Origin of the sequence: Pseudactinotalea sp. Z1748 (genome assembly GCF_049725185.1) — a bacterium.
In the GTDB taxonomy this organism is placed as follows: Bacteria; Actinomycetota; Actinomycetes; order Actinomycetales; family Beutenbergiaceae; genus CALKWS01.
The window spans coordinates 1-55,890 of record NZ_JBMPQB010000013.1 but is presented as its reverse complement, the minus strand read 5'-3'; the positions used below and the strand labels follow the sequence as shown (position 1 = coordinate 55,890).

Genomic DNA, 55,890 nt, shown 5'->3' with positions numbered 1-55,890 from the left:
CTCGACGTGCTGGACGATGCGGACCTGGTTGCCGTCGCTGGTCTCCTGCATTTCCACCCACACCAGCACCCGGTGGCCCTTCAGCCCGGAGAGCCGCTTGGCCAGCGCCAGGCCCTCACCGTCGGCGCCGTCAGTGCGTTCGGTGCGCACCGGCTCCAGGCCATCGGGGTAGTGCTTGGACGGCTGGGTTTTCAGGGTGATCTTCCCGCGTGTGGAGGACTTCTCCCGCACCACCTTCGTCACCACACCGGTGAACACCTTGGCGTCGGCCAGCGCGTCCAGTTTCCGGCGCACCGGGGAACGCTCCCCCAGCATCAGGTAGATGGACTTGGCCTGAGTGGCGATGCGCCCCTGGTATTCATCAGGGCTTTCATCCTCACCCACCGGCCCGGCGGAGTTGACGGCTGCCAGGACGATCTCTTCGCGGCTGATCGTGGACATGAGTTTGCTCTTCCTTCTGCTGGATTTGGGCTAGGCCGCGTCAGGTACGGCGCGGGTGGCAAGGTCGGCCCACGGACGCCCGCCGTAGGAGTCGGTGTGCAAGGTGATGACCGTCTTGGCGATCGACACGCTGCGACGGGTGGCCACAGCCACCCATGCGTCCCAGTCCTCTTCGCTGCCACCGAAGGGCAACGGGACGGTCTTCAACACTGCGTGCAGCGCGCCACGCAGGCGGGTGTTGGCACCAGCGCCCCAGTCGCGGGTGCCCACCATCTCCTCCTGAGCGTCCAGGACGATGGTGGCGAACGTGCCCGACAGCCCCTTGACGGTGGAGGGAGAGATCTTGATGCCCGCGGTGCCCAGTTGTTCCACGGCCAGGGACACCAGCCCGAACAGGGCGGTGGACGTGTACGAGTTGGGGTCCAGGTCGCCGTCGGGGTGGGGGTCCTCCCACGGCTTGGCCTCTCTGCGGGTGAAGCCGTCGATCATGGCGATCTCCTTGCTGGTTAGTGATGCCGAACTCCCGCTGACGCGGGGCTCATCGTCTTGGTGTGCGGCCCGGTGGTCCTTGTGCCACGCTTCTTCGCTCTCTTGGCCATCCAGTTCGGCGAACACATCGGTTGCCTCATCGGCCTGAACGGGGTCGAGCTCGTCTCGCTCCAGGGCCTGGATGAGGTCTTGGGTCATGTCCCACGTGCGGCGCTTGCGTACCGGCCCGTGGCCCTGAGGTGAGACGATCCCGAGGTGGTCGGCGCTGGGGGCGGGCACCTTGGCTTCCTTACCTTCGGCCTTGGCGGCCGGGCAGGAGTTCACCAGCGGGCACCACCCGCACAGGGCTGTGACCTTCGTGGCGAACTCACCGCAGGCCACATACCCCTTCAGGTCCTGCCAAGCGCGAACGAACAGCCCGGTGGTGCGCTTGACCGCTGGGCCGGTGACCGACACCCGGCGCGAGCGGCCCACCCCGGTGTAGTACAGGGCGGCGTACTTGGGTTTGATGCCGTACCGGGCCTCATAGGCGGCGAAGTACAGGCGCAACTGGTCACCTTCGGGGTCCCCCCAACGCTTGGCATCCGCACCGGAAGTGGCTTTCCCCGTTTTAAAATCTGACACTTGTATCGCATCGTTCTCCAACTGCTCAACCAGGTCGATGAATCCATCGAACGGGACACCACCAACCTCCACACCGTTGAACCGCTCCTCGGTGGACAGCACGCTCACCTGCGCTGGGTCGGTGATCTTGAACAGCGGGATGACCTTGTCCATCACCGCAGCTGACCACTGCAGGCGCTGCACCTCTTCAGAAGGTCGCCACACCTCATCACCAAGGTCGATCAGGTGCTGCATAGCCCGGTCCTGGGTGCGCCGGGTGGCGCGGTCGTTGAACAGCCGCTCGAAGACGGTGTGGGCGCTGGTGCCGAGGGCCGCCGGGGAGAACGGGTCCTCATCGCGGGGAAGCAGTTTCTCGGCGACGTAGCGTGAGGGGCAACCCCGCATCGCATTCATCGTGGAGGCCGACATTGCCGAACGGTCCACCCGCTTCAGGGCCTCGGCGCTGGTGATGGCGAGTTTGTCGCCGCGCCATTCCAGCGGCAACGGGCCAGCGAGGATCGGTGCCGGGGCAGTGGTGGTGGACATAGTAGTTCTAGCCCGGTTGGCCACTTACCCCGGCACATTTTGGCCCCTACGCCACCGGCCTCAGGTGCGAGCCCCTGCCCTTCCCCTTCTTCTTGGTGGGCTCGGGTGCGTCGTCGGCCTCGTCACCGTCGCCAGTAGCATCGGACTCATCACGCACACCACTAAGGATGGTGTCCAGCAGGAACGGCACCCCGTCAACGCGCTGGGAACCGGCGTGCACCCGCACCACAGACTGGGTTGTGCGGCCATTGCTCACCCGCGCCCAGCCGAGCTTCCTGCCCTCGGGGTTGAGTTGCGGGACGGTCAGGTTCTCATCCCAGGCCGAGGCCCACGCGGTGGTCTGCTTCTGTCCGGCAGGCAGCAGGTGGGAGTAGCGAGCCTGAGCCTGGGTGAAGGCCGATTCTGGGTCCAGTAACACCACCTCCGTGGCCCGGTCGCGGCCCTTGACGACCCAACCGATCGTCGGGCCCTGCGGGCGCCATTCGTTGCCGGATTTGGACCAGCCCAGGTGGGAGTTGGCTAGGTCGGCATCGGGGCGATCTTTCACCGGCGGCTGCGTGGGGTCAACCAGGGAGATCACGTGAGCCTGGCGGCTCTGCAGCAGCAGCGTGGCAGCCTGCACCGCACGACGCCCCGGGGAGGTGCCCTTCTGAGTGTCGTGAGCACGTGCCACCTGCTGGATGACCTCAGCGGGCAACCCCAGCAGTTCCAGGCGGCCCACCGTGCCTTCATCAGCACCCAGATCCTCAGCCATCCGCCCGAGTTGGGCCAAGGACAGCATGACGTCAGCGGCCATGCCGGCGTGGCGGGAGGCGTCCCCATCCTTGCCCTCCCCGGCAAGTTCCTGTGCGGCCAGGTGGGTGCACCCCTGCAGTTCGGTCTCAACTTCTTCGACGAGTTCTGACCAGCCACCTTCCAGTTGAGTGGCCTTCCACAAGTGCCAGCGGATGAGGGCCCCTGCCAGGCGGGCCGGCTCGCCGGTGACCTCGCGCATCCGCACCAGGTGGTCGGTCACGCGCCGATCAGGTGCCAGCACACCGTCCCCGAAGTTCAGCACCACCATCCGGTCCCCCACTGAGGACACACTCGGCTCGTTCTCGGCGGTGACGATGAGCAGCGCACGGGGGTTGTTCACCTCCCGGGAGGTCATGTCGGCGTTCATGCGCCGCTTGCCCTGGCCGTTGTGGATCGACCGGATCAGGTCGCCCATCGCGGCCTCCTCCCGGCTGGCCTGGTTGCGGTCGGTGGAGGGTGCCAAGTCATCGGAGACCCAGATGTTGGAGTGGGCCACCGAGTGCTCCATCGAGGCGATGGTGTCCTTGGCGCTACCGGGCAGGCGCCCATCACCCCACGTGCCGGGGCGCGGCTGCCAGAAACTCATGCACTGCGAAGCAGTGAAGGACTTCCCCGAACGCCGGGCACCGACGAAGTAGGCCACCGTCGAGGGCCGCAGCGGAACAGCAGGACGCAGCGCGATGCCCAGCACGGTGGCGGCCATACGGATGTCGGTCCAGGCACCGGAGTCGATGTAAGCATCCAGCACCGCCCTCAGGTCCAGAAGTGCCTGCTCACGCCAGTCCACCCCTTCTGGTGGGCCCATCACCCCGAAGTTGGAGGCACCAGAGAGCACCTCATCGTCCACCCCGATGATGGAGGAGTCGGTAACCACGCCTTCCTCTGTGACCACGGTGTTGCCGGCGATGTACACCGGCAACGACTTGCCATCACTGGCACTGGTGGGCACGTACCCCATCGACTTCCACCGCACCGACTCCACGGTGTCTGTGCGCCGGTGGGCTTTGATGGCCTTCAGCCACTGCAGCCCTTTCTCCGGTGGCCACTCGGGGTGGCGCAGCAACCCGGTGGGCATGTGGGCTCCCTTGCGGTCCCAGTCCTTGGGGGCATAACCCAAGATGGGCGCCGGACCTGTGACCCGCCCGGTGTGGTGGGTTCCATCAAGGGAGTCCTGCCACTTCAGTTCCAACTCCACGTGGGCATTCGGGTCGTCCACCGTGGGACTGATGAGCCCGGTCTGCATCTCGGTGGCAGTGGGCTGACGCAGGTGCTCCACCCGGGAGACCCGGCCACCGATGGGCACCTGGTCCTCCCACCTGGGCGCACCCGGGCTGCCATCATCCTGAGCAGTGGCCTTGGCCTCCTGGGTCCCCATCCCATCAGGTGTGACCCGCCAGTCGCCCACGTTGCCCTCATCCTTGCCCCTGGGGCGTGTGGGCAGGTCAGTCAGTGCACCAGGTAGGTCCTCCCAGCGGCCCAGTTCGCCCAGGTAGTCATCCACCCCGACCTTGCGGCGGGCGGCCTCATCGCTCACCAGGCCGAGGTTGACCAGGTGCACCCCGGTCATCTTCCGGCCCTCCAGGTACTCCATCAGTTGCTGGGCCTGCCTCCAGACCATCAGGTTCGCCCCCGCGTCGGCGTCAAAGGCCACCCATGCGGACTTGTCCCGCAAGGTCAGGGCCGCCCACTCATGTCTGTTGCGCCAGTTGCCCACTCCGACGAAGGAGATGATGAGCATGCGCTGGTCCTTTGGCACCTTGGCCATCAACTTGCGCAGTTCCCCCGCCGGGTCACCGCCGCCGTGGGTCTTGGCCAGGTCGGCATCGCTGATGCCGCTAGCGCGCAGCATCGCCGTCAGCGCGGCGTCGCCCTTGATGAGGCCCTCGGTGAAGAAGATCGTCGAGCCACTCTGGTTCCAGTCCGACGGGGTGGCCGGGTGCAAGTCCAGTTCGGTCTGGGTGCCAGCGAACATGTCGTACTTGCGTGAACTACCTCCTGCCCTGACCGGTGGCAGTGGCTCCGAGGGGCGCAACTGCAGCGAAGTGTGCTTGGCGATGCGCCCTGATACCCCGGCCGCCAGGGTCTCATCCAGGCGGTGCCAGGGCATGAGCATCGCATCGCCCTGCCCGACGTTCAGTTTCAACTTCTGCCCGGCGGCCGACGTCATCGAACCGATGCGGTAGGCCGAGGCGGCCTGGCGAACCTCATCAGGCTTCACGGTGGCATACCCGCGGGCAGCGGCCACCAACGGGGCCACTGCGGAGGTGGCGAGCTTGTCTGCTCCGGAGCCACCTCGCAGGAAGGTGAACTGGTCGGCGGTGAAAGTCGGACGAGGCTGGTTGGTCAATCTGCTCATGGGTGATCTAGCCCGGGTGCCCCGATTGCCCTGAACACCCGAGTTGACACCTTTCGACACCTCCAGGATCGGCGGAATCATGCGGGAAAGTAGGTGTTGAGACCGACCTTGCACCACTTTGACACCTCGGTTTTCCAAAAGGTGTCAAGTCAAGGATGAGTCAAAAGCGCAGGTCAGAGCGCACGCGAGTATGTATGTATGTATGTTTTGACACCTTCACACCACAAACACACACATACACGTGCGCGCGGGCACCTATATACGTTGAAGATAGATACCCCGATGTCCCCTATACGTATGCACTGGGAAGGGTGTCAAGGTGTCAAAACACCGTTTTTCGACCTCCGCACCCCTCTGACCTGCGAAGACGCTCAGAAAGTTTTGACACCTGCAAGGTGTCAAAGTTGGGAGAAAGGTGTCAATTGACACCCGATCAGCCCCAAAACAGCCCAGGCGCGCCCCCGAAAGCCACTTTCGGTGCTCCCGGCCCCCCGCCGGCGAACGCGCCCCGGAGCAGAAAACACCCAACCGAAGGGCACTGAGCCGACACTTGGGGCCACCTGAAGACCACCAGAGGCAGCGAGTCAGGTCACCAAAGGGTCGATCCTGGAGGAGGTAAAGAGATTTTACCTACGGCAATTCTCGTGTCTGAACGGGGTCGTAGAGGTATGCCGGCAGTGCCCCTTCGGCGCGGTCGGCCTGCCAGGAGGCGGTGTCGAACACCTCGCCGCTGGCGAGTTGGGCGGCGTAGTGCAACCACATCAGTGCGGTGGTGTGCGCCCAGGTGTCCTCCGGGCCTGTGTACACCTGCCGGCGCCACAAGGCCCACCGCAGGGCAGGGGCTGCGATGTCGAATGACTCCGGCCCCTCTGCTCCCAGCACCTGTAGCGCCCGGACCCCGAGGTGGTAGTCCGAACCGCATAGCGCCAGCACCGCCGCGCTGGCCGGTGCCAACCCCTCGACGAGCACGATCAACTCTCGGTCGATCAGAAGGTTCGCATGCGAGGCCGGAACCAGGTCCGCACCGTCGCGCCAAGTACCGAACTCACCGGTGGCACTGGCCGCACCCAGCCCGGGTGGCGGGGGCGCAGTGCCCAGCAAGGTGATGTCAGCCTCCCCTTCCACCGGCACGCGCGCTGACAGTGCTCGCCACGGGTCCACCTCGGGCAGCGAGGCCACGAGGTCCCCGATCACCCCAGTCAGCCAGTACCTGGCCCGGGGCGCATCGAGGGCCATCGTTGTCCGGGCCTGCCGGGCGATCTGGGTGGCCAGTCCTGGGCGTACCAGCGGTTGCCCGAGCGTGGTGACCCAGGCTGCAATGTCCTGGTCATCCCACTGGGGCTGGTCACTCATCGCGGCATCCGCGGTGTGGACATGCATCGGTGCCTCGGCACCCTTCTGGTCGGGGAAATAACGTCACAGGGCATGGCACCCCAGCCTATCGGCGCAAGATCCGCGGCGCAGCAGGCACCCACGGGCCAGCTGGTGACAGGTCTGAGCAACGACGCCGGGCTAGAACTGCCATGTCGCAGAAAATCGGACTGGTCAGCCTGCCCGGGCTCATCCCCATACTCCAAGCCCAGGGGTATGAGGTGGTATCCGGTGAGGACTTCCGCACCGCTGCAGCCCAGATCCGCCTGGGCCTGCAAACCGGGGACGCCTTCCCGGTCCTAGTCGGCGATGGTCACGACACCCATGTCTCTGCTGCAGCCTGGCTGAGGTCGGTCTCGGCGAACACCGCGGTGGTCCTCATCTCCCTGGAGCAAGCAAGGGGCCTGGAAGCCGATGCCCTCAAAGCCAGCCACCCCGCACCAGTGGGACTGGGCGATGTCTTGATGGCTGCCGGCATCCCGTTGCCTTTCGATGCCGCCTTCGCCACCACCATCAACGCCGATGGCACCGTGACACAGGACCACCAGCCCCAGCCAGAGCAGTCACCCGGCACCCCGCAGGCTACGACCGGCGCCCGCGCCGACGAGAACGACCCGTGGGCCTCCAGTTCCGTCGTCCCGGGCGTCCAAGTGCCCCAAGAACCGATTACCCCCGCCCCCGCGCGCGAGCAGGAAGACGACGAAGACCTGTGGGCCACCTCCAGCACCATTCCGAACATGCCACAGGCACCCCAGCAGCCCGGCGCACAGGCCGTGGCCCCCGAACCCGACCCGGCTCCAGATGAACCTATCGCCCCCGCCGTGGAGCCCGAGGAGGAGTTTACCGCTGCACCCACCACACCGGGTACCACAGTGGTCGATGACGATGACGAGGAGGAGTTCGACTTCGACGAAGTAGACACCGACCCCGCTCCCCCGGCCCCTGAGCATGAGCCGGTGCCGCAACCGGCCCCTGCCTCACCGCCCACCCAGGAGGCCGCTGCCGCTCCGGTCGCCCCTGCCCCCATTCCTACCCCGCCACCGGTTGCTGAACCCGAGCCGACAGCAGCCCCTGAGCCTGTCATCGAACCGGCACCGGCGGTCTACGTCCCAGAGCCGGCCACCATGGCTGACCTTGGTGACCCGGTGGCAGCGGCAGGACTGGATGACCTGGACTCCATCCTCGCCCAATCCGCAGCGCCACATGTCCCACATGCTGGCGCTTCACGCGCCGGGCAGGTCATCATCTCCATGTCGGGAAAGGGAGGCAGCGGGAAGAGTTCAGTTGCCCTGAGCCTGGCCCAGTACGCCGCGCTGAACGGCCCTGAGGGCATGCGCGTGACGATTGTGGACGCCAACCGGGGCCAGGGTGACTTGCGCACCTACCTGCGCATCCCCAGCGCCCCCATCCCCACCGTCTACGACGCAGTGCGTACCGGGGACGCCGCGGTGACCTTGTCAGCCCCAGAAGTGTTGGCCCAGTACCGCGATGACCAGTGGGGGAGGCTCGGGTTTGCACTGCTGCCCGCTCCCCCGCCGGACTTGGCCAACCCTGAAGTGGTCACTGCCGAGGTGTACGCCAAGGCAATCTCCTACGCCCGCAGCGTGTCGGACCTGGTGGTCATCGACACCCAGATTCACGAGGCATACGACACCTCCCAGTTGTGGGACCGGGTCATGATCCCGCTACTGGCCGATGATGCGTGGGGCCTGGCCGTCACCGACACCTCCCCGCCAGGGGCGCGCAACCTGGTGGAGCGCCTGGGAGCCCTGGAGCAGGCAGGTGTGCCTCGGGACCGCACTCTCATCACCTTGAACAAGGTCGGTGAGAAGGACCTGGAAGCCGCCGAGCTGCTCTCCACACGCCTGTCAGGCATCGGTCGCTACGTGGGAACCGTGCCGCTGGACCTGCGCATCGAGACCGAGATGAAGGTCGGTCGCCTGCCGCACGACAACGAAAACCTGGCCCCCGTGCTGGCCACGGCCCTGCACATCGTGACCGGCCTGAGCCAGTTCGACCCGGCCCTGCTGGACACCGAGGAACCTGGTGGGCTTACCCGGCTGTTCCGCCGGAAGGGGCGCCGATGAGCCGCCGCAAGCAGTACCAGGGCCGCTACCCCACCACCTCCATGGTCAAGGACAACTGGGCCGACTACGGCTCCTGTACTCCGCAGAACGCTGGCGAGGACTGGGACCCGTCCCTGCACTACGACACGGCCCGCATCAAGAATGCCAAGACGGTGTGCGCCACCTGCCCCGTCATCGCCCAGTGCCTGGGGTTCGCCCGTACCAACGACACCTCTGAAGGGGTGTGGGGCGGTGAGTCGTTCTGGCCCCGCAGCCCGGGCCGGCCAGCATCCGCCGAAGCACGGCAGGCGGCGGCATGAACACCACCCAACGACATCCTGGTGTGGAGCGCCTCACCGGCATGCTCGCCCGCATTCTTCATGGCCGGGCAGCACAGGTGGGGCGAGAAGAACTGAAGGCAGCACCCACAGGAGCCACCCTGTCCCTGTTCGTTCTGCCCGAATGGGGGTGGGCCATCTCCCGCATCGACGTGGGGCGCAAGGACCGCATCCCCGGCTCCACTGACCGCCTGCTACTCCCGGTGCGACTGACGTGGCGCCCCGGGAGTGTGGTCGTGGCCAACCAGGTGACCAAAGCACATTTCACGGCCGCCGGGATGGGGCACAACAACACCGGCACCATCCACCTGGACCCCGGCGCCGAGGAAGCCCGCGGGTCACTGGCCGACGGCACTTTGGACCCAGATGAGGTCTGGGGTTCGGTTGCCACCGGCCGGCGGGCGGTCCGCGGCGAACTGGACCGCCTCATCGAAGACGGCCGCGGCGCCTACTGGGAAGTGCTGTCTCTACTGGAGGAGAAGGTGGAACGGGCCCTGCACCGGGCCACCTCCACCGCCACGCAGGACATGGGGCCTCGTGCCGAGCGGGCCAAGGCGCTGGATGACATCTCCCTGGAGACGCTGCGCTCGACCATGGTCTACGGCGACGATGCCCAGGATGAGCCATCACCGGTGCAGCGGCTAGTGGAAAAGTGCACCTCACCCACCGCGTTCGTGCGGGTGGACCCTGAACGCTACGTGCTGACCGCGGTGCACCGTGATGCCCGCCAGGAGGTGCGCAAGGCCATCGGTGACCCCCGCATCGGGTCCAAGATCCGCGCCGTGGCCGCCGAGCTGGGGCCGGTGGGCCTGGATGAACTCATCGCTGCCTACCGGGCCAAATACCCCGCGGACCGGCTTTCGGTGAACCGCGCACTGGCGGCTCTGTCGCTGCGTCCGCACCCGAACGCCTCCACGTTCCCGCTGGCCACCGATGACTTCGGCGGAGACGACTTACAGGCGGCGTCATGAGCCAGAGAAAAGATCTCCTTCCGGTGCCTCAGAAACGGGTGGGTCGCGCGTCGATCTATGTGACGCCCACGGGGATGGTGTCCCAGCCAACAGAGAGGTGTGGTTGACGGTGGAAAGAATGACGCTGGGCAACCGGCCCCCGCAGGTTGACCTCGGGCGGGCGAACCTGGCCAAGGGTGAGGCGGAGCGGATGCGTGCTGAGCATCTGCTCGGCGTCGCCGAGGGCTTCTTGACCATCTGGGATGTCATCGCCGAGGCCGCTAGGGACACCTACCGGGCGCTGCTGAAGATCCGGCTGCGCCAACTACTGCTGTCCCAGCCCGGGTGGCGGCCGGCCAGGGCCGATGCGGTCGTCACCAAGACGATGGCCACCACCGGGGCGACCTCAACGCGTGATGAGATGCTGAAGCTTCGGTTGAGTTGGTTGCTGGACTCCCGCACGGGTGGCAACCGGCTGGCCGCGCTGGCCGACGCCATCTTGTGCCTTGAAGACCCCGGCCCGCCATGGCCGGGGTTCCCCTACTCCCCCGCCCCCAAGGGCCACCCGGCTGCAGTCAGCGATGGAGCGGTGTGATGAGCGAGCACAATATCCCTGGCGTTGACCGCCCCAGTCTGGACGTCCTGGCCGACATCGCACAGATGCCGACCGGCCCGCAGCGCGAAGTGGCCGTGGAACAGTTCATCGCCGCCCGCCTGCCGCTGTTCAACCGGTACGCCCGCTCACTGTGCCGCACCAACTCGGTGCCGGCCAATGACTATCTGGAAGACATCACCGCCATCGTCGCCGAGGTCGCCTGGGAAATGATCCGCGAAGCCCTGCAAGACCCCGGCCACCTGAGTAAGTACATGACGTGGGAGGCGATCCACTTCCGCCGAGCACGGTCCAAGGTGCGCTCCTACGTTGACCGCACCAAGACCCCGGCATCAGGGATGACCACGGTGATGCGCCGCTACCGCGAGGTGCAGCGCACCCGGTCGCTACTGCGCGGGGAACTGGACCGCGAGCCGAGTGATCCTGAAGTGGTCGCTGAGACCAACAAGCGCCTGTCCCACCTGAAGGACGCCGCCTACCAGGGCATGCACATCACCTCCGCAGACCTGCAGATGCCAGGCCAAGTCGGTGACCCCGACATCGCCCTGGAATCGCACAAGGTGGTGGACTATGCCGAGGACTACATCCTGCACCCCACCGAAGGTGCCACCGTGGTGCGCCAGACGATCACCGCCGCCCGCGAACACCACCCGACCACCGGCCGCGTGGCCGAACTATGGATGGGGGATGTGTACGCCGAAGGCGGGCCCGGGGAGGGCACCGACACAGTCACCCACATCTGCCACGTCCTGGCACTGTCCCGCCCTGCGGTCCAAGGACACATTTCCCAGGTGCGCCAACTGGCCGTGGGAGTCCTTGCAGGCATGGGTGTGGACCTGGAGGGTGTGAGCGCCTGAGCGGTCGCGCCCGGACGCACCGGCTGAGCAGAGTGCGGCTTGCCCGCTGAACTGTGACCAACGGGAGCGGTCGACCCATCCCTGCGATCTGCGGTACCCACTACCGGCCCGGAAACACGCACAGGCTAACCCGGCAGGAACGCGTGCACCTGTCTCAAACCCGATCGCGGACCAGCCACGCCGCACCGCCGCCGATGCCCACGGCCAGGAAGGTACGCCCGTCGACCCCGGTAGTGGGTGGGGCCAGCAGCACCCATGCCGCGAGCAAGACGCCAGCGGTCAGCAGGGTCAGCAGAGCGATGCCCTCGGGGCGGGTGATCGGTTCCATGCCTCATAGGTGTGCGGCAGCGTGAGGTTGGCGCCCCGCAGGCTCACAAGGCGCTTGGTCCCGGCCCCTTGGGGTAGGTGCCTTTCACCTGATCGGCAGCCAGTGCGCAGATGAGCACCGAGCGCAGTTCCTCCCCTGCACCGGCATCCCCGGCCCGGGAGCCGAGCCACGCCAGCACCCCGGTGGCGATCATCTCGATGCCCGAGCGGACCTCACCGTCCACGCTCATGCCGTCCAGGACGAACTTTGTGGTGACGAAGTCGGTGGCTGCGGTGATGATTTGATCGCCCGGGCTGACGGTACTCATGCCGCTATATCCCGCCGCACCGCAGCCAACCACCAGCGTGGTTCTGGTCCGTAGGCCTGATCGTCACCAGGATCGGTGATCACGCCCTACATCCGCACCAGGTCCTCCTCGTTCACACCGTTGCCTCCTCGGTGTCGGTCAGGGCTGCGGCGAAGCGTAGATAAGCGGCGGTGACGATGTCCCCGGTCTCTTCTACGAACATCGAGGTCGCCGCGAAGGTCAGGTGATGGGCAAGGTTCTGCTGTTCGGCGGTCGCGGTTTGCACTGGGCCCTCCTGAGTCATCCAGTGCGCCGGGGTCGGCGCTACCAGTGATGTGTGCGGGTCGCTCCGGCTTGCGCCACAGGCTTATGCGGCTACCCGCTCCCGCGACAGGCGGACCCGGCGCACAGGCTTGGGGATGGCCGCACCACCAGCGGGCGGGGTGGGCTCATCATCGCCCCGGCGCCAGTCGCTCATGCGCACCACGTTGCTGGTCGTCTTGGTCCTCATGCCGCAACAACCTCCTCCTCGTCGAGTTCGGCTAGGACGCACAGCGCGCAGAGGTGCTGCCCACTGGTGGAAAGGTCATCTCCCCCGGCGCAGCGGAAGCACACCGACGGATCGGCGACGGTGTTGGCGGTGGTCCTCATGCCCTATAGGTGTGCGGGCTGAACGCACTGGTGCCACGGGCGGACATACCACCGAGCCGAGGTCAGGGCCAGGTGCCAGAATCGAACCCATGTACGCACCGGTGCAGTCCTGGGACGGCGACAAGAACACCTGGGAGCAGCCCAGCAACGCCCTGGCCGTGCCGGACCACTACACCCGGGCCCGCAGACCCATCACAGTGATAGCCACGATCATCTGGCCGCGCAGCGGAACCGGGCAGGTGCCAGGCATCGCCGAAGCGTGGACGCCCCGCGCCGTGCTGGTCTACATCGACGACCGGAGGCTGCGAATCCGCGGTGTGTGGCTCCCGGCACACAACGTGCGCCGGGCCTGACCTACACGTCGCCCTTCAGCGCCAGGATGCCCAGCCCCACTCGGGCATAGGCCCGGATGCGGTCCTCCTCGGCCCGGGCCAGCGGCAGAGTGCCACCCTGCTCATCAGTGCCGCCGGTGAACACCGCGGGTCCATAGTAGTCCTGGTAGTGCGCCCCGCGCAGCGAACCAGCGATCGCGGTGGCAAGCGGGTTGCGCCCGTGGGTGAACAGCCCTTCCTCGTTGACCCACATGCCGATGGCGGGGGTCAGCGCGACCAGATCCACCAGTCCCTCGACCCCCTCCTGCAGGGCCTGCAACTGCTGCCCATCAGCCCAGCTCACCTCGGTGACTTCACCGGTCTCGGTGATTCGCAGAGCGTGGGACATGGAGCACTCCTCGATTCTCGGCCAGCCAAGGTGGCCGACCTACTTGCACCAAGGTGTGCGGCTCGCGGTCGCCTGTGCCACGGGTGGCGCGGACCGGGCGGTCAGCGACGCAATTGACCACTCACGGGGGATAACTCGCTCAGGCGCCCTTCGCCAGGCGATCCGGGCCTTCCTCGGCGAGGTCGATGACCCACTGCTCGCTGTCGGTTCCGAGTCGCTTGTTGATCGTCACGATGACCTGCGCGGCTGCGATGCGCTCCTCGCGGGTGATCGGCTCAGCCGCGGTGTGCGGGTGCGTGGTGGTCACGGTTCTTCACCTCCGGTGCTTCCAGTTTCCCTCAGTTCTGCACTGGAGTCCACATCGCGGGCTACCGCATGTGCTGAGGCTGCGATGATCCTCAGTTCGCGGGTATCGGCCCATTCACTTGACCCCAGGACTTTTAGCACATCCCACCCCACCATTCGGGCCCTATGGGAATCGTGCAGGATCAAGTCCAGTGCCCACTGAGTTCGTGCCCACCATTGATCCTTGCGTGCGGCTTCGTGGCGCTGCCGGCGATCCGCTGCTGCTGCATTCTCACGCTGCCGGCGGTCGGAGCGGCCTACGCGCCACACGACCAGGGCGCTGAGAGTCGCCCCGATGATGGCGCCGACGAGCCCGAAGACTGCTTCGCCCATGTTCCCTCATCCCGGATCAGTCGTTGAGTTCATCGGCATTCCGCTTTTCGTAAGAGCACCTGCAACCGTCGCGTCGCTGACCGCCACCTGCAAGGTGTGCGGAACCGGACAGCATGTGCCACACCCCTGGTTGGGGCGTCCTGCCTTCTTCTAGCCCGCGCCCCCGCTCCCGGTGCGCCACCCCGGAACCGCGGCGTCCGGTGCCTGGGCCCGTGGGGCGCAAAGTTTCTCCTGGCTGGCTGACTTCGTTTTGCGGCTCGGGTCACGCCCGCGGGTGGCCAGGAAGGCGGCATACTCCCGGAGCCGTTGGTCGAACAGCGCACGAGGCCGGTGACGCTGCTGGCTCCAGTGCGGGTTCACTTCATCGAGCAGTTGCACCCGCTCAGGTGCCAGCCGACCCCGGCGGGCGGCCCAGCGCTGGTAGTGCAGCCAGCGCGCAATGACCTTCTCGTGGCGATCCGACGACCCCTCTGAGGGATCTCGCCCGTGTTCAACTCGGAACGCGGCGTACTGCTGTATCCGCTCCTTGAACGAGACTCGCTTGCGAGCCATGCCGCTCCTCTGGTCGGTTCCTAGATCCCCTCGCTGGGATCTAGCCCGGATGCGTCCGCTCAGCCTGCGAATACGCTGACGACCCCCTTCGGGAGATGGAACCAGGGGTGGGGCCTACAACCCGGAGAGATGACGGGCGCACCTGCCCGGCGGGCGGGGTTAGGGCCGGTACGGCACGTCCTGCAGGCGGCCCATCAAGGAGTACAGGTAGTCCTTTCCCGATCCTGGGCCCTTCATCTTCTCGAACTGCCCGGTGGAGGCCAGGACGCTGCGGCCCACACGGTCTAGCACCATCCGGCGCGACTGCGGTGGCACCGGCATGGAGCCCAGTCCGGCCGGTTTGATGGTGGGCGCCCAACTGCTGTCATCGGCGTAGATGTCCAGGGTGATGTCGGTGAAGTTCTCACCCCGGTTGCCCAGCAGGTGCAGGCTCGGCCCATCGACGACAGCAGTGACCTGAGGGGGACGGTCAGCGCCGCCCTGCTCGGCCCGGGTGATGCCCGCGCTGTTGATCTCGGCGTTGACTGCCTCCTGCCGCCGTGCCTGCTGGCGTCCGTGGTGCACCGCCTGGTCCAGATCCCTACTCAGGTCATCGACGCTGTCCGAATCGGCATCAACTAAGGTGTTCTCCCACCTCGTCCGGCCGTCGGGGCCCTCCTCATTCCACGCCACGTAGAGCGTGGGGCTGTCCTTCAGGCGCCCATCGGCATCCGCTGTTGCCACCACCCTCACATCGGCAGCGGCCTCCTCGCCGAACATCACCTGCCCGGTCGTGGCGCGCAGGTCGATGCGCCTGCCCGCATCGCTGGAGTAGCCGGCATCGGTGATGTGTGCACCTGGCACCAGTTGCCCCAGTCGCTCACCCAAGACTTGCACTGAAGCGTCTATTCCGTCGCCCTGTGGTGCCAGACCCAGCTCGGAGGCGGGTTTGTGGTTCTCGGCGAACTGGCCGCCGGTGGGTTGGCCGGAGGGCTGGCGAAAGGTGTTCTGATTGTGACTGCTCATGGTGGTGATGTGTGCGGGCGCACCGGATCCATCAGCGGTCAGGGCCGGGAGTAGCGGTCCACCTGCGCACCCAGGTCACGGGCGATGTCTTCGGCCATCTCGTACATGTCGTCGTGATGGCGCCGGACGCGCTTCAGGTCCGCCAGCAGCGCGTGGGCCTTCTCCTGGTCACCGGCCTTGTGGGCCTTGGCCGACTTGGCGCGCAACTCATAAGCGCGGCTGCGAGCGGCATCCAGGGGGCTGACCACCCGGGCGTCCTGGTAGAAGTTCACGTCGAAGTAGTCGCTCTGGGTGTCTGAGCCGTCCCAGTTGTACTGGAAGGCGATCTTGCCCAGCCGCTTCTCGATCTCCTTGACGTAAGGCGACTTCTGCAACTGCGGCTCACCGTAGCCCCTCAGTGCATCACGCCGGTCGTAATACTCCAGCGGCCCCGTCCCTTCGGCGGTGATGTTGATCGAAGAAGACAACGAACTGTCGTGCTTGTGCACCCGGTAGTCCAGGTCCTCGGGCAGGTAGCCGCCGGCGACGGCATTCTTGATGTCCGCACGGATCATCTTGTTGATCTCGGTGGTGGACCGGTACTGGCCGTCGGTGGTCAGCGCTCGTCCGCCGTAGGTCTTGGAGTACATCTCATCGCCTGCGGGCACGCCGCTGGCCGGCTGCCACGTGGGGTTGGCATCAAGCAGTTCTGGCGCGGTGTCCAGCATCCGGCGTGCGTACTTGGCAAGCGCCGGGTCATCAGGGTTGGCCCGCATCTGCTCCACAGCACCGCTGCGGTCCTGCAGCACATCGGGGTACAGACCCTCCTCGGCTTCCAGTTGGTCGATCGCATCGGCAACGATCAGGGCGCCGCCGTCGGACTCCAGGCCGAGGGCTATCCCGGCCGAGGCTCGCTGGCTCTCTGCGAACTGGCCACCGGTGGGCTGGCCGGACGGATGGCGGACGATGTGCTGGTTGCTCATGACGATGGTGTGTCCGGGCGCACTGAGGTGGGCCGAACGTTGGGTCCCTGTGGACGATTACGATTCGATAATCTCCCCCAATCTTTGCCTACACATCTTGGCGTCCATGTGTGGCCCGGGAGAGTGTGACCCCCTTGGTGTCCGTGGCGGAGCCACCCAACTCAGGTCAGAGGTCGTCAGGGCCACCTGCCGGCCAGGGTTGCAGCGGCGGGGCCATCGAGCCGTATTCATGACGCATCCGGGCCTCATCTGCCAGCACCCGCTTCCTGCCGGTGGCACCGGCGTCCCATAACTGTTGCGGGGTGGACCTGGTGTGGACGGCCACTTCGGTCAGCGGGATGCCGCCACGCTGGGCCCGGGCCAGTTGGTCCGGGGTACCACCGGCATTGGCGAAGGCGGCGATGTGCTGGGCCGCTGCCTGTGCAGGGTTACCGCCGACGTGAACTCCGGTCTGGGCGCGGGGCTGCAACGCCTGCGCCCACGGGGTGATGTCGCTGATGCCTGCGGCGTGCACGGTCGGGATGGCTGCCAGTGGCACCCCACCCTTCTTCAGGTCGGCGGTGACCTCGGGGCGTACCCCGCTGCTGGCCACAGCCGTGATGTCGCTGAACACTTCCGCGCGCAGGCGCACACCGCGGGGATCTACTGTCTTGCGCCAGGCGGTCAGGTCCTTGCCGGTCTTCACCCCGGCCTTGGACAGGGCGGCCACGTCGTGTGGTTCCAGCCCGCGGTCACGGGCCAGCAGGGACTTGACCACCTTGGGCTCCACCCCGGAGCGCTGGTAGACGGGAATGTGGTCCATCATCACGTTCGCGCCGTAAGGCTTGACCTCTTTGGCATCCAGTCCCAGGGCGATCGCAGCGCGGGCCTCGTCGGTGGACTGACCGATCTGCTCGGCGTACTGCACCAGTTCCCGGATGGCACCCGGCCCCTTCTGCACCGCCCCATCCTGGCAGCGCAGGCCGTGGCGGGCCAGGCCGGGCTCAGCCCCCAGTTCGTGGCACAGTTTCACATCCTGTAGCGGCACGCCTTCTTCGATGTAGGTCCCGATGCCCTGGTGCCCCTGGTAGCGGGCGAGGTAGGTGGCGAACTCCTCATCGTCCCGGGCGGCCTCCAGCCAGCGGTTGACCTCATCGTGGTCCTTGCCGGCATAGGCGATGGCCATGGTCGGGTTTTTGGCCAGACCAGCGGCATCCAGGCGGTCCAGTTCGTCTGCGGTCAGCCCTTGCGACCAGCGCTGGGCGCAGTCCTGCGACCACTTCGGTCCGCGGTCGGCCATCTGCTCGGCCCAGTCGTGCGGCATCCCATCGCGCCACGCCTCAGTGATGACAGGCCCAACAAGGTGGCTAGACCCCAGAGACCGGCGGTAGGCGTCCCTGGTCTTGTGGTCGCTGACCAGTACGGCCGCCACGTACTCCTTTGGCACATCGGACCCGGCCGCCTCCAGCGTTGCCTCCAGGTGCCCCTGGGCGTACTGACGAGACACCTCTGGTGCAAAAGCCGTCTGCTCGAAATGCGCAGCAAGAGCATCCAGAGACTCCTGCACGCTGGGTAGGTCGCCCTGCTCCTGGTCCCCGTCTTGGGCGGTCAAGGCCAGGCCAGCAGAGGCCCGCTGGTGTTCAACGAACTCGCCGCCACTTGGTCGGCCTTGGGGCTGACGCGGTTGAGTCGGGTTACGGGTGCTCATGTTGGTGATGTGTCCGGGCGGGATGGGCGTTCGCACTGGCCAAGAGTGGTGAACTGCTCCCTGCTCGGGCACGTGGGTGCACTGAAGCCACCGCAGAGGTAACCACGATGGCTGAACGACTACTCGGCGACGTACACCGCGACCTGCTTGTCCTCACCGAAGTCGGTCTCGATGGCCAGCACATCATCGCCGGCGCCGATCACCCGGCACCCTGCGTAGTCGCGGGTGGACGGTTCCTGCCCTCACCGCGGTCCATCTGCACCAAGGACGCCTTGGTGGCGCGCACGATGCGCGCGCCGGGCGACCAGGGGCTGGAGGCGGTATTGGTGTCAACGTCGTGGGTGAACTGGTAGGTGCGCACCTGCTGGCCGTTGCGGGCGTCCATCCACGCCTTTATCGTGGCTTTCGGCTGCGCGGGGACCCGCTCGATAGCGTCCACCCACTCATCAGCCAGGTCGGCAGTGCGCTCGGCCTCCGAAGGCTCCTGGGGCTTGCCGGGGGTGCCATTGAACTCCTGGACCTTCTCCGCGACGGAGGCCATGGTCCGGTGCATCGCGGTGAGACGGGGGTGGTCGGTGGCCGGGACCCACCCGCCGCTGCTGCCAGAAATGCCCCGATCAGCGGGTTGACACCTTTTGACACCTCCACGATCGGCGGAATCATGCGGGAAAGTCGGTGTTGACGCCGATCTTGCACCACTTTGACACCTCGGTTTTCCAAAAGGTGTCAAGTCAAGGGTGAGTCAAAAGTGCAGGTCAGAGCGCACGTGAGTATGTATGTATGTATGTTTTGACACCTTCACACCACAAACACACACCTACACGTGCGCGCGGGCACCTATATATGTTGAAGATAGATACCCCGATTTCCCTATACGTATGCACTGGGAAGGGTGTCAAGGTGTCAAAACACCGTTTTTAGACCTCCGCATCCCCTCTGACCTGCGAAGACGCTCAGAATGTTTTGACACCTCGCAGGTGTCAAAGTTGGGAAAAAGGTGTCAATTGACACCCGGATCAGCCCCAAAACAGGCTCAATGCGGCCTCGAAGGCCGCTTCCGGTGCTCCCGGCCCCTCGAGCGAACTGCGGAGGCGGGTCAGGAATCATTCCTGCACTCCGAGCAGTCGAGGGGAGGCGACCATCCGGCACGAGCGAGCACAATGGTGAAGCAGGGCGGTGCCGCATCAGTCAGCGTCGACGGGCGGACCTCCGCGTGGGCTGCTGGTTAGCGTCCCCGGCGGGAACGGGATGGAGTCCGGATCGATCGGAGGACCGAGATGGAACACCCGCCATCCTTGGCTGTGGATGAACACCATGGTCAGATGGGTCATGGGTCCGCCGGCAGCGACGAAGTCCGCGGGATCCGCCTCGCCAAGGCCGGGAAGAAGCCGCACGATGGCCACGTACGGCGCAGGGTGCCACACATGTGATGGTAGACCCGCCTCGGCCAGTCCCTCTGCGATCTCTCTGACCTCAGCGTCGGTTATCCCCCTCCAGCCTTCCGCGGTGGGCGCAAGGTAGGGCTCGATAGCCGCCGTGGTTCTCTCGTGGTCAAGGTCAGTCAAGAATGCGAGCACTATGGGCATCGGGTTATAGGGGTTTGCAAGGTCCCGCACCTGTTGGTGGCCCACGTCGTCGGGGACGCTGGCGTAGGGCGGACTGGTGTAGTCAGGTCCTAGTTCGTTCAGCGAACCGTCGAGTTCGCGCCGCCAAGTAGCACCTCGCGCGTCAACGAATGTCAGTTCGACCGAGATGGGCTCGTAGATAGCCCCGTATAAGGGCTGGGTCGCCAGCATGGCGAACGACACGTCCCACTCACGTTCACTGCCAGCGGGTAGTACAGGAATCGATCGAGGGCCAAAGACTGGTCCCAGGGCAATGGGAGGCTCGCCGCGTGCCACCCCGAGCACAACGCCAAAGACCGGCTCCCCACTTGCATTCGTGAGAATCAATCTGTCGCGCCGCACGTAGTGCGTGCCATCGGGAGAGGGATCGTGCCGCTCCTCCACAATGGCAGTGACTACTGCAGCGACGGCGCGGCGCCGCTCTTCCTCCTGCCGTGCCCGGTCGTCGCGAAGTTCCCGTTCAGCTCGGTTCGCTCGCCTGCCCTCACGGACGGCAACGCCGACAGCCACCAGGACGGCAAGCAGTGTCCCGATGGCCGAAAGAGCTTCCCATACTGCGGTCACCGCTGGGCCTCGGGTTCCGGGGCTGCCTTAGTCATGCCCACAATGGTAAAGACGGTCACCTACATAGCGGGCAGATACGCGATTGCGCGCCGTGACGCCGACTTGATCGACGCTTTCCGGGTGGAGTAGGTGCACGATCGGGAGCGCGAGCCAGCGTGGAACTTTGCGCAGGTGCAGGCTGTCCGGATCGTTGTCGAGCGGTCGTCGGCAGTGAGCCGACCAGTCGGTGCATGGGCAGTTGGGGACGGTGCGGTGGGGTCTCGGGCCCTCGTGGGCCAAGGACTCTGCAATGGCTCGCGGTCGATCAACGCACGCTCGGAGACGATCACGAGAAGCCATCGGTCACCGGATCAGTCCGGGGGCGCACCAGGTTAGCCGGTAGCGCCACAGCGGGAGGCGGCGGACGCAGGCCCTGGGTAACACCGCGGTGGCCGCCCTGCGGGCCTCACGAGTGGTTCAACTCGGGGTCGTTCACCGGCATGGCGGTGTGGTGCGAGTTTGGGCCAGCCCAGTCGGCCAACGCCCGGGCTTCATGGTGACCCGTCCGCGGTGGTCCGGGGCGGGCTGCCCGGCGGACTGCAGGCTCACGCCCGAGACTGCCTTAGCCCTGCTCAGCAAACTGGCCACCTGTGGGCGGCCGCCGGGTTCTCGCGGGATGTTCTGGTTGGCATTGCTCATGGTTGTTGTTCCTTTCAAGTCCCGAAGTACGGCCGGTATGGGTTGGTGCTCTTGGGGACCTCAACGATGCGAACCAGGCCCTCCTCCTCATCGAACTGGGGGCGCACATCCGGGTAGGCCGAAGCCGCTTCGTGCAGGTCGGTGCCCACCTGATACAGGTTGCGCTGAGCGAACCCCTCACTGCCGGCGGTGCGGCTGAGCATGAAGTCGCGGGCGAACTTACTGGGCGAATCGCCGTACCATTTCGGGCGCTGGCGCATGGCCGCGTCGATCAGGTGGCTGTTCTGCTCCACGAACTGCCGGAACTCCCCTTCCAGGCGCTCAACATCGCCGGGCGCCCACTGCCCTCCCACATCTTCGGGATGAACAGGTGTTTCAGTGATGTGCTCACCGGCCACTATCGGGTAGCGGGTGTACTCCACCTCGGGTTCATCAACGGGGAAGCGCTCCAGTGCATCCAGCAGCCAGTCCGAGCCGCGGTCGACGAACCTGTCCACCTCCTCCGGTGCCCAGGAGGGATGGGCGGCGACGGTCGTGGCCTGTAGGCCATTGTCAGACAGGGCGACATGGTCAGCGTCGGCGGCATAGTCGAACTCGCCATCTTCACTCAAGTGGTAGGAGACCTCACCTGAGTCTATTTCGGTCGGGCCACCGCACTGGAGGCAGGTGCCCGGGCTGTCATCGCCGGCGAGGGCGAGACCGGAGGAAGGTTTGCTGGTCTCGGCGAACTGTCCTCCGGTTGGCTGGCCGGACGGTTGTCGCGGGATGTCGTGAGTGCTCATGTGGGTGATGTGTCCGGGCCGCGGGCTGTGGCAGGAGCCAGGAGTGGTGGCTCGCCGGCGGGTGCCGCAGTTGTAGTCGGTTCAGGACGGAGTCGCCGTACTCCGAATACTGCTCACGGTTCTTACGGGCGATGTCTAGGCAACCTTGGCCCGCTCGGAATGAGCGTCCATGGCCAGGGCTACCCGCTCGTACTTCTCGCGCGCTTCAACCATCTGGTGGTAGGCGCGGCGGGCTGCCAGGGGCCGGTCTGGCCCGAAGACCTGCAGTGCAACGACGGGCCTGATCTGATCCGATGCGCCGGTGCTCAACGAGATGCCGGAGGCAGACTTAACCGCTTCGGCGAACTGGCCACCGGTCGGCTGGCCGGAGGGCTGATGGGTGATGTTCTGGTTGCTCATGCCGACCCCGGGAAGAATGCCTGGTAGGACTCGGACCTCTCGGCGTGGTTGCGAGCATCATCAAGGGCCGCCTTCAGGTCTTCACGGGTGCTGGCCTCCTCGCTGAACCCCATCGCGCGGGCGAGCCTGCCGGCCACCTGGTCCTGCTTGGCCTCATTGTGTACGGAGCGCCCGCCAGAGAAAACTTGCAGGTTGCCTTCGGTGTCCATCGTCGCGGAGGCGTGCGGGTCGTGGCTGTGGTCTGTCACCCCGACGTCAACGCCGGCGGGGCTGCGGGGGTCCGCACTTCCCAGTGCGGACATGTATGCACCCGGCCGCGCCCGCAGCGCCACGGTTAACCACCTCTCGCTGCAACAGGACCGCCTTGGCCCGGTTGGCGACCAGTTCAGGGTTGAGGGGCTCGGAGTAGTAGCCATCGGAAGCGAAGCGGGCTTGGGCTGAGGCAGTGGAGACCCCCACCGACAGGTAGTTGGTGGTGTCCTCGGTGCTGATGTCCATACGGTAATCACCGGATGCGATGTGCAGCCTGGTGATGCTCTGCCTCTTCTCGACGTTCGTCACGCGCCCGTGCATCCCGTGCGCGGCCAACCCCTTCACGATGGACCTGGTGCGTGCGTTCATCCCCGGTGTGGGCGCCAAGGATGGCTCAGTAGCCGGCTCGCTGCGCAGCGACAACCCGGATGCGGGCCGGGGCCCGGAGCCAAATTGGCCAGGGTTGCCCGGCTCTCCGGTGTTCTTCTTCCTCCGCAAACCTCTCATGCTGCACTCCTAGCGGCCTGAGTCGTGGCCGCCCGGTCCAGGGCCGCCTTCATGCGGGAATGGGTCTCCTCCTGCCACGCCTGTGCCAGCGCTTCGGAGTAAGCCACGGTGTCCACACCGGCGTAGGAGTCCTCACCGGGCCGATCAGGCTCGTTCATTGCCTCGAAGTCACTCATCGCCACCAGCGCCTCTGGGTGGTCATCACTCAGGCCGGCGGCACGGTCTTCACCGTCGCCCTCACAGTCGAGGTAGGTGCGGTACAGGTGTGCGGCCTCGGCGATGTGGTCCATCTGCCCTTCGGTCAACTCCGGGGTATGGGCACGCAAGTAGGCAACTGGGTCCTGGCCGTGCTCGGTGGCATCCAGCAGCCCGTAACCGAGCATTCGGTCGCGGGACAGGTGGATCCCCGAAGCGGGCTTGCGGGCAGGGGCGAACTGGCCACCGATGGGCTGGCCGGCCCGGTGCCGGGAGATGTTGGTATCCATACCCTTTAGGTGTGCGGGCCGATCAGGCCGCCGCCACCTCATACCCGCAGTCACAGGCACCAGAGGCCGGGATCTGCATGAAGCACTGCGGGCACATCACCCCTCGGCGAGGGCACCTCATCATCGGCGATCGTTCACCGCCGTGGCAGCGGGCCTGCAGGCGTGTGCCGCTGCGGTCCCTGCCATTGCAAGGCGGGCGCTGGTGCATCACCCTGCGCCGCCAGAATGGCCCGCACCACACCAGTCGCATCGCCTTCGGTGGACCAGTACGGGTTGGAACACCACGCTGGGTTGGTCTCCACCACTGCCCACTGCCGGGCGTCGATGAGGCCCACATCCAGCACCCACCCGCCGGGCAGGTGAGGCATCTTCAACTGTGCAGCGGCGTCGGTGGCGAAGGCGACCGCATCCTCAGTCGGGGGCAGGTCAGCCGGGTGCCACGCACCCCAGGTCGAGCCCTCGATCAGGTACGCACTGGCGGCTACCACTTGGCCGCTTGCGATGAAGCACCGGTACTCGTGGGTGAAGTTCACCGGGTCACTCACCAACACCGGTAGGTCGCTGGGCATCCCCGCATCCTGGGCGGCGCGCAGGAATGCCTCTCCGGTGGTCATCGACGCCGGAAGTGCCTCGACTTTCACGTCGGCCGGTTTGACGAAGTGCTCACCGCCGAACTCCTCCAGGTGCTGCAGTTGGACCGCTGACACCTGCCGGCCCAGCACACTTGTGTCGAACATCGACAGCGCCGCCCACCCCGGGGTCTGCAACCTCGGGTGCACACCGGATGCGGCCAGGCGGGCAGCGTGTGAGCCGGGCATCCACCACGCCAGATGGCGCCACTGCTTCGGCGCCCACAGGCCGATGTCGCCAGCAACAGGGATGACGTCCTGGTTGGACAGGTCGCGAGCCAACCACGCGGCCGGGCTCACCACCCGCAACTCAGTGAAGCCACCGGTGCCCATCATGTCGCAGCCCGATCCTGGACGGCACGCGCAAGACGACGTGCCCGGCGATCCTCCAGTACACATCTCAGGCACGGGACCCCGATGAGGGTCGGCTCCGGGCTGCTGCTGGTTAAGTCCCAGTGCCTTAGTCCGGATAATGTGCGGGTCGGCGGGGTCGGCGCCGGTGGTGCTCCCCCAGTTCGGCCAGCACCCGGTCGGCGAACGGACGAACCCCATCGAGGGCTTGCGGGCTTTCTGTGCCAGGCCGTCCCAACCCCGCTCCCACGCATCGGCTGCCACGCTGGCGCGCTCCCCGGCCAGCCATAGCGAGTCGGTGACATCAGCGATGATCTGGTCTGCGACGTGCCGGGGGATGCTGGTATCCATACCCCTTAGGTGTGCGGGCCGATCAGCCCGCCGCCACCTGATACCGACAGGCGCAGGCGCCAGAGGCTGGTATCCGTCAGACGGCGGGAAGAGGGCGTCAGAGCCAACGCGGTGCTATGCCCTGGCCGTGTGGGCTCACTCGCGCGGGTGCGCTCCAGTGCGGAACGCCCGAGGACTAGTGGGCGGTGAGGTTAGGTCAACCAGCAGCGTCCGAGTAAAACGTGATGACCGCGCTACCGGACTCCGTTGAGCACTCCCAATAGCCCACGATGCGTTCGTCGCCGTTGACATAGGCGCCGATTCTGCCCTTGATGAAGTCACCGTCAGTGAACGTGATCTCGGTGAATCGGTTGCGCTCAACGCCTCCTCCGTACCTGTCGCTGGCAAGGCTGCGACACTCCGACGCTGCGGAGTTGCTACTGCCAGTCATGGAACTTCCGCACGAGTAGGCAATCGCTAGAAACACCAGAACGGCCCCAGCGACGCCGAGCCATCGCTGCCAGGACGACCTCTTCGCCTCCCCAGCCTCAGACTTCGGAGCGGCGCGATCCCAAGGGCGGTCCGGTTGATTACTCATCGGCGCCAACAGGTCGCTCGAAGATTCCGTACGACTCCGCGGACGGGCTATGTTGCGGCTGGATAGCCACTAGCCGCCACCCGTGCGCGGCCACGTCGTTCAGTCGACCGGTTAGGTCTCTTTCACGTGTTGCCCAGGGTGTCTGCGGAAGGGTTACCGCGACGCACTCATAGCGCTACATTCCTCGATTCTGTCTCATCCCGGCGCACCGCGCGGACGGTTTCGTCCCCCCTTAACATCGATCGCGGTCCATCGCCTGGACGAAAGTCACGCAGTCCACCAGGCCGCCGGCGTCCCTTCAGTCCGAAGTACCAGCGTCCAGCATCCAGTAGGTCGGTCAGGGCGTCCAGGTGAGCACGAAGCGCTGTGCTTCTCTGGCGCCCCACGAGCTGCTTCCCTTGGCTTGCAGGTCAACGCCCCCTGCAGGCGATAGCCTCCAATTACCAGGAGCCGGCGTGTGCGGCAGCGTCAAAGGAGGGCGGAGATGGATTCGGACGAGGACCACGACTTGTTTGTGGTCAAGGCATCCCGGCGGAGCAAGGACGGCGACGATATCTCATCCGACAGGCCTGGGCCGGGCGGGCGTCGACGGGAAGACGGAACCCTGTCTGCCCAATTCCACGATCCCAAACCATACGTCCCCTCGGACGGGGAGTCTGAAGCGCAAACTGCCGAGGACCTTCGCCGCGCGGAGGAGGCTCGCGCCGAGGGCGTCAAGTTCGCCTCTGATGCCATCCAAGCCACGATTTGGTTTCTATGGGAAATTGGCGCAATACCTGAGATCGGGCAGTTGGTGAAGAAGAAAGCCCAACCGCCTCTGCAAGCGCTTCTGCGAAGGTTGAAGGAGGGGCGCCGCGCAAACTCTCCCCAATCCGCAGAGGTGGCAGAGCAAAGTTCGTCCGGCCAAGACGAAGCGTCACAGGATCGCTCAGCCGACATCGCCACTACTGGACCGGTGCGCACCATCAGCCCGGAGGAGCACCAGCGCCTGATGCTGCGCGCGGCGCTGCTTGCCGCTGGGCTGGAAGCCACCCTGGACGACCTCGCAGGAGTGCAGGTCTCGGGAACCGACGCCCAGCCGCAGCAGATCACTCCAGAAGCGTTGGCCCAGGTGCTGAAGACAGAACTCGAATCGGGACCACAGGCAGGGATCCTAGTCGGAGAGGAGTTCGACGCCCTACTCGGGCTCATCAACCGCTCACCCCGCGCGGCGCACCTCGAAGCGATCGACCTAACCAGAACGGAGGCCGACGACGACAAGCGGGATTAACCCCGTCTGGCGGACATCGGTTAAGCGGCTTCTGAAACTACGGTATTGGACCGGTGTTCGAATGCAGGCATCGACCGTCAAGGCGTAGCGCTGAGTCAACTCGCTGCGCACAGAACACAAGTGGGATGCGCACCAACACGTGGGCCGAGAGGATTCCCATCCGTCACGTTCGCGGCGAGCCATGCGAGCCTGATGTCGCCGCGGTAGCGGCGGGGCGCTAGCCCGGTGCGATGGGCCGGACTCGGTGGCAAACCGGATGGTCCGGCCGGACTGGGTGGCATATAAGAGGCTCAGGCGCTTCGCGCCTTCGCCGTTCGCCTTCGACATGGACACCGGTGTGCCTTCGTGTTGTTCCCCAAGGGTCGGACGTTGTCCTCCCCTGCGTTGTGTTCCCTGATTGCTCCGGCGTGCCCGTCTCGTTGCCCGTGGTGACCCCTTCGTGTGGTGCCCTTCGCTACGGAAGTCGTTGTGCAGCCCGCTGCGCGGAGCGCGATGGTCCCTGAGGTGGTTCTTGATGTAACTCTGCGCGTGTCCTTGATGTCCCTTCGTGATGCCTGCCGGCGGCAGTGGCCGGCGTGATCGTTGTTCGTCATGCGCCCCAGTGACTGGGGTGTTGTTCGTGTAACTCCCGGTGTGTCGGTGTGCATTTGGACGTAACTCACCGCGTGTTGCGGGGTGTTACTCGTAAGTGCCGGCGTGTTGCAGCCCCATGGCCGGATTGCCCGGACACACATGGGATGCACGAGCTGGACTGGCGCTCCGCGCAGCGGGGCGGCGTCCGCGTTGGGGGCCGTAGCGAAGTCACCTGAAGCAAGACGCCCCCGGCAGGGTTCCGAACCGCAACTCACCACGCAGCCGCGCCCCCAAAATCATGTCATCGGCGTGGCAAGTGGGAGTCAGGGAGGAACCGGGGATGGCGGCCAGCCTGGCCGAATGGGGCGAAAACCCTGGCAACGATTGAAGGGTCGTGCGCAGAACTAGGGGGATTTTCACCCCAAGTCAGCCCTGATCCTGCCCCAAACGGACCCACCGGGCCCTCGCGCGTGCGCATGGGTCTCAGTATGAGACTTCGCTCCCGCCGGATCTGGCGCCTGACCCGCGCCGGAGACATCAACAACAACCCCGCGACCATCGAACAGCGCGCCTCCACTTTCGCCGCCGGGGCCGGGGCCTCCGGTCAGACCACACTCATCGTCACCCGCGACGAGGACGGACTGGGTCACTGGGCGCTCATGCCCGCGACCAAGCGGGTGGACACCGCGGCATTGAACCTGTCCCACGCGGTGGCCGGGCGCCTCGAACCGCAGGACGAACCGCCCGACCTGTCGTTCGGACACGTCGTGGCCCAACTGAAGTGGAAACGCGAACACGCCGCGATCCGCTCCACACAGGTCGGGGCCGATCTGGCCGAGGTCTCCCGCATCCTCGGCGACACACTTCCCGCAGGGTCCTGGGTGGCGGTCGTGGTGCGCAAAGCGCGCATGTTCGAGAACCGCCGGTGGTCCAACTGGTTGGCCTTCCGGATGTCCACCCGTCGCCCCACTCACCACTCCACCGCACCGAACGCGCTGGTCACCAGCATGTGGGCCGGGGCCACCTCGATGGAGGCCACCCGCTCAATCCTGGACACCTTGGCCTCCTCACTTCCCGGGTTCGACCTGGGCACCAAAGTGGTGCGCCCCTCCCGGGTACGCGCCCCGCTGGTGGCTACCGTGCCGGGCGGCCTTGCACTGCTGGCCGCCTACTTCGACCTGCTGCCCTGGACCATGGCGACCGCAGCCGCAGGCGCGATGGTCGCCATCGCCGCACTGGCCGCTGCGTGCATCCTCCCCACTCGTGAAGCGCGCATCCAACGGGGACTACGGACAGCCAACCTGCCCCCGCCACGGTCGCGCATCATTCCGCCGAGCAAACCGGCCAAGGTGGACGTCGATGACATCAGGGCGGAGTCCCACTTCTCCGGCGGGCGCTACCCGCTGCACAAGGAAGCGTTCATGCTCGGACCCCACATCCCCGCCTCCATCGTCGCCCCGCAAGCCGGTGCCCTGTCGGGGGTTTCCTCAACCAAGGACCGCGCGGCGGCCACGGCAATGACCCGGCCTATCGGCCCGATGGTCGGGACCACCGAATCCGGGCAGCAGGTCTACCTCTCCGCACAAGACCTCGGCCGCGGCGGACTGGCCGTGCTGGGTGAGCCCGGAAGCGGTAAGTCGGTACTCATCCTGGGCGTGATGGCCTGGTCCATGTTGGAGCGGGTCATGCCCTCGGCACGCCCCCACCACCCCGGGGCGCGCAACGCCTTGATCCACTTCGAGACCAAACTCGACGGTGCACGCAATACCCTTACGTGGGCGCACGCCACGGGCGACAAGATGCTCCTGGTCGAAGTGTCCAACCCTGCCTCCCCGGCCATCGACCTGCTCGATGTTCCCGGCAGTGTGGAGGAACGCGCTCTGCACTTCACCAACGCCATGCAGTACGCCTTCGCCGATGGGTCTATCAAGGACGAATCGTTCCGCACACTGAAGATGGTCATTACCGGCGGGTTGGTCGTTGATGACGACATCGCCGGCCAGGTTCCCGGTCTGGCCAGCGGTGCATCCGCGCTCTACTACGCCTCGGTTCTGATGGGTCGCCTGGGTGACCAGAGGGGTGCCGCGTTGGCCGGCGCCATTCACGCCAAGCACGAACACGCCCGCGAGGTGTTGGGCCACAAGCACAGCGACTACACCCTGGCATGGGAAGCACTGGCGCTGATGTACGGACCGAGCGTGAGCCCGTCCCAACGTGCCGCGTTGCAGCGGGCACCGGGGAACAAGATCGACCAACTGCTGGCACTGGACCACTACTTCTCCCCCGCGCGTAAGAAGGTCACCTGGCGCCAAGTCCTGGAAGGCCATCGAGCGGTGACAGTGCTGACCGGGGCGGACTCGGCGGGCAACATCATGGAAGCCAACATGCAGGCGTTGATGGCCTCGATGTTGATGTTTTCCCTGCGGTACAACATCGAACGCACCTGCGCCGGGTGGGAGGAGCAGAACCGGTGGGTGTCGATCTTCGCCGATGAGCTCAAAGACCTTGCCGGTGCTACACCGGACATCATCACTTGGCTGCGCGACCGGGGCCGCTCCTACGGGGTGCGGCTGAATTTCGCCACCCAACGCCCCCGACAGTTGGACAACCAGGTGCGTGAGGCGCTGCTGTCGTTTTCCAACCTGGTGGCCTTCACCCAGTCCAACCCGACCACCGCTGAGGAGTTGGTTGCCGACTTCGCCGGTGACGGCACGCAGTGGCAGCCGGCCGACGTGCTCACCTTGGCGCCGTATCACGCGATCCTTCGCGCCTCAGTTGGGTTCCAACGTCAAAGTGCCTTCACCTTGAAGTCGGCCTACTTCCTCGGTGCTGATGGGCGCATCGACTCACGTGCGTTCTTGTCCGCTCAGGGGTACTCCCCCGACCAGGTAGGAGCAGCCCCGGCGTGAGTGATGGCGTCCTTGCCCTGTCCGACCTGACTTCACGTGGGGTGCACCCCCGGGTGCGCGCTGCGGCGCGTTTGGACCCCTATTGGGATGGGCTGTGGAAGTCCGGGGCGCTTGCCTCATGGGTGTCATCGGAGTCCGTCAAGAGGCAGGCCGAATCCGGTCTTGGCCGCATCCCTGCCCACCTGGACATTGACCCCGATGAGGCGTTTGAGTCCTTCACCTCGGCGTGGGTGTGGCGACGCAAACTTGAGGTGCTCGGGATGGTCAACGCCTGGCGCACTATGACCGACCAGCAGTTGGCAGCCTTGGTCGGTGCCCCCTCCCTTGCGGGGCGCAGCGGGTTGCTCGATACCGCGTTCGCTGCCGGGCTGCTGGATCACGGATCTTTCGTCGGCTCCATGGGCCAAGCACACCCGGCCAGTCACACCAGGTTGCTTCGCCCATCAGCGCTGGACACCTACACCCGGCGACTTCTGCCGCTGCTGACCTACCCCGAGCAGGTGATGGTCACCGGTGGCCGGCGGTTGCGCGTTGGTGGGCAGTACGACCGGCACAACCTGCTCACCACCGAGCTGGCATTGCGGGTCGCTGAGTTCTGCGACGTGGGCGCCGTGATGGGTGAGACTTACGCATCCTTAGACCTACTCCTTGGCACCGGACTGGGCCGGGAGGAGATCAAGGGGAACCCCGCAGCCGATGCGGCGTTCATCCGCCCTGATGGGATGCGTGTGGCGATCGAACTGACCGCCTCCATCACCGGGCACTTCAAGGACAAGGTGCGCCGATGGGCCCAGCACATGTCGAAAGCATCCATGTCCCTGTCGGGGCTGACGGTGCTGTTCATCGGCGCCCCACCCCCAGACCGTTACCCACCGGCGGAGCGCAACGCCTTCGCCTCCCAGATGACCAAGATGATCCGCGAGGTGGTCGATGAGTACCCCGGCGTACCCGGCACCCGCCATGCCGATCGGATCGGCATGGCGATGTGGCATGACTACTTCCCCGCCCGCGGCAAAGTCACCACCGATTTCCTGTCCCTGACCGCCCGCATACCGTCGGGGGCCAAAGGCAAGCCGTGGGACCGCAAAGGCATGCTCGATGAGTTCGACATCCCCTTCACCCCGATGGACCCCCAGCGCACCGAAGCGAGTCACACCGGAGCGGCCACGGTGATCTCTTCCCCGGTGTGGTTGCGCCGGGCAGGCCAGCCCTACCAGTTCCACAACTACGCGATGAACGTGGCCGGGTTCGACACCGCCCCCATCCCCCAACCTGATCCGCGCCACCGCGAGGGGTTCGACCCACACGTGCACCGCGGACCGGGTGCGTTGGCGAAACCACCAGCCCGGCTGACCATCACCACCCTGCGCGATGAGGGCGGGTAGAGGTGCGCCGAATCACACCCCCAGGCTCACTTCGGGGATGCCCAGCCGGTGCCCAGGCGTTGCACAAGGTGACGTCAACCAGGGGGAGAGCTCGGCATGCTTTCTGCACTCATTCACTTCGGCCTGCTCACCGGCGCCATCGCCCTGATGGCCCTCAGCAGCGACCGGCCGCACCCGCGCGACGACTTCGACGGCGGGCTGCACAGCCCCCAGATCGACGCGCACTTGCTCACGCCGCGCTGAAGGGGGCTGGCATGGAATACCTAATCACCTCCGTGGTCATCACCGCCTTGCTATGGCTGCTGCTGTACACCTGGCCTAAGGACGAGGACCCGCACCATCTCACCGGGGATGAGCACGATGCGGGCACCAGGTCCTCATAGGACTCCTGGCGCCACCTCACACCCGCAGGTGGCTACGCGATCGCCAACAACTCAGACACCTCATCGAGGTGCACCGGGCGACCCCACGCATCCCAACCCACATGCACCATCGGGGTGCCGGCGTCGAAAGACAACTTCTGTCCCTCGTCGTGGGTGTGCCCATGGATCAGCGGCACTCCCTTGTTGGGCAGCCGGTACTGGGTGTGCCGGTCGGCCATGTGCCGCTGCCCCTCCCCGCGGTAGGGGAAGTGGGACAGCAGCACCGAGTACCCGTCGATGCGCCGGCGTGCGTGGGCCTGCACCGAAGCGAAGTAGTCCAGCCACTGACGCTGCACCTTGTGCGCGTCGCGGAACATCGGATGCACCCGGTCGTGGTTGCCGGCGACCAGGTGCTGGGTGCCGTTCAGTCGCTGCAGGACGGGACCGACCCGCTCAGGGCCAGCCAGCGTCACGTCTCCGAGGTTCCACACCACATCACCGGGCCGCACGCAGTCGTTCCACTGCTCGATGACCTGCTCGTGGTAGGCGCCGAGGTCAACTTCCTCGCGGGTCGTGCCGATGCGCAGGGAGGCCACGAAGCGGTGGCCAAGGTGCAAGTCGGAGGTGAACCACACGCCCGCCATCAGCCCCACCGCCTGCGACAGACTTCGTCGGGACCGAACCCATCAGCAGATAGCCAGCCACGGGTGGTCGCCTGCATGATCTCGAACTCGATGCCTGGCTGGGCTGCGGCGACTCGTCGGCCTTCAGCGGCGGCCAGCAGTCGGGTGGGGAAGTTGCCGTAGATCTCCTGGTTGAAGGCGTGCGACAGCAAGACCCCGAAACTGCCCTGCGGCTTGGTGGTCGTGGTTGTGGTGGTGTCCATGCCCACCGGGTGTGCGGTGGGCGGTGGCTCACGCCACGGGCGCTCGGGCGCGTCCGTTCTGCTCCCGACGTCGGGCGGCGCGCACATCCCGCGCCCAGGAGACGATCAACCAGATGCCACCGGCAGCCATTGCCAGGGCCAGGTAGCAGCCGGCGACCAGCCAGACCAGTTCGGTAAGCATCGAAACCCTTCCCTGCACAATTGAGGCCACCATGCCACGTTCACCCTGCCGGGACGCTGGCGCTATCCACAAGTTCGGTCTGTTGGGCTCCGCCTTCTGCCCGTGGAACCACCATCAGCACGTGCCAGGTGCAACGGTGTCTTTCTGGCCATTCGTAGAACTGGTGGCGCTGTCGTGGATGATGTCCTCTTGGCGCGGTGAACTAGGTCGCGACCTCGTCGGCATCTTCGCCGTGGAGGTAGCGCTCACCCCTGGTCGCTGGTCCTTTTGCGTTCTCCCGGGCGGAACGATGGGCGCTCCTCGTACTCTTGGGCCGAGTGCTCGTGCATCAATACGACACCGCAACACCGTCAGTGTCGATATCTTGTTCACACATCCGACTGAGGAATCGCCCAATGGTTTGTGGCGGTGTTCTACCGATGCTCCGTGGCGGCCGCTCCAGCTCATGCCGAGCGGTGGCTCCCTGGCGTACGCTAACCGATCAATCTGCGGGACAAAGACGGCGACTCGCGATCGGCCGCGTGCAGATTTCGCCTAAAACGAACCGATTCTGACGAACTTACTGCCTGGGTGTCCCTTCGCCCACAGAGTCAACAATGAGATCGGCAATCTCGCCGAGCCCGTGGGCGTCGGCACTGAGACCCTTGCGGTCACCTAGGAGCGAACTGAACTCCTCGACGTCCTCGAACTCGAGACCGGAAATGACTGGGATGACCCGCTTACGTCCCATGATAAGAGCCGCTAGCTCCTGGCGCGGCCAGAACCGCCTCGGGTCGACGTAAGCCGGCGTGACGAAGCAGATGCCGCACCGCGAGGCTCCGATGCCGTTGTCGATCCCGGTCACGAGCGACTGTCCCAGACCGACCTGCGCGTCGACCATCCAAACGTTCAGGCCACGGGCCTGCAATTCGTCGCGGAGGTTGCCGGCCCCAGTTTCGTCCGGTGTGGCGAAGGACAGGAACACGTCGTACTGACGCTGCACGGGGTCGCTCGCGACGGCGCGTGCCAGAGTATTCAACGAGGAAGCCTCGACCTCGGTGAGTCGAGCGTCGAGAGCCGACGCGGTCTCGGCTAGCGAGTCAAGGTCTCGATCAATAACCTGGTCACGGCGGGCCCGATCGCGCTCGCGCCGAACATCGGCTTGGTCTCGCTTCCTTCGCGCTGTGTCCTCCTCCTTGGCGATTTTCGTCTGGAGGGTTGCGATCGCTTTGTCCTGGTCGACCACCTTTCCCTCAGCCTGGAGCAAGTCGCGCTCAAGCCTGTCGACCTCACGCTGTCGGGACCTGCGGGTGCTCTCGGTGGTGGCCTTGGTGACCTTGGGCCGCTTCTCAGACAGGCGCTTCCTGATGCTTTGCACGTCCTTGCTGAGTCGGAGCTTCTTATCGCGCTCGCGCGTCATCTGCCGTCGGTGCTGATCTAGCATGCTCATGCGTCTCATCGTCTTGGGTCGAAACGTTTATGTAACACACTTATCAGACACGTGCGAGATCCGATGCCGCGCCGCGCCGTTCCTGACAGTGATGTCCATATTCAAGGTCGGCTGGGCAGGTCGCGGAGGCTGCAGCGGCACCGGTGGCGTGTACGGAAGAGGGTCGGCTTACGACGCTTTCTGCCACGAGTGTCCGAGCTCTGGGGCATCATCGTGGTGGCGATTCATCCACCAAGGAGTGCAGATGTCCTACGACCAGGCCCCCGAGACACCCATCACCCAAGAACAGGCCGTTGCGGCCGTTCAGGCCTTCATCGACGAGAGGTCTGCGTCCCGCGTCCTGATGGCCGATGCGTTCACCGATCTTGAACTCGTCGACGGGGTCCTGACGGCCACCTGGAGAGAGGCACTCATCGGTAAGGAGAAGAGCGATCTCATCCTAGGACTCAACCCCTTCGAGAACCTCGCCGTATGGCTCGGAACGCCGCTGAGTTTCGACAATGAGGCGGGCCGCCAGATCCGCCAGCACGTCCACACAGTCAGCGTCATCGGACCCTTTGGCGTCGGCAGCATGAGCGTGCGTGACCTCTACGAACGGGGCACGGGTCTGCCCTACGACCAGCCGTGATCGCTTACGGTCTGGTGCGTGACCGCGGCCATGCCACACGGCCGGCCTGCAGTTCCCGCACCAGTTCACCGAGTTGACCGTCCTCGCCCGTAAGCAGCCAGCGGCCTCGTCGTCGGCTGTAGGTTCGCGTCCCTCATATTGGTGGGCCGTATGCGGGGCCGGCCCGCTCGCGCCACAGACCCGTTAGCCGGTGACACCCGCGGCGATCGCCCGGCCCACCCAGACCACCGAACCCGGGACGAGGGACTCGGCCAGGATGGCTACCAGGTATAGGTTCAGGGCCATCACGAGGATCCACTCGCGCCCAGAGCCAGCGGTGCCCAGCACCGGGACGGCGAAGTGACCGTTCTTCGCCCAGAACGGCGTTTCGACCATCGGCTTGGGACGCAGTGGCCACAACAGCGGGCAGCCCTGGATGGTCAACACGTCACCGAGGATGTGGATCGCACACCCCATCCCCACCGACAGCGGCAACCACCACAACTGCTCAGGTGCGAACCACACAGCAGCAGTCCCAACTGCCAACGAGGCCAACCAGCCGGTCTTCCAGCCGCGGATGATGCGCAGGGATTTCAGGGCGAAGGAGACCATGAACACGATCAGTAGCCACGCACCGATCTGGAAGTCATCGTGCCAACCCCACGGCAGGTCGATGCGCACAGGTGCCAGCAGCCACGCCAGGGCGAAGGCAGCCAGGACACCGACGATGGAATGGGTGCCATGGCGATGACCACCACTAACCTGCCCCACGGCCCGGGTGACGACGTTCGACACCGGCGGCAAACTGTGGGCGATCGTGCCGCTGTGGTGGTCAGCATCGGGCAGCAGTGCCGCACCTGCGGTCACCACGGCTCCGGCTGCCACGTGCGCGGGTTCCATCGGCAGCACACCAAGGGCACCGGTCGCTGGTGCGGTCAGGGCCACCCAGCCCACCGCACCCATCGTGGCGTGTCCGTGGCCCATCACTGGACACCACCTGCCAGCCTGGACGCTGCCTTGCCGTGCAGCCACAAGGGGACCTGTGAGCGGCAGAGCATGTCCGGAGTCGAGGTGGGGTAGGTGAGCATCCCGGCGGTCGCGTTGAATAGCCGCCAGGCGACGTCGGCAGCAGGTCCAGGGTTGGTGATCAGGACCTCTGTGATGGCGGACGGTTCTGCTTCAACGTGCGACCGTAGGTCGTCGATGTTGTCGTTGGTGGCCATGCCCGCCAGGTGTGCGGAACACTTCAGCAGGTGCCACGAACCGCCTGCCGCGGATCACGGGAGTCACGGCGCACAGCGCCGGTCCCAGCACGCGGCCAGGTTCTGCCGTCAGGCAGTCTTAGCGGCCTGGTTCACCTTCACAGGCGTTAGGTAAAATCTCTTTACCTTTCCTCTGATCGGCCCTTTTGTGACCTGACTCGCTGCCTCTGGTGGTCTTCGGGCGACTCCAGGTGTCAGTTCAGTGCCCTTCGGATGGGGGTTTTCTGCTCCGAGGCGTCCCTGCTGGCGGACGGGCAGGGAGCACCAGAAGTGGCCTTCGATGGCGTGGTGGGCCTGTTTTGGGGCTGATCGGGTGTCAATTGACACCCTTTTTCCAACTTTGACACCTTGCAGGTGTCAAAACTTTCTGAGCGTCTTCGCAGGTCAGAGAGGGTGCGGAGGCCGAAAAACCGTGTTTTGACACCTTGACACCCTTCCCAGTGCATACGTATGGGGAAGATCGGGATACCTACCTTCAGAACATATAGGTGCCCGCGCGCACGTGTATGTGTGTGTTTGTGGTGTGAAGGTGTCAAAACATACATACATACATACTCGCGCACGCTCTGACCTGCACTTTTGGCTCACCCTTGACTTGACACCTTTTTGAAAACCGAGGTGTCAAAGTGGTGCAAGATCGGCGTCAACACCGACTTTCCCGCATGATTCCGCCGATCGTGGAGGCGTCAAAAGGTGTCAACTCGCTGATCGGGGCACTTCGGGGCCTCAGCGGAGCGGCGATGCGGGCCAGACTCTTCGACCCGTACCCAGTGAAACGACGCCCAGACGGGTGCCCCGTCCCGGCGGCAGCGCCTCCAAGCGCGCCGCGCCGAACGCCGCCGTCGTCGTGCCCCGCACTCGGACTTCACCGGGTTCGTCAATCCCTCCAACGCATCCACCCCCGCGAAGCAGGCAGCCGCGATGGCCAAGAAGGATTACCGGGCGGGCAAGGTGCGCGCCTCTGCCACCGCGGCACTCAGCGAGGCCCTGATGCCGCATGCCTACGCCCGGCGAACCGATGGCGGGTTCAGCCTCAGCGCACAGGTCGTCGGCGACGGCAGGAGTGTTGAGGACGACGGCTAGGAAGACACGCCGAGAGTTACAAGTTGGGTGTGGCGCATGCCAGTTCAGTCCGCACACCTGTAGTGCAAGGCCCCGGTGAATGGGTGGATTTGGCCCCCTTCCTCGGGGCCGGTCAATGCCCAAGGTCCCCGGCGGGCTAGATACGGCATGGACACCATCACTGTTGACATCGACGGCCACCTGGCGTCCTGGCGCGGCGGCGAGTTCACCGGCGACCCGGGCATCGTTGCTGCGGCCACTGAGGCAATCTGCCAAGAGCGCACCATCGACATCTTCGACCGGTTCCCCGTCCTCGCAGAGTCCGGCCACCCGGTTGGCGCGCTGGCTGCCTTGTCAACGTTCAACCCTGGCCGGGTATTCATCACTGAACTACCGGATGGCCTGGCCCAGTGGCTCACCGCGGCGTTCGGCGCGGCAGCGTGCGGGTCTGCGGCAGCCCTTGGAGAGTAACTCCGGGGCGGGCGGTTCAACACTCTTGGTCGCTGCGGTAGTTCACTACTGGCCCGGACACACCTAGTCCATGAATGAGATTGTCCGACGCCAACCACGCGGCATCCCGGTTGGTGGCCAGTTCGCCGAACATCAGCGCGCAGGCTCTGGCCTGGCCCTGGATGACGCCGTTGACCCGTGGCTGGACATCAACCCCGCAGATGACCCTTGGGCACAGGACGACGACGCTGACGATGCCCACGCGGTCGACCCTGAGTTGGCTGAGTTGATAGCGATGGCCGACCGTGTCAACGCCGCTGTGACCAGCCCTGGGCCGATTAGTCGTGACGAGGGTGAGGAAGGCCTTGCCCGCTGGGACGCCTACCGCGAAGTCAACGATGAACTGAAGGCGCAGTACGGCAGTGTGGAACTGGCGGCCACAGCGGTGGGCGCCAGAATCGCTGACCGCGGCCAGGCCCACGCGGAGATCACCGCCGAGCAGGTAGCCGGTGCCTACGAGCGGCGCCTGGAGGCGGCCCAACTGGACTATGACCAGGCGCGTGCAGAGCGCGACCGGCTGCGTGCCCTGGCCAATGAGAAGTTCGGCGACCCGAACCAGATGGTGGTGGGCATCCACGACATCGCTGACCCTCAGGAGAAGGAGGCCGCCAGGCAGGCGTATGGCAGAGCCCTCGGCGCGCACAGGGAATACACCAAGGAGGCCACCGCTGCCGGTTGGGAGGCGGAGGATCACCTGCGCAACGTCCGCAACGGCTCGGATAAGCAGACCATGGCCGACTTGCGCCGCCTCTCCGATGGTTACCTGCAGGCCCTGGCCGAAGTGCGCCAGATGGGCGGGACGCAGATGCAGTGGCACTCACGCACCGCCAAGGCGGCACGGGAGGCCTTCGACGAGGCGGCCACCATCTTCCCCACCGACTGGATTGAAGCCTCCAACGACCGGATCGCTGCCAGCACCTCACGCGGTGGCGCCCCCCTGGCGAAGATCTCCAGGCGTCGGGCGCACTACATGGACCGCCAGCACCACCGCACCCGCAAGCGCGGCGTAGACCGCTACCTCCACCTTGGTGCGCGCGGTGAGGCCGACATGACGCTATACGGGCGCTCATCCAGCCCGTATGAAGAATGGTCCGAGCCAACAGCCCAAGAGCAGCAGGAGCACGCCGCGCGCTTCGCGATGGCCGACGGCACCCCGCACTGGAGGACCAGCTACACGGTGGCCAACCCGTACGACCACGGCGGTTTTGATGATGACACCCCTCCCCGTGGGCGCGGCTGGGAGAGGTGGGTCAGCCCCAAGGACCCTGAGCACGTTGCGTGGCGCCGCCCCAAGACGCGGATGCAGACGGTCTCGGTTGAGTCCGCACCAGAGATCACTACCAACGCCGGCGCGACCCATGTGCAGGGCCGCTCGCCCACGTTCGCGGTGAGTGCCCATGAGATGAGCCACCGGTTCGAGTATTCGGTGGCAGGGATCATCCGCCTGGAGGAGGACTTCCTGACCAGGCGCACCACCGACCCTGTGACGGGCGAACAGCAAAAGGCCCGGCCGTTGTGGCGCGGGTCGAGGGAGTACGCCCGTGCCGATGACTTCATCGCCGCCTACACGGGCAAGGACTACGGTGACTCCGAGGCGTTCGAGGTCCTTTCCACCGGGGTCGATGCCATCTTCGGCGGACGTCGCGGCGCCCTGGCCGGAACCAGCGGTCAGAGGGCCGACGCGGACCACCGCAACTTCACTCTCGGGGTGATGGCCTGCGTGGGTCGCAAGCGCACCTGATCGCGCGCTGTGGTCTCATACCTACTCGTCGGGGTGGACAGTCCCACCGAAGTCAACCACCACCCCCGCATCATTGACCACCACGCGCTCAACGTGCAGCACACCCCGCTCGGGTAGCCGGATCACCACACCCGTTTGGGCGTGGGCACGGCCGTTGTCCCCAGCCCGCCAGCGCAACCATCCCAGCGTGCCGAGACGGTCGCTCACTGCCCAGTGCTTTCCGTCGCGGGTCACCCACAGGCGGTCTCCGATGCGCACGTGCGCGATGCGCTCCGACATGGGGCCGCGCATGTTCAGGCCGTGGGAAGGGGGCGTGCCGGCGGCATACAGGTCGCTGGCGAACGGGCCAGTGTGCCCGATGAGTCGATCGCCGTTAGCGCGTTCTGAAATCACTGGGAACTTCTCCCACCACATCGCACCCATGGGTCGCACCGTAGTCCCTGCTCCCCGATGATCCTGGCTCAGCCCGTGCCTGCGCATGGGTCTAGGTATGAACAACTCACACCAGGACGACATCAACCGAGCACTGAAGGGCAAGGGTGGCAGCGTCTTCGCCATCGCCGCCGGGGTGCTGCTCATCGCCTTCATCATCTACGGGTTCTTCCTGTGACCGCCCAGGTTCAGCCCCCGGGGCGGGTGATCGGGCAGGCAGGTCATGGTCTGGCCCAGGACGTGTCGTGGGCGGTCAGCCAAGGGGCGGCAGATGCCGGTGCCAAGGGTGAGGCCCGCACCGCGCAGGTGCTGAACGCCCTTGCCGCCCGTCCTGGTGGCCCCACGGTGCTGCACGACTTGGCGATACCCATCCCGGGGTTCACCGCGAACATCGACCACGCCCTGGTCTACGGCAAGCGGGTGTTGCTGATCGACAGCAAGTGGTGGCGTCCGGGCTTCTACTGGACCCTCACCGGCCGCACCTTCCGCGGGACCGAGCGATTCGCCGCCGCCGACAAGCAGACGATGGCGATGGCCACGCAACGCCTGAGCACGTTCCTGTCCGAGCGTGGGGCACCCCACGTCGCGTTGGACACCCCGGTGGTGCTCATCTGGCCCTCGCGCTCCTCCCCGACGTTGCGCACCTGGGCACTGAAGATCCCCGGCACCCACCCGTTACACGCCGCCAGGGGTCTGCGCAGGTTGCGCAAACGGCGGTTCTGCGCCGGCGCTGATGCTGCTGTGGTCTCAGCGCTGGTGCCGCTGGTGGCATCGGTCAAGGCCGCCTCCCGGGCTAGTAGTAACGAAGCCCCGTTCGACTTCGACGACTGATAAGGACCACCGTTGGCACGCGCAAACGTCCAGCCGGCCACCTCCATTGCGTGGCTGATCATCACCCTCGGGGTGGTGGGTATCGGGGTGGCCACCTACTTCGGCTACCCCGGCATGGGTGTGCTGTGGCTGGCGGTGGTCGCCGCTGGGTGGGCTGAGCCGCACCCGGTATTCAGCGGCCCCAAGGACTCCTACGGCGCCCCCACCCCGCAAGGCCCCCGGGAGACCAAGGCCAGGGGCCGTTATCTGCTGATGAGCCAGTTGAAGTGGCGGCTGCTGGTGCCCAACGGGGACTGGCTTCCGGGCTGGCCGCCGCTGGCGTCTTGGTTCATCGCTGTTGCCGCTGGCGCGTTGGCCACCGCCTTGCCTACCGATGACTGGTGGGGTCCGTGGGTCAACGCCGCGGCCACCTTCATCCTCATCACCACCATCCCCGCCGCCAAGCGTCGCACCGGTGAGCCGGTGGATCCTCACCCGGGGGTGCGGGTGAACTCCCTGGGGCAGGTGCAATCCATCCGCCCGGTCATCATCGGCGCCCTGGTCGTCTTGGTGCTGGTGACCCTGGTGACGCTGGCGTTCATGGGCGGCCCACTGGCCGACGGGCTGGACCTGCCGCTGCCAGGTATCGCCTACGCATTGTGCCTGGCGGTGCTGGCCGGAATCGGGGTGTGCTGGCCGCAGTGGCAGGTCGCGGCACTGACCGACTGGCGCGACCGGGTCGCCTCCCGCAAGGAGTGGGAGCCACGTTGGCAGGTGGCTATCCCGCAGGCGGCCAAGAACGGCACACCCACCTTGGTTTCCCACCGCATGGTGGGCGCCTTGCGGGTGGACACCTTCGACGCCCCGCCCACGCTCGGAGCACCAGGGCTGTTGGGGTTGAAGCCCAAGATCAACCAGGCGATCGGTGGCGGGTACTCGGTAGCGATGTTGGTCACCCCGAACCTGGACTCTGCCGGCGCCCCGATGTCTGGCACTGAGCACCCGCTGCGGGTGGATGTGGTGACCTACCCCACCGACTCCCCACCAGACATCACCGACCCGGGCACCAGCCAGGAGGAAGCGGCGTACATGATCACCGCCGCACTGTCCCAGGCTGTCGATGCCTACGGTGGTGGTGGCGCCCAGTACATCTTCATCGACATCAAAGCGATGCACGTCGCCGCCCCGTCTGATGATTCTCCCACCGGGTGGGCCAGGTTGTGGGCCGTTAAGGCAAAGGGGGCCAAGTCGGGCGCCGACACCGGCGCCCATCTGCCTGCCGGCGAGCCAGCTGCCGCTGACGATGACGCCACTGCCCCGGCAGATGAGGAGCCTGCCGGGCCGCGCTACTCCGCCGGCGCGGTGTGGGCGGTGCGCCTGGGTGGTGCCAACACGATGGGGTACGCCCGCCGCCAGTACGCCTCCATGATCCCCGGCTACCTGGGCGAGGGCACCGAGGTCATCGTCAACGACTGGCCGGCCGGGTCACCAACCCGCTCTGAAGGTGAGCGGCTCTTCGCTGGTGCCCTGACTGACCCAGGCATCATCTACGCCGACGACAGCGTGCCGGCGATGCTGTCCGAATTGATGGAGGAAGACGCCTGGAACGCCCGGTGGGGTGCAGTGCTGAAGACCGGAGCGAACCAGCCAGAGCCGCAGTTCGTCACCCGCGCCACCTCCAAGATCCGCGGCACGGACTTAAATTCCCTGGCCTTCACTATCAAGCAGGGTGAGCAGGTCGGTGACTTCGAGAAACTCGAACCGAAGTTGGCCACCACCCTGATGGCCGCCCCGTTCGTATCCGTTGTCGGCTACCCCGGCCCCGGCGGCCGTCCAGGTGATCGACACCCGCAGGCGTTCGCGGTGCGCTGGGCCGATGGCCCGGTACCACCTAGTGCCGACCGGCTACCGCCTTCACGGGAGGTGTCCCAGCGTTCCTCCACCATCACTTCCGCCGAGCATTGGGTGTTGGCCGGGCAGTTGAACGCCGCCTTCGACTCGGCCAGGCTCGCGCGCCCTGAGGTGATGTCCGTGCATCCACTGACGCGGCCAGGGGGTGCTGCTGGGCACATCTGGCAGGTGGAGGCCCGTATGTATGGCGGTGTGGGACTGGCGGAGGTGCGCTCCAAGATGGCCCGGCTGATGTCCACTTTGTCGGTGCCCTGGATGCAGGTCACCCCCGCCAACCAGCCGCAGGTGCTGGTGTTCGTCCTTGGTGCCGACTACCGAAAGGCCCGCCTGGCCAACCCTGAGGAGGACTTGCCCTATCTGGCCGATCTGGAGTGGCAGCAGGCGTGGGTGGACGCCAAGCTCATTTCCTCTCAGGGCCTGACGCCCACCACGATTGCCACCGCCCCGTTGCCGACCAACGACAAGGTGCTCGCCCTGGACTTCGAGTTGCCCTCGGGCATCACGCGCTCCCGCATCAAGGGCGCGGTGGAGAAGTTGAAGGGCTCTAGCCGCAATGAGTTCGTCGAGGTTCGCCCTGGTGGGCATGGGCCTAGTTCGGTGCGCCTGCTGGTGTGCCCTGAGGACCCGATGCCCTTCCCGGCCCCGATCGACTTCGACTACGTCCACTCTCCCGACTCGGCCGGCCTGATCCCGTTCGCCACCGGGGTGGAAGGTGAGCCGATCTCCTGGAACATCGAGGAGGACGTTCATCTCTTGATTGTTGGCAGTTCGGGAAGCGGGAAATCTGGAACGGTGCAGATGCTGCTGTATTCGATTATCGAACGCGGCTGGGACGTGCACGTGGCGGACCCGGTGAAGGTCGGTGCTGACTTCCGGTTCGCCGCCCCATGGCTGAAGTCGATGACGTTCACCGTCGAGGAGACCTCGGCGATGATGGACGCTGTCTACGCCGAGGTTCAGCGCCGCCGGTCCCTGAACGGTGAGTACGGGGTCGGCTCCTACCGGGACCTCCCCGAAGAAGTGCGCCCGCCACACTCGGTCATCATCATTGACGAGTTCACCTCCCTCATCCTGCCCGACAAACCGCGTAAGCCTGCGACCGCAGACCCCGATGCGATGGCCGGCTACGAGGAGGCTGTGCGCATCGCCTCCCTGGTGGGCAACATCGCAGACAAGGTCGGTCGCATTACCCGTGAGGCCCGCTCGGCCGGGGTAACGCTGGTGCTGGCCACCCAACGGCTGACCGCCAAGGAACTCGAAAGCACTCCCGGCGGGAACACGATCCGAACCAACATGTCCCGAATTCTTCTGGGCAAGTCCACCTTCGGTGAGCGCCAATCAGCACTGAAGGACCCCGAGAGCGCGCCGGACTTGGGCGACGTAGTTCCTCAGGGCCGTGGCCTGCTAGAGACCTCCGGGCACCCCATCCGCATCGTCCAGTCCTGGTACGGCCACCCCATCGACGAGGTGCTGACCGACCGACTGCGCCAGCGGGTGAAGCCACTGAGCGGGGCCGAGAAGATGGACCTGGAGCCGTTCATGCCCAAGGTCGAGGAGATGGTGGTCGAAGGTGCCGTCCTGGACGTGGGCGCCGGGACACCCGCCGGTGGTGCGGCTACTGAGTTGGACGCCATGGAACTGGATCTGGAGGACCTGGAGTTGCCCGGGGAGGACTTCTCCGACCTGGACTTGGCCGACCTGGAAGGGTCATCCGGTGACGACAACGAGGAGCCCGTTCAGGCGTCTGCCACGCAGGAGGCCACCTTGGCACCCGCGCCCCGCCCCGGTGAGCCCGTACTGGCCACCGACGACCACGACGCCGCCCTGGCGCTTGGTGTCTCAACCATCTGGCTCGGTGAGGTAGGCGATCCGCCACCGGGTGCCCGGCCCGCTGACGAGGCCGACCGGTTGCTGGGACACCACCACCTGGACGCCTTGGCCGACCTGCTCAACGCCGACTCCCCGCCCAGCCACCTGATCTGGATCGCATCAGCCGTGTCCGACAGCGACGACCTCGGCACCCCTTTGAAGGAGACGGTGGACTACCTGGCTCAGCGTGCAGGTGACGTGCCTGTGCTGGCCGCACCGACGTTCAATGAGATGCAGGTGCGCAGTTTCCTGGGCTTGGACGACTCCCCCACCGACCAGCAGGGCGCCATGGATTCGCAGGAGGTGGACTGGGAAGACGACGCCGAAACGACGCCCACGCCCGCTGACGGTCCGGACTGGGATGAGGTCCAGCCCGAACCGCAGCAGGAGCACGCCGGTGAAGCCACAGAGTTCGACTTCGATCTGGAGGAGGTCGCACCAACTCCCACCTCAGCCAAACCGGCGCTCGAACTGGGCGAGAACGAGGAGGAGTTCTCCTTCTGACGACCCGCACACACGACTGGCACGCATCGGTGGGCACCTGGAGGCCCCTGATCGCACGTCAGGACGGCAGCCCGTAATCCTGTACTCGCAAGGGCCCGGCGCGCAAGCACGGAATCTACCTGCGCAAGCGCCTGTCCGGTGTATCACTCACTAATACACTTGCCGCTGTTGGTCGGCTTCGCCAGGAGCCGATGCGGGGATCGCGCCAACTGAATCGGGATGGGAAGGAATTACATGGGAGCAGCGCAGGCGAACGCCGCCAGGGTCATGCAGAGCGCGATCTGGGACACCGCGGATAAGTTCCTGCGCAACGTCGTTGAGGAGGAGGACTACGGCGACTACATCATCCCCTTCACCGTGCTTCGCCGCCTGGAGTGTCTGCTAGCAGACACCAAGCCGGACGTACTAACGTTTCTCGCCGAAACAGATCTGACCGGCAAGATGCTGGAACTGAATATTCAGCACCGGTTCGGGCTGCACTTCTACAACACTTCCCCGCTGGACCTCCCGACGATTGCGAAGAGCGACGACAAGGTCTACGAGTCGCTGGAGTTGTACATCTCGTCCTTCTCGGATTCGATCCGGGACATCTGGGACCACTTCGAACTCCTCGAGCGTGCCAAGAAGTTGGCCAACGCCGGCCGACTCTGGGGCGTGGTGAAGCACTTCGCCAAACAGCCGATGCATCCCGAAGAACTGCCCGACACGGTGATGGGCGACATCTTCGAAGACATTATGTACAAGGCCTTCAACAAGAAGGGCAAAGGTGCCGGCGCCTTTTACACGCCCCGCGACGCGATCCGGTTGATGGTCGATGTGCTGTTCAGTTCCGACGACGACGGTCTGACCGGCTCACACCCGGCCCGCTCGGTCTACGACCCCACGGCCGGCACCGGCGGCATGCTGCTTGTTGCGAAAAGGGCGCTAAAGGAACTCAACTCGAGCATCGACGTGGGGCTGTATGGCCAAGAGATGATGTCGTTCGCCTACGCAATCGGGAAGGCAGACCTCCTGATCCAGGGCGAACGACCCGAGGCGCTCAAGTTTGACAACACATTGCGGGTGGACCGCTACGCCAGCCAGACCTTTGACTACGTACTCTCCAACCCTCCCTTCGGCACCGACTGGTTCGACGACAAGGAACACGTCGAAGAACAGGCCAAAGTGCCTGGATCACGCTTTTCGCACGGACTGCCCCCGACTCCTGACGGCCAGATGCTGTTCTTGGCGCACTGCGCCACGAAGTTAAGTCCAGCTGGTCCAGGTGGTTCCGGCGGTCGCGCCGCGGTGGTGTCCAACGGCTCGCCGCTGTTCACCGGCGGCCCTGGTTCGGGACCAGACAGGATCAGGGCTTGGCTCCTGACGGACTATGTCGATGCGATCATCGGCCTTCCAAACAACATGTTCTACGGCACCGATATCGCTACATATGTATGGATCCTAGATGCGAACAAGGAGCCACATCGCCAGGGCAAGATCCAACTCATCGACGCGACCCGAGCTTGGCACACGATGCGTAAACCTATGGGTGAGAAACGGCGCGAGATGACCAGCCAAGACCGTGATGTCATCCTGGAGGCGTATCAGGGGTTCGAGCACTCCAACATCTCTAAGATCGTCGCTCCCGACGACCTGGCCTACCGAGACGTGCCTGTGTACCTCCGTCGCCGCCTGGACGTCAAGGTCACCGAGGAGGCGGTCCAGAAGGTTCTCACGCACAGTGCCGCCACCGCGGAGCACGAGTCCTTGGTCCGCCGACTCAGGGGACCATGGAACACGCTTCCTGGTGTCATAAGGAAGGAAGCCCAGACGGCCGGCCTGCGAGTCTCAGCTCCACTGCTGGACACGATCATGTTCGCAGTAGCGGTAGACGACCCTGACGCCCCGCTCGCCGTGGACCGGCGCGGGCGCCCGATGTTCGTGGAAGACTGGAAAATGATTGAGCGGGTGCCGCTGTCGGAGGACATGACTGAGCACATGGAGCGTAACGTGCTGCCCTTCGCGCCCGATGCCGTGTGGAACGAGGAGGCAGCGAAGGTTGGCTATGAGATCCCCTTCAGCCGACTGTTCTACATACCCACCCTGATGCGGTCTCTCGACGAGATCGACGCCGACGTGCTCGAGGTTATGAGGTCACTCGGCGAGAAGTTCAAGGCGGTGCATGGCGAGTGACGTACTGGCTCGGCAGCCTGCCGAACGGGTGGCGCGTTCGTTCTCTGCAGTACCTCTGCAACATCGAAACGGGTGAGCGAGACACTGCCGACGCTGTTGAGGCGGGGGCGCTTCCGTTCTATATCCGGTCACAGACCGTGCATCGCATCGACTCAGCTACGCATGAAGGCGAGGCGATACTGACACCAGGGGATGGCGCAGTCGGGGAGATCTTCCACCATCACCGATGCGGACCGTTCGCGGCGCATCAGCGTGTCTATGTGCTTCGCAACTTTCATCCCGAGGTCTTGCCCAGGTTCCTATATTTTGTCTTCAGCGCCACGTTTCGCAATGTGACACAGCAGGGAACTGCCAAATCGACAGTCGACTCTCTCCGTCGACCCATGCTCACCTCATTCCCGGTGCCCCTCCCACCACCAGTCGATCAAGAGCGCATCGCCAACTACCTCGACCGCGAGACGGCTGAGATCGATGCGATGGATGCCGAGTTGGACCGACTCCTCGAGACCTTGCGGGAACGCCGGACGGCATTTACGGAGTCATTGACTGCAGGTCGTTTCGAAACTGGCAGGCTAATTCCGCTTTGGAGTATTCTGGCGCCGGTAAAAGACCAAGGGCACCCCGCCGAAGACGTGCTATCGGTATATCGTGACTTCGGCGTTATCCCGAAGGACTCACGCGAGGACAACTTCAACCGAACGCCCGAGAATCTGATGAGATACCAATTGGTTCGGCCTCGCGATCTCGTTGTCAACAAGATGAAGGCCTGGCAGGGCTCCCTGGGGATCTCTTCTCACCGCGGTATCGTCAGCCCCGACTACCAGGTGTGTCGGCCAGTCGGTGTCGAGGTAGATCCCCAGTATCTGCACGTTGTCTTGCGGTCTCCTCAGATGATCCCGCAGTACCGTGTGCGGTCCAAAGGGGTGCGGCCTTCTCAGTGGCGACTGTACTGGGAAGATATGGCACCTCTCATGATTCCGGTACCGGATATCGCTGAGCAGCGTCGCATCGTCGGAGAACTCAATGGACAGACAACTCGCATCGACGGAATGGTCGCCGACGCAAGACGCCTAAAGGGTCTGCTCGTTGAGCGGCGCTCGACTCTGATCACCGAAGTCGTCACTGGCGCGAAGGAGGTGCCGGCGTGAGCAAGGCACAGATCATGGAGGCCGAGTTCGAGGAGAACATTTGCGATGCGCTAGCGACCTCTGGGTGGGAGTACTCCGGCAGCGAAGCAGCCGATCCGCAGTGGGATCCCGCTCTGGCGCTGCACAAAGCAGACGTGCTGCGTTGGCTGGCCCACCGGCACCAGGAGGAATACGAGAGGGCCATACCCGCGGGATTGGCCGGGACTGCATTGCAGCAAGCCGAGAATGGTCTGCTGCAGCGCGTGGCTCATGTGCTGGCGGCTAGACCAGTGGTCGATCCGAACACCTTCCGGGAACGCAACGGTTTGCTCGGTGTACTCCGGACCGGCTTCGACTACATCGCCCCAGGTCGTCCTGCGGCGAAGTTTGGCGGCATGGTCGAGTTCCCGCCTGAGAACCCGTTGCTCATCCAGTCTCAACAATGGTTTGACGACAACCGTCTTCGTGTCCTGCGGCAGGTGAGGTTCGACAGCACTAAGACATCGACCATCGACCTGGTGTTGCTCGTCAACGGCATACCGGTCATCACGATGGAGTTGAAGACCGACCACACCCAGCAGGCCAGTTCAGCCGTCGAGCAGTACCGCAAGGACCGCATGCCGACGAAAAACACTCCCCTGCTGCAGCCGGGGCGCTGTTTGGTGCACTTCGTGGCCTCCAACCAACTTGTGTTGATGACGACCGCGTTGAAGGGGCGCGAGACCCATTTCATCCCGTTCGATAAGGGCAACAGCGGACATGCAGGCAACGCCTCGTCGGCGACCGGCTCGCCCACGGATTATCTGTGGCGCGAGGTGCTGAGGCCCTCGTCGTTGATCCGCATCCTCAACAGTTTCGCCATGCGCGAGAAGGACGGAACGCTGGTCTTTCCTCGCTACCACCAACTGCGTGCGGTCGAGAAGGTCACCGGCGACGTCGCGGAGTCCTCGGCCGGAGGCCGGTATCTGATTTGGCACAGCGCTGGTTCGGGTAAGACCAAGACAATCGCCTGGCTCTCCCATCGCCTCGGGCGGCTCTTTGGCGTCGACGGTGAGAAGGTCTTCGACTCGATCATCGTGGTCTCCGACCGTCGTGTGCTAGATGACCAGATTCGTCGTGCGGTCAATCTTTTGGGCGCTTCCAAGGGGTACGTGGTCGGGATCACCGAGGGCGGCGGCTCGAAATCTTCGCAGTTGCATGAGGCCCTGACTGAGGGCGACCACATCATCACGGTGACGCTGCAGTCCTTCCCGGAGTCGTTGAAGATCATCAACGACTCCTCTGAACTCAAACAACGCCGATGGTGTGTGATCGCCGACGAGGCGCACTCGTCACAGACCGGTGAGGCCGCCGGCGACCTGCGCAAACTACTGGCGTCCCGTGTTGAACAAGACCCCGACCCGGATGATGACCAGATCACGACCGATGATCTGTTGTTAGCCCAGGACAGCGCAGTGGCCGAGGCCAGCAATATGACGTTCGTTGCGCTGACAGCCACGCCCAAGCACCGCACCTTGCGACTGTTCGGCACCAAGACGGATCGCGGATGGGAAGCGTTCGACACCTACACGATGGCCCAGGCGATAGAGGAGGGTTTCATCCTCGATGTACTGCGCAGGTACTCCACCTATGACATGTTCGCCAAGGTCCGCGACACCGCCACGAATCAAGAGTCCGGCGACATCCTCGTCGACGGCGTCAAGGCAGTCTCCTCGATCGTGCGATTTGTGCGCTTGCACCGCATCGCTATCGCCCAGAAGGTCGAAGTGGTCATCGAGCACTTCAGGGCAAACGTAGCCAGTTCGTTGAACGGGCGGGCTCGGGCAATGGTCGTGACTTCCTCTCGTGAGGAAGCTGTTCGCTGGTCCATCGCGATGAATGACTATCTGGCCAAGCAGGGGTACCACGACATGACCGCGCTGGTGGCATTTTCCGGCAAGATCAACGTCGACGGTGAGGAGTACACCGAGCCGACGATGACCGGGGTGAGCGAGAAGGCGCTTCCCACGCACTTCCGGGAGACCGATGCAGCTCGTGTGCTGATCGTTGCGGACAAGTTCCAGACTGGCTACGACGAGCCGCTGCTGTGCGCCATGTACGTGGACAAGAGCCTCAGCGGCATCGCCACGGTGCAGACGCTTTCGAGGCTCAACCGCCCTGCTCCGGACAAGCCGACGCCGATTGTGGTGGACTTCGTCAACGACCCGCAGAGGATCCAGGAGGCGTTCGCCGAGTACTACTCTGACGCCTATATCTCGCAAGAGACCGACCCGAATGTTCTGTTCAACCTGGCCAACCGCTTGGATCTGGCCGGATACTACGACACCGACGAACTGTATGAGATCTCCGAGGCGTACTTGACCGGCGCCGGCGGGGAGGCGATCGGCAAGGTGCTGAATCCGGTGGTGCTGCGGTGGAACGAGGCTCTACAGAGCGCCTCGACCAAGGCAGAGAAGGAGGAGGTGCTGGCCTTTCGGTCCTACGCCCGCACGTACCGCAATGCGTGGGACTTCCTCAGCCAAGTCATCGACTACCAGGACCCGGTGCTGCACCGCCGCGCAATCTTGGCCGGGCTGCTGGTCCGCAACCTCCACACCGACGTGCTGATCGAGACCATCGACACCAGCCGAGTGGAACTGACCGGAGTCGCCGTGGTGGCCACATCACTAGACCAGGACCAGAGCGTGCTTTCTAAGGAGCCAGTTGACCTGCCGGCACCTTCCTATGACGGTGACAAGACCTACGGTGGGCGCACCCCTGAGCAAATTGCCTTGCAGGAGGCCATCGACAAGGTGAACCAACTGTTCGCCGCCAATGGCCTCAACCTGGGCAACGGCTCAGGTGAATCGTGGACTCGCGCGGTATGGGGTGTCTTGTCGGAGGACCAAGATGTCCAGGCCATGTCGGCAGAGAACTCCGAGGAACAACTGATGGCCTCGCCCAGGTTCAGGGACAAGATAACCGGAGCCGTTGTCTCAGTGGCCTCGGACTCACAGGCCATGACCGAGGCTGCGATGGCGAACACAGATCTGTACAACGACGTCGTCGAGTTGCTTGCCAAGGTCTCCGCGGTCGTGCATGGCAAGCAAGCGTCGTGAACAAATGGCCAGTACACCCGTTGCTCAGGCGGTCCGCGAAGCGCGGCAACGCCGCGGGTGGTCTCAACTGGAGTTGGCCAACCGGGCTGGTGTTTCACGGCCTACCGTGGCCAGATTAGAGGCCGGGCAGCAGGTCACCATGACCACCCTGGGCAAGGTCGCCACGGTCCTGGAACTCCAGATCAGCGTTTCCCTGAAAAACCGCTCGGCGTGAGTGTCCGTGCCCGACCCTCATCCCACAGGATGTCCCTATGGCCACCGCTACGCGCAGACGGTTTAGGTTCGTAGACCGCTACAAGGCACTCGTGAAGAGGGCCCCAGCGGAGATAGCGAGCACCCACACCACCAACTCGGCCTCACTGGAGCGCCTTGTCGAGTTGAGCCTGGTCTTTCAATGGCACACCCTTCCCCCTACCGCAACAGCGTGACCAGGTAGATAAACACGGCAGCAATCGCGGCAAACACCGGCACGCCGCAGTCAACGACGCCACTCAACAAGCCTGCGGTGCTGACGTTACCTGACGGCAACACCCGTCTCCGACCGCGTCGATCCCTGCCTCGACGACCTCAGGGTAGATGCCGACGTCGTCGACATTGAGCAGCAGGGTGCGCATGCCGCTCAGTCTGACAGCGCTGCGGACGCGTCTCTACGTCTTTGGTGGTTTTCTGGCTCTTCCGGTTTTAGAGTGCATTGATCCGGGTCACCAGTTGGCCGGAGTGCAGTAGGCAGCGCAGGACGTAGTGGTCGAAGTTGCGGAACCCTAGGGCGATGCCGCGTAGGGCTTCGAGGCGTCCGTTGATCGCTTCGACGGGGCCGTTGGAGGCTCCGCCACGGTCGAAGAACGCCAGGATCTGGTCTCGTTTGCGCCAGAGCGTGCGGCCGAGTTGAGCGAGTTCCTCCAGCCCCTCGGGTAGCCCGCGCCGGAGCCTGGTGATGAGGGCCTGCATGCGCTTCTTGCCGGCGGCCGGATCTGGGTGTTGGTAGGCGCTGATGATGTCCTGGTAGATGTGCCAGGAGACCTCCAAGGCCGCGTGGTCCTCGTGTTCGGCGAACAGCCGCTGCAGTCGGGCGATCTGCTCATCGGTCAGTAGCGACTGCCGGGTCAGCAGTGTTCGCCGGCCGCGGTAGAGCAGGTTCTCCTTGCGGCCCCGGTGGCCGTGGATCTGCTGCTGCAGGCGCTGACGACAGACGGTGAGTTTCTCCCCAGCCAGGTGAGATCGGGCCGGAGCGCCCTGCCAGAGTTTCCGCTGGTGGGTTTCTCCGGCCCGTCTCCCGAACCGGACGTGCGATTTCCACCGCATCCGGCTCTCCACGAGCACAGGCCGCAGGTCAGGTGATGATGATGGTCGGCTCCCACGGCGTTGGGATCTTCGTTCCGCGGTAGCGGTAACGGGTGATCGGCACTGTCCCGCAGTTGAACAGTGAGACGCCGTCGTGCTCTGGCCACCAGTTGTTGGCCAGGTAGTGCCGTTTCAGCCACCGCCATGTGGCACGTTTGTGTTTGCGTCGGAGCCAGTGCACGATCCGTTCCCAGGTGTACTGGTGCAGGTGAGCAAAGGTCCGGCTCGAGACGCCGTGCCGGAAGTAGCCGGTCCAGCCGCGCAGCACCTGGTTGATGCGGCGAAGCAACTCGGACAGGGGCTGGTTCGTTCCCATTCTGGTGATCGCCTTGACCTTCGCCCGGATCGAAGTCAGCGACTTCTTGGAAGGCCAGGTGTAGACGTATCGCTTGTTCGAGCCCTGTTGGCGTTGCCGCTGGATGCGGAACCCCAAGAACTCAAACCCCTCGTCGATGTGAGCGGTCAGCGTCTTGTGCTCCGATAGGCGTAGGCCCATCGGAGCGAGCACTGCTGCGACCTCGCCCCGCAGTTCCTCGGCGTGAGCCTCGGAGCCGGCCACCATGACCACGAAGTCGTCCGCGTAGCGCACCAGGCGATACGTGGCATTTCCGTGTTTGCGGCGGGTCGCCCGCTGGGGTCGGGTGGCCATATCGCGCTGCCAGGCTTCGGCGAAGTGATCGTCAAGGACTGACAATGCGATGTTGGCCAGCAGCGGCGACAAGATGCCGCCTTGGGGTGTGCCCATCTTGGTGTCCCTGGTGACGCCGTCCTCGTCGAGGATGCCAGCGCATAAGAACGCCTTGATCAACGCCAAGACACGTTTGTCTCCGATCCGCTCCCTGATCCGGTCCATCAGAGCCGGGTGGGAGATCTCATCGAAGCACGCTTCGATGTCACCTTCGAGCACCCACTGGTAACGGTTGGATGCCAGCATGTGAATCTCAGCGATCGCGTCATGAGGTCGACGACGCGGACGAAACCCGTAACTGCACGGGTGAAAGTCCGCCTCGAAGATGGGTTCGAGGACCAACTTCAGGCTGGCTTGCACGATCCGGTCCCGCACAGCAGGGATGCCCAGACGACGGTACTTGCCCGGCGTCTTCGGAATCATCCGTTCCTTGACCGGGAGCGGTTCGAAACTGCGGGCCTTGAGATCATCTCGCAGCCGATGCAGCATCGCGTCCCCAAAGTCGATGGAACGTGGAACCACGCCATCGACCCCGGCAGATCGTGCCCCTCGATTCCCTCTCACCCGATCCCATGCAACCGTCAGGAACGCGGGATCGGTGACAAGGTTGAACAGGTCATCGAACCGACGATCACCATCATCGGCTGACCATTGGTGCAGTTTGGTCTGGATACCCAGTACCCGCACCCGAGCCTCATCGAGGTCGAGCCACGGCTCGCCGATATTCACCAGCGACCTCCCGGCATTCCATCGCATCGACTGCATACTCGCTGGGTCCCTTCGCCATGTGGACGGCTTTCCCGCCCTCGGACTACTACGGACCCTCCGCCCCCTCCCGGAGCCGTCAGTTGACGGTGAACCTGCCCGCCGACCAGCAGACTGCTGGCCGGGAAGGGCGACTTCGGGATGGTTCCCACGTTCACTGTGTGTCGGTTGGCAGGATCGGCGCCCAGCTCTGCCGCTACAGCCTCGCCGTCACCGAACCCGCAGCACTGCGGTGACGGCCTCCCCGCCGACGTCAGTAGTCGGCTTCGGAGTCGCTGACCACGTACATCCTGATCAGCGCGCACTGTTGCCCGGCCCAGATCCGCCAGGTTCGAGCCGGTTCCACCCTTAAGCAGGTTCAACCACTGGTTCACTCTCGTTACACCTCTCTGCCTTGCTTGCCGGGCACGCTGCCATCTGGCAGTACTGGCACGCCCCGGCTTTGTCAGGGCTGCTTGCCGCCCTCCCCCGCACCTCCGGGATCAGGCTGCCCTCAACTTCACCGATCTGCTGCGACAGACCAGCGGGGTGGGCCTCTCACCCACCCCCGAACACACAGCGCCTCGCGGCGCACTTGCACCGTGTGGAAGGGGTCCATCACCGGTGTGGCCTGCGGCAGTGCTTCTTTGGTGGCGCTGTGATAGCCGGTGAAGCCATCCATGGTGACCACCTCGATGCGGTCGCGGAACTCCTGGGTGTGCTCGGCCAACCAGTCGGTGAGTACCTTCGCCGAACGGCCTGCTTGCACATCCAGCAGCCGCGCCGGCCCGGTGCCCTCGATCGTGGGGGTCAGATCTACCAGGATCGTGACATACGAGTCCTCACCGCCGCCGCGCACGTGTTTCCACTTGTGCTCATCGACCCCCAAGATCCGCACCCCTTCCAGGTGGGTCGGGTCGTCATAGACCAGGGTGCGGGCGGCATCGACCGCGAGGTTATTGACCAGGTCCCATCCCAGTCCCAGGGCCCGGGCCACGGCGCTGATGCTCATCTTGTCGATCGCCAAGCGCTGCAGGATCCACCGGGTGCACCGGTTGGTGGTCTTGGCCCCCACCGCGGCGCAGTCCAGCCGTTGCTGGAAGATCCGCTGCGGGCACTGGGTCCCGGTGCACCGATAGCGAGGCAGGCGCACGTGCAACCTGGTGGGATGGCCGGCCACCGGTACGTCGGTCAGCACCCGCACCACGTGATCCCGCAGGACCCCTTCGGCCCCGCAGGACGGGCAGAACGGCAACCCCTGGCGCGGTCGGGCCTGGATGATGGTGACGTCTGCGGCGTCGATGCTGGCCCCGGTGATCATCAGGTCCAACTCCGCGGTGCGACAGATGACATCAGCAACAGGGCAACCAGAAACAGCGGCAGAGCAGGTAGATTTCATCGCGGGCCTTGGGTGTTTGGATCGGACTGGTTAGCACCTCCAATCCTCACCCAAGGCCCACCTGCTCCCAGGCCCACCACGCCGCCTGATCAGCCCCTCAACGCACCCTCAAACCGGAAGAGCC

At 65.1% G+C, this 55,890-nt stretch carries 56 protein-coding genes (1 of these 56 only partly in view); 21 read left to right on the top strand and 35 right to left on the bottom strand.

The window, feature by feature from the left end; translation table 11 throughout:
- From ACO0LU_RS18790 to ACO0LU_RS18775, 4 genes are all read right to left on the bottom strand, one after another.
- On the bottom strand, positions 1 to 441 hold the 5' portion of the coding sequence (locus tag ACO0LU_RS18790; RefSeq protein ID WP_424792879.1) for a hypothetical protein. 36 nt of this gene lie to the left of the window's left edge; 441 of the gene's 477 nt are visible here — the first part of the coding sequence; the start codon lies at positions 439 to 441; its stop codon lies beyond the left edge, outside the window.
- 30 nt (positions 442 to 471) lie between these two features.
- Positions 472 to 2,079: a RecB family exonuclease gene (locus ACO0LU_RS18785; RefSeq protein WP_424792878.1), complete on the bottom strand. Its 1,608-nt coding sequence runs from the start codon at positions 2,077 to 2,079 to the stop codon at positions 472 to 474.
- 46 nt (positions 2,080 to 2,125) lie between these two features.
- Complete coding sequence (locus ACO0LU_RS18780; protein WP_424792877.1) at positions 2,126 to 5,230, bottom strand: hypothetical protein; 3,105 nt, start codon at positions 5,228 to 5,230, stop codon at positions 2,126 to 2,128.
- A 630-nt stretch (positions 5,231 to 5,860) separates the two neighbouring features.
- Positions 5,861 to 6,583: a hypothetical protein gene (locus ACO0LU_RS18775; RefSeq protein ID WP_424792876.1), complete on the bottom strand. Its 723-nt coding sequence runs from the start codon at positions 6,581 to 6,583 to the stop codon at positions 5,861 to 5,863.
- A 170-nt stretch (positions 6,584 to 6,753) separates the two neighbouring features.
- Here ACO0LU_RS18775 and ACO0LU_RS18770 point away from each other — a divergent pair, with 170 nt between their 5' ends.
- From ACO0LU_RS18770 to ACO0LU_RS18750, 5 genes are all read left to right on the top strand, one after another.
- Complete coding sequence (locus tag ACO0LU_RS18770) at positions 6,754 to 8,688, top strand: hypothetical protein (RefSeq protein WP_424792875.1); 1,935 nt, start codon at positions 6,754 to 6,756, stop codon at positions 8,686 to 8,688.
- Positions 8,685 to 8,987 (top strand): WhiB family transcriptional regulator, encoded by a 303-nt coding sequence (locus ACO0LU_RS18765; protein ID WP_424792874.1) that lies wholly within the window; start codon positions 8,685 to 8,687, stop codon positions 8,985 to 8,987. Before ACO0LU_RS18770 ends, ACO0LU_RS18765 begins: the two co-directional genes overlap by 4 nt.
- Entirely contained in the window at positions 8,984 to 9,976 is a 993-nt protein-coding gene (locus ACO0LU_RS18760; RefSeq protein ID WP_424792873.1) for a hypothetical protein, read from the top strand. The genes ACO0LU_RS18765 and ACO0LU_RS18760 overlap by 4 nt, the downstream gene beginning before the upstream one ends.
- A gap of 109 nt (positions 9,977 to 10,085) precedes the next feature.
- Positions 10,086 to 10,550 (top strand): hypothetical protein, encoded by a 465-nt coding sequence (locus ACO0LU_RS18755; protein ID WP_424792872.1) that lies wholly within the window; start codon positions 10,086 to 10,088, stop codon positions 10,548 to 10,550.
- The gene (locus ACO0LU_RS18750) at positions 10,550 to 11,425 is read left to right on the top strand and encodes a hypothetical protein (RefSeq protein WP_424792871.1); all 876 of its coding nucleotides are present in this window, start codon (positions 10,550 to 10,552) and stop codon (positions 11,423 to 11,425) included. Before ACO0LU_RS18755 ends, ACO0LU_RS18750 begins: the two co-directional genes overlap by 1 nt.
- A gap of 154 nt (positions 11,426 to 11,579) precedes the next feature.
- Here the strand turns inward: ACO0LU_RS18750 and ACO0LU_RS18745 are convergent, their stop codons facing one another.
- From ACO0LU_RS18745 to ACO0LU_RS18725, 5 genes are all read right to left on the bottom strand, one after another.
- Positions 11,580 to 11,753 carry a hypothetical protein gene (locus tag ACO0LU_RS18745; RefSeq protein ID WP_424792870.1) on the bottom strand — a complete coding sequence of 58 codons (174 nt, stop codon included), beginning with the start codon at positions 11,751 to 11,753 and terminating at the stop codon, positions 11,580 to 11,582.
- 43 nt (positions 11,754 to 11,796) lie between these two features.
- A complete protein-coding gene (locus ACO0LU_RS18740; protein ID WP_424792869.1) occupies positions 11,797 to 12,060 on the bottom strand; it encodes a hypothetical protein in 264 nt (87 codons plus the stop codon).
- Positions 12,061 to 12,172: 112 nt separating this feature from the next.
- Entirely contained in the window at positions 12,173 to 12,325 is a 153-nt protein-coding gene (locus ACO0LU_RS18735) for a hypothetical protein (protein ID WP_424792868.1), read from the bottom strand.
- An 81-nt stretch (positions 12,326 to 12,406) separates the two neighbouring features.
- Positions 12,407 to 12,550 (bottom strand): hypothetical protein, encoded by a 144-nt coding sequence (locus tag ACO0LU_RS18730; RefSeq protein ID WP_424792867.1) that lies wholly within the window; start codon positions 12,548 to 12,550, stop codon positions 12,407 to 12,409.
- Positions 12,547 to 12,690: a hypothetical protein gene (locus ACO0LU_RS18725; protein ID WP_424792866.1), complete on the bottom strand. Its 144-nt coding sequence runs from the start codon at positions 12,688 to 12,690 to the stop codon at positions 12,547 to 12,549. Before ACO0LU_RS18725 ends, ACO0LU_RS18730 begins: the two co-directional genes overlap by 4 nt.
- Positions 12,691 to 12,779: 89 nt before the next feature.
- On the opposite strand from ACO0LU_RS18725, the gene ACO0LU_RS18720 reads away from it, so the two are divergent.
- Positions 12,780 to 13,043 carry a hypothetical protein gene (locus tag ACO0LU_RS18720; RefSeq protein WP_424792865.1) on the top strand — a complete coding sequence of 88 codons (264 nt, stop codon included), beginning with the start codon at positions 12,780 to 12,782 and terminating at the stop codon, positions 13,041 to 13,043.
- A 1-nt stretch (position 13,044) separates the two neighbouring features.
- On the opposite strand, the gene ACO0LU_RS18715 is transcribed toward ACO0LU_RS18720, so the two are convergent.
- From ACO0LU_RS18715 to ACO0LU_RS18645, 15 genes are all read right to left on the bottom strand, one after another.
- Positions 13,045 to 13,410, bottom strand: coding sequence for a DUF3846 domain-containing protein (locus tag ACO0LU_RS18715; RefSeq protein ID WP_424792864.1), 366 nt, complete (start codon positions 13,408 to 13,410; stop codon positions 13,045 to 13,047).
- A 139-nt stretch (positions 13,411 to 13,549) separates the two neighbouring features.
- Positions 13,550 to 13,717, bottom strand: coding sequence for a hypothetical protein (locus ACO0LU_RS18710; RefSeq protein WP_424792863.1), 168 nt, complete (start codon positions 13,715 to 13,717; stop codon positions 13,550 to 13,552).
- Positions 13,718 to 14,238: 521 nt separating this feature from the next.
- Positions 14,239 to 14,640, bottom strand: a complete 402-nt coding sequence (locus ACO0LU_RS18705; RefSeq protein ID WP_424792862.1) for a helicase associated domain-containing protein — start codon at positions 14,638 to 14,640, stop codon at positions 14,239 to 14,241.
- A 159-nt stretch (positions 14,641 to 14,799) separates the two neighbouring features.
- Positions 14,800 to 15,645 carry a hypothetical protein gene (locus ACO0LU_RS18700; protein ID WP_424792861.1) on the bottom strand — a complete coding sequence of 282 codons (846 nt, stop codon included), beginning with the start codon at positions 15,643 to 15,645 and terminating at the stop codon, positions 14,800 to 14,802.
- Positions 15,646 to 15,683: 38 nt separating this feature from the next.
- Positions 15,684 to 16,607: a hypothetical protein gene (locus ACO0LU_RS18695; protein WP_424792860.1), complete on the bottom strand. Its 924-nt coding sequence runs from the start codon at positions 16,605 to 16,607 to the stop codon at positions 15,684 to 15,686.
- 166 nt (positions 16,608 to 16,773) lie between these two features.
- Entirely contained in the window at positions 16,774 to 18,198 is a 1,425-nt protein-coding gene (locus ACO0LU_RS18690; RefSeq protein ID WP_424792859.1) for a hypothetical protein, read from the bottom strand.
- Positions 18,199 to 18,493: 295 nt separating this feature from the next.
- Entirely contained in the window at positions 18,494 to 18,835 is a 342-nt protein-coding gene (locus ACO0LU_RS18685) for a hypothetical protein (RefSeq protein ID WP_424792858.1), read from the bottom strand.
- A 643-nt stretch (positions 18,836 to 19,478) separates the two neighbouring features.
- Entirely contained in the window at positions 19,479 to 20,483 is a 1,005-nt protein-coding gene (locus tag ACO0LU_RS18680) for a hypothetical protein (RefSeq protein WP_424792857.1), read from the bottom strand.
- A gap of 692 nt (positions 20,484 to 21,175) precedes the next feature.
- Positions 21,176 to 21,943: a hypothetical protein gene (locus ACO0LU_RS18675; RefSeq protein WP_424792856.1), complete on the bottom strand. Its 768-nt coding sequence runs from the start codon at positions 21,941 to 21,943 to the stop codon at positions 21,176 to 21,178.
- A gap of 135 nt (positions 21,944 to 22,078) precedes the next feature.
- The gene (locus ACO0LU_RS18670) at positions 22,079 to 22,342 is read right to left on the bottom strand and encodes a hypothetical protein (protein ID WP_424792855.1); all 264 of its coding nucleotides are present in this window, start codon (positions 22,340 to 22,342) and stop codon (positions 22,079 to 22,081) included.
- Positions 22,339 to 22,590 (bottom strand): hypothetical protein, encoded by a 252-nt coding sequence (locus tag ACO0LU_RS18665; protein ID WP_424792854.1) that lies wholly within the window; start codon positions 22,588 to 22,590, stop codon positions 22,339 to 22,341. Before ACO0LU_RS18665 ends, ACO0LU_RS18670 begins: the two co-directional genes overlap by 4 nt.
- 7 nt (positions 22,591 to 22,597) lie before the next feature.
- Positions 22,598 to 23,101 (bottom strand): hypothetical protein, encoded by a 504-nt coding sequence (locus ACO0LU_RS18660; RefSeq protein ID WP_424792853.1) that lies wholly within the window; start codon positions 23,099 to 23,101, stop codon positions 22,598 to 22,600.
- Positions 23,098 to 23,586, bottom strand: a complete 489-nt coding sequence (locus ACO0LU_RS18655) for a hypothetical protein (RefSeq protein ID WP_424792852.1) — start codon at positions 23,584 to 23,586, stop codon at positions 23,098 to 23,100. Before ACO0LU_RS18655 ends, ACO0LU_RS18660 begins: the two co-directional genes overlap by 4 nt.
- A 134-nt stretch (positions 23,587 to 23,720) precedes the next feature.
- A complete protein-coding gene (locus ACO0LU_RS18650) occupies positions 23,721 to 24,551 on the bottom strand; it encodes an ATP-grasp domain-containing protein (protein WP_424792851.1) in 831 nt (276 codons plus the stop codon).
- A gap of 562 nt (positions 24,552 to 25,113) precedes the next feature.
- Positions 25,114 to 25,347, bottom strand: a complete 234-nt coding sequence (locus ACO0LU_RS18645) for a hypothetical protein (protein ID WP_424792850.1) — start codon at positions 25,345 to 25,347, stop codon at positions 25,114 to 25,116.
- Positions 25,348 to 25,978: 631 nt separating this feature from the next.
- Between ACO0LU_RS18645 and ACO0LU_RS18640 the strand changes: the two genes are divergently transcribed.
- From ACO0LU_RS18640 to ACO0LU_RS18620, 5 genes are all read left to right on the top strand, one after another.
- The gene (locus ACO0LU_RS18640) at positions 25,979 to 26,764 is read left to right on the top strand and encodes a hypothetical protein (protein WP_424792849.1); all 786 of its coding nucleotides are present in this window, start codon (positions 25,979 to 25,981) and stop codon (positions 26,762 to 26,764) included.
- A gap of 1,061 nt (positions 26,765 to 27,825) precedes the next feature.
- The gene (locus ACO0LU_RS18635) at positions 27,826 to 30,246 is read left to right on the top strand and encodes a type IV secretory system conjugative DNA transfer family protein (protein WP_424792848.1); all 2,421 of its coding nucleotides are present in this window, start codon (positions 27,826 to 27,828) and stop codon (positions 30,244 to 30,246) included.
- Positions 30,243 to 31,631: a hypothetical protein gene (locus ACO0LU_RS18630; protein WP_424792847.1), complete on the top strand. Its 1,389-nt coding sequence runs from the start codon at positions 30,243 to 30,245 to the stop codon at positions 31,629 to 31,631. The genes ACO0LU_RS18635 and ACO0LU_RS18630 overlap by 4 nt, the downstream gene beginning before the upstream one ends.
- Positions 31,632 to 31,727: 96 nt before the next feature.
- Entirely contained in the window at positions 31,728 to 31,874 is a 147-nt protein-coding gene (locus ACO0LU_RS18625) for a hypothetical protein (RefSeq protein WP_424792846.1), read from the top strand.
- Between the two features lie 11 nt (positions 31,875 to 31,885).
- On the top strand, positions 31,886 to 32,014 hold the full coding sequence (locus ACO0LU_RS18620; protein ID WP_424792845.1) for a hypothetical protein: 129 nt from the start codon (positions 31,886 to 31,888) through the stop codon (positions 32,012 to 32,014).
- Between the two features lie 32 nt (positions 32,015 to 32,046).
- Here the strand turns inward: ACO0LU_RS18620 and ACO0LU_RS18615 are convergent, their stop codons facing one another.
- The 4 genes from ACO0LU_RS18615 to ACO0LU_RS18600 form a co-directional block, all read right to left on the bottom strand.
- A complete protein-coding gene (locus ACO0LU_RS18615) occupies positions 32,047 to 32,637 on the bottom strand; it encodes a metallophosphoesterase family protein (protein WP_424792844.1) in 591 nt (196 codons plus the stop codon).
- Positions 32,637 to 32,879: a hypothetical protein gene (locus tag ACO0LU_RS18610; protein WP_424792843.1), complete on the bottom strand. Its 243-nt coding sequence runs from the start codon at positions 32,877 to 32,879 to the stop codon at positions 32,637 to 32,639. Before ACO0LU_RS18610 ends, ACO0LU_RS18615 begins: the two co-directional genes overlap by 1 nt.
- A gap of 28 nt (positions 32,880 to 32,907) precedes the next feature.
- Positions 32,908 to 33,060, bottom strand: coding sequence for a hypothetical protein (locus ACO0LU_RS18605; RefSeq protein WP_424792842.1), 153 nt, complete (start codon positions 33,058 to 33,060; stop codon positions 32,908 to 32,910).
- A gap of 559 nt (positions 33,061 to 33,619) precedes the next feature.
- On the bottom strand, positions 33,620 to 34,489 hold the full coding sequence (locus ACO0LU_RS18600; RefSeq protein WP_424792841.1) for a toll/interleukin-1 receptor domain-containing protein: 870 nt from the start codon (positions 34,487 to 34,489) through the stop codon (positions 33,620 to 33,622).
- A 244-nt stretch (positions 34,490 to 34,733) separates the two neighbouring features.
- Here ACO0LU_RS18600 and ACO0LU_RS18595 point away from each other — a divergent pair, with 244 nt between their 5' ends.
- On the top strand, positions 34,734 to 35,117 hold the full coding sequence (locus ACO0LU_RS18595) for a hypothetical protein (protein WP_424792840.1): 384 nt from the start codon (positions 34,734 to 34,736) through the stop codon (positions 35,115 to 35,117).
- Positions 35,118 to 35,300: 183 nt separating this feature from the next.
- On the opposite strand, the gene ACO0LU_RS18590 is transcribed toward ACO0LU_RS18595, so the two are convergent.
- Together ACO0LU_RS18590 and ACO0LU_RS18585 are read right to left on the bottom strand one after the other, a co-directional pair.
- Positions 35,301 to 36,080 carry a metal-dependent hydrolase gene (locus ACO0LU_RS18590; protein WP_424792839.1) on the bottom strand — a complete coding sequence of 260 codons (780 nt, stop codon included), beginning with the start codon at positions 36,078 to 36,080 and terminating at the stop codon, positions 35,301 to 35,303.
- Positions 36,080 to 36,319: a hypothetical protein gene (locus ACO0LU_RS18585; protein WP_424792838.1), complete on the bottom strand. Its 240-nt coding sequence runs from the start codon at positions 36,317 to 36,319 to the stop codon at positions 36,080 to 36,082. The genes ACO0LU_RS18590 and ACO0LU_RS18585 overlap by 1 nt, the downstream gene beginning before the upstream one ends.
- A gap of 960 nt (positions 36,320 to 37,279) precedes the next feature.
- On the opposite strand from ACO0LU_RS18585, the gene ACO0LU_RS18580 reads away from it, so the two are divergent.
- The 3 genes from ACO0LU_RS18580 (at position 37,280) to ACO0LU_RS18570 (ending at position 39,671) form a co-directional block, all read left to right on the top strand.
- Positions 37,280 to 37,441, top strand: coding sequence for a hypothetical protein (locus ACO0LU_RS18580; protein ID WP_424792837.1), 162 nt, complete (start codon positions 37,280 to 37,282; stop codon positions 37,439 to 37,441).
- A gap of 147 nt (positions 37,442 to 37,588) precedes the next feature.
- The gene (locus tag ACO0LU_RS18575) at positions 37,589 to 37,891 is read left to right on the top strand and encodes a hypothetical protein (protein WP_424792836.1); all 303 of its coding nucleotides are present in this window, start codon (positions 37,589 to 37,591) and stop codon (positions 37,889 to 37,891) included.
- 70 nt (positions 37,892 to 37,961) lie between these two features.
- On the top strand, positions 37,962 to 39,671 hold the full coding sequence (locus ACO0LU_RS18570; protein ID WP_424792835.1) for a hypothetical protein: 1,710 nt from the start codon (positions 37,962 to 37,964) through the stop codon (positions 39,669 to 39,671).
- 21 nt (positions 39,672 to 39,692) lie between these two features.
- Here ACO0LU_RS18570 and ACO0LU_RS18565 read toward each other — a convergent pair whose 3' ends face one another.
- Positions 39,693 to 39,950 carry a hypothetical protein gene (locus ACO0LU_RS18565; RefSeq protein WP_424792834.1) on the bottom strand — a complete coding sequence of 86 codons (258 nt, stop codon included), beginning with the start codon at positions 39,948 to 39,950 and terminating at the stop codon, positions 39,693 to 39,695.
- Positions 39,951 to 40,277: 327 nt separating this feature from the next.
- Between ACO0LU_RS18565 and ACO0LU_RS18560 the strand changes: the two genes are divergently transcribed.
- From ACO0LU_RS18560 to ACO0LU_RS18535, 6 genes are all read left to right on the top strand, one after another.
- Positions 40,278 to 40,934, top strand: coding sequence for a nuclease-related domain-containing protein (locus ACO0LU_RS18560; protein WP_424792833.1), 657 nt, complete (start codon positions 40,278 to 40,280; stop codon positions 40,932 to 40,934).
- A 12-nt stretch (positions 40,935 to 40,946) separates the two neighbouring features.
- On the top strand, positions 40,947 to 45,197 hold the full coding sequence (locus ACO0LU_RS18555) for an FtsK/SpoIIIE domain-containing protein (protein WP_424792832.1): 4,251 nt from the start codon (positions 40,947 to 40,949) through the stop codon (positions 45,195 to 45,197).
- A gap of 234 nt (positions 45,198 to 45,431) precedes the next feature.
- A complete protein-coding gene (locus tag ACO0LU_RS18550) occupies positions 45,432 to 47,369 on the top strand; it encodes a type I restriction-modification system subunit M (RefSeq protein WP_424792831.1) in 1,938 nt (645 codons plus the stop codon).
- Positions 47,366 to 48,517: a restriction endonuclease subunit S gene (locus ACO0LU_RS18545; protein ID WP_424792830.1), complete on the top strand. Its 1,152-nt coding sequence runs from the start codon at positions 47,366 to 47,368 to the stop codon at positions 48,515 to 48,517. Before ACO0LU_RS18550 ends, ACO0LU_RS18545 begins: the two co-directional genes overlap by 4 nt.
- Positions 48,514 to 51,594, top strand: a complete 3,081-nt coding sequence (locus tag ACO0LU_RS18540; RefSeq protein WP_424792829.1) for a type I restriction endonuclease subunit R — start codon at positions 48,514 to 48,516, stop codon at positions 51,592 to 51,594. Before ACO0LU_RS18545 ends, ACO0LU_RS18540 begins: the two co-directional genes overlap by 4 nt.
- The gene (locus ACO0LU_RS18535; RefSeq protein WP_424792828.1) at positions 51,575 to 51,808 is read left to right on the top strand and encodes a helix-turn-helix domain-containing protein; all 234 of its coding nucleotides are present in this window, start codon (positions 51,575 to 51,577) and stop codon (positions 51,806 to 51,808) included. The genes ACO0LU_RS18540 and ACO0LU_RS18535 overlap by 20 nt, the downstream gene beginning before the upstream one ends.
- A 277-nt stretch (positions 51,809 to 52,085) precedes the next feature.
- Here the strand turns inward: ACO0LU_RS18535 and ACO0LU_RS18530 are convergent, their stop codons facing one another.
- The 4 genes from ACO0LU_RS18530 to ACO0LU_RS18515 all read right to left on the bottom strand — a co-directional run bounded on the left by ACO0LU_RS18530 (position 52,086) and on the right by ACO0LU_RS18515 (position 55,688).
- The gene (locus ACO0LU_RS18530) at positions 52,086 to 52,208 is read right to left on the bottom strand and encodes a hypothetical protein (protein WP_424792827.1); all 123 of its coding nucleotides are present in this window, start codon (positions 52,206 to 52,208) and stop codon (positions 52,086 to 52,088) included.
- A 67-nt stretch (positions 52,209 to 52,275) separates the two neighbouring features.
- Positions 52,276 to 52,896, bottom strand: a complete 621-nt coding sequence (locus ACO0LU_RS18525) for an ISL3 family transposase (protein WP_424791527.1) — start codon at positions 52,894 to 52,896, stop codon at positions 52,276 to 52,278.
- A 28-nt stretch (positions 52,897 to 52,924) separates the two neighbouring features.
- A complete protein-coding gene (gene ltrA / locus ACO0LU_RS18520; protein ID WP_424791528.1) occupies positions 52,925 to 54,379 on the bottom strand; it encodes a group II intron reverse transcriptase/maturase in 1,455 nt (484 codons plus the stop codon).
- Between the two features lie 508 nt (positions 54,380 to 54,887).
- Positions 54,888 to 55,688 carry an ISL3 family transposase gene (locus ACO0LU_RS18515; protein WP_424791529.1) on the bottom strand — a complete coding sequence of 267 codons (801 nt, stop codon included), beginning with the start codon at positions 55,686 to 55,688 and terminating at the stop codon, positions 54,888 to 54,890.
- Positions 55,689 to 55,890 lie beyond the last annotated feature (202 nt).

Excerpts from the sequence above, each read along its gene's own strand:
- ACO0LU_RS18785 (WP_424792878.1), bottom strand. The coding sequence starts at position 2,079 with ATGTCCACCACCACTGCCCCGGCACCGATCCTCGCTGGCCCGTTGCCG.
- ACO0LU_RS18780 (WP_424792877.1), bottom strand. The coding sequence starts at position 5,230 with ATGAGCAGATTGACCAACCAGCCTCGTCCGACTTTCACCGCCGACCAG.
- ACO0LU_RS18775 (WP_424792876.1), bottom strand. The coding sequence starts at position 6,583 with ATGAGTGACCAGCCCCAGTGGGATGACCAGGACATTGCAGCCTGGGTC.
- ACO0LU_RS18770 (WP_424792875.1), top strand. The coding sequence starts at position 6,754 with ATGTCGCAGAAAATCGGACTGGTCAGCCTGCCCGGGCTCATCCCCATA.
- ACO0LU_RS18765 (WP_424792874.1), top strand. The coding sequence starts at position 8,685 with ATGAGCCGCCGCAAGCAGTACCAGGGCCGCTACCCCACCACCTCCATG.
- ACO0LU_RS18760 (WP_424792873.1), top strand. The coding sequence starts at position 8,984 with ATGAACACCACCCAACGACATCCTGGTGTGGAGCGCCTCACCGGCATG.
- ACO0LU_RS18750 (WP_424792871.1), top strand. The coding sequence starts at position 10,550 with ATGAGCGAGCACAATATCCCTGGCGTTGACCGCCCCAGTCTGGACGTC.
- ACO0LU_RS18745 (WP_424792870.1), bottom strand. The coding sequence starts at position 11,753 with ATGGAACCGATCACCCGCCCCGAGGGCATCGCTCTGCTGACCCTGCTG.
- ACO0LU_RS18740 (WP_424792869.1), bottom strand. The coding sequence starts at position 12,060 with ATGAGTACCGTCAGCCCGGGCGATCAAATCATCACCGCAGCCACCGAC.
- ACO0LU_RS18730 (WP_424792867.1), bottom strand. The coding sequence starts at position 12,550 with ATGAGGACCAAGACGACCAGCAACGTGGTGCGCATGAGCGACTGGCGC.
- ACO0LU_RS18725 (WP_424792866.1), bottom strand. The coding sequence starts at position 12,690 with ATGAGGACCACCGCCAACACCGTCGCCGATCCGTCGGTGTGCTTCCGC.
- ACO0LU_RS18720 (WP_424792865.1), top strand. The coding sequence starts at position 12,780 with ATGTACGCACCGGTGCAGTCCTGGGACGGCGACAAGAACACCTGGGAG.
- ACO0LU_RS18715 (WP_424792864.1), bottom strand. The coding sequence starts at position 13,410 with ATGTCCCACGCTCTGCGAATCACCGAGACCGGTGAAGTCACCGAGGTG.
- ACO0LU_RS18705 (WP_424792862.1), bottom strand. The coding sequence starts at position 14,640 with ATGGCTCGCAAGCGAGTCTCGTTCAAGGAGCGGATACAGCAGTACGCC.
- ACO0LU_RS18700 (WP_424792861.1), bottom strand. The coding sequence starts at position 15,645 with ATGAGCAGTCACAATCAGAACACCTTTCGCCAGCCCTCCGGCCAACCC.
- ACO0LU_RS18695 (WP_424792860.1), bottom strand. The coding sequence starts at position 16,607 with ATGAGCAACCAGCACATCGTCCGCCATCCGTCCGGCCAGCCCACCGGT.
- ACO0LU_RS18685 (WP_424792858.1), bottom strand. The coding sequence starts at position 18,835 with ATGGCCTCCGTCGCGGAGAAGGTCCAGGAGTTCAATGGCACCCCCGGC.
- ACO0LU_RS18675 (WP_424792856.1), bottom strand. The coding sequence starts at position 21,943 with ATGAGCACTCACGACATCCCGCGACAACCGTCCGGCCAGCCAACCGGA.
- ACO0LU_RS18670 (WP_424792855.1), bottom strand. The coding sequence starts at position 22,342 with ATGAGCAACCAGAACATCACCCATCAGCCCTCCGGCCAGCCGACCGGT.
- ACO0LU_RS18660 (WP_424792853.1), bottom strand. The coding sequence starts at position 23,101 with ATGAGAGGTTTGCGGAGGAAGAAGAACACCGGAGAGCCGGGCAACCCT.
- ACO0LU_RS18655 (WP_424792852.1), bottom strand. The coding sequence starts at position 23,586 with ATGGATACCAACATCTCCCGGCACCGGGCCGGCCAGCCCATCGGTGGC.
- ACO0LU_RS18650 (WP_424792851.1), bottom strand. The coding sequence starts at position 24,551 with ATGATGGGCACCGGTGGCTTCACTGAGTTGCGGGTGGTGAGCCCGGCC.
- ACO0LU_RS18645 (WP_424792850.1), bottom strand. The coding sequence starts at position 25,347 with ATGACTGGCAGTAGCAACTCCGCAGCGTCGGAGTGTCGCAGCCTTGCC.
- ACO0LU_RS18640 (WP_424792849.1), top strand. The coding sequence starts at position 25,979 with ATGGATTCGGACGAGGACCACGACTTGTTTGTGGTCAAGGCATCCCGG.
- ACO0LU_RS18635 (WP_424792848.1), top strand. The coding sequence starts at position 27,826 with ATGAGACTTCGCTCCCGCCGGATCTGGCGCCTGACCCGCGCCGGAGAC.
- ACO0LU_RS18625 (WP_424792846.1), top strand. The coding sequence starts at position 31,728 with ATGCTTTCTGCACTCATTCACTTCGGCCTGCTCACCGGCGCCATCGCC.
- ACO0LU_RS18620 (WP_424792845.1), top strand. The coding sequence starts at position 31,886 with ATGGAATACCTAATCACCTCCGTGGTCATCACCGCCTTGCTATGGCTG.
- ACO0LU_RS18615 (WP_424792844.1), bottom strand. The coding sequence starts at position 32,637 with ATGGCGGGCGTGTGGTTCACCTCCGACTTGCACCTTGGCCACCGCTTC.
- ACO0LU_RS18610 (WP_424792843.1), bottom strand. The coding sequence starts at position 32,879 with ATGGACACCACCACAACCACGACCACCAAGCCGCAGGGCAGTTTCGGG.
- ACO0LU_RS18605 (WP_424792842.1), bottom strand. The coding sequence starts at position 33,060 with ATGCTTACCGAACTGGTCTGGCTGGTCGCCGGCTGCTACCTGGCCCTG.
- ACO0LU_RS18600 (WP_424792841.1), bottom strand. The coding sequence starts at position 34,489 with ATGAGCATGCTAGATCAGCACCGACGGCAGATGACGCGCGAGCGCGAT.
- ACO0LU_RS18595 (WP_424792840.1), top strand. The coding sequence starts at position 34,734 with ATGTCCTACGACCAGGCCCCCGAGACACCCATCACCCAAGAACAGGCC.
- ACO0LU_RS18590 (WP_424792839.1), bottom strand. The coding sequence starts at position 36,080 with ATGGGCCACGGACACGCCACGATGGGTGCGGTGGGCTGGGTGGCCCTG.
- ACO0LU_RS18585 (WP_424792838.1), bottom strand. The coding sequence starts at position 36,319 with ATGGCCACCAACGACAACATCGACGACCTACGGTCGCACGTTGAAGCA.
- ACO0LU_RS18580 (WP_424792837.1), top strand. The coding sequence starts at position 37,280 with ATGGCCAAGAAGGATTACCGGGCGGGCAAGGTGCGCGCCTCTGCCACC.
- ACO0LU_RS18575 (WP_424792836.1), top strand. The coding sequence starts at position 37,589 with ATGGACACCATCACTGTTGACATCGACGGCCACCTGGCGTCCTGGCGC.
- ACO0LU_RS18570 (WP_424792835.1), top strand. The coding sequence starts at position 37,962 with ATGAATGAGATTGTCCGACGCCAACCACGCGGCATCCCGGTTGGTGGC.
- ACO0LU_RS18565 (WP_424792834.1), bottom strand. The coding sequence starts at position 39,950 with ATGTCGGAGCGCATCGCGCACGTGCGCATCGGAGACCGCCTGTGGGTG.
- ACO0LU_RS18550 (WP_424792831.1), top strand. The coding sequence starts at position 45,432 with ATGGGAGCAGCGCAGGCGAACGCCGCCAGGGTCATGCAGAGCGCGATC.
- ACO0LU_RS18535 (WP_424792828.1), top strand. The coding sequence starts at position 51,575 with ATGGCAAGCAAGCGTCGTGAACAAATGGCCAGTACACCCGTTGCTCAG.
- ACO0LU_RS18530 (WP_424792827.1), bottom strand. The coding sequence starts at position 52,208 with ATGCGCACCCTGCTGCTCAATGTCGACGACGTCGGCATCTACCCTGAG.
- ACO0LU_RS18525 (WP_424791527.1), bottom strand. The coding sequence starts at position 52,896 with ATGCGGTGGAAATCGCACGTCCGGTTCGGGAGACGGGCCGGAGAAACC.
- ltrA (WP_424791528.1), bottom strand. The coding sequence starts at position 54,379 with ATGCGATGGAATGCCGGGAGGTCGCTGGTGAATATCGGCGAGCCGTGG.
- ACO0LU_RS18515 (WP_424791529.1), bottom strand. The coding sequence starts at position 55,688 with ATGATCACCGGGGCCAGCATCGACGCCGCAGACGTCACCATCATCCAG.